The organism is Phytoactinopolyspora alkaliphila (assembly GCF_010550695.1).
GTDB classification, from domain to species: domain Bacteria; phylum Actinomycetota; class Actinomycetes; order Jiangellales; family Jiangellaceae; genus Phytoactinopolyspora; species Phytoactinopolyspora alkaliphila.
Window position 1 is genome coordinate 285495 of record NZ_JAAGOB010000005.1, and the last position, 57671, is coordinate 343165.

At 68.1% G+C, this 57671-nt stretch carries 48 protein-coding genes and 1 pseudogene (2 of these 49 cut by a window edge); 21 read left to right on the forward strand and 28 right to left on the reverse strand.

Annotated elements, in window-relative coordinates:
- From G1H11_RS11525 to G1H11_RS11550, 6 genes are all read right to left on the reverse strand, one after another.
- On the reverse strand, positions 1–1298 hold the 5' portion of the coding sequence (locus G1H11_RS11525) for a YyaL domain-containing protein (RefSeq protein WP_163818695.1). Its footprint begins 652 nt before the window's first position; 1298 of the gene's 1950 nt are visible here — the first part of the coding sequence; the start codon lies at positions 1296–1298; its stop codon lies off the left edge, out of view.
- Entirely contained in the window at positions 1295–3826 is a 2532-nt protein-coding gene (locus tag G1H11_RS11530; RefSeq protein ID WP_163818696.1) for an alpha-mannosidase, read from the reverse strand. Before G1H11_RS11530 ends, G1H11_RS11525 begins: the two co-directional genes overlap by 4 nt.
- Positions 3823–4446, reverse strand: a complete 624-nt coding sequence (locus G1H11_RS11535) for a D-sedoheptulose-7-phosphate isomerase (protein WP_163818697.1) — start codon at positions 4444–4446, stop codon at positions 3823–3825. Before G1H11_RS11535 ends, G1H11_RS11530 begins: the two co-directional genes overlap by 4 nt.
- Entirely contained in the window at positions 4439–5404 is a 966-nt protein-coding gene (locus G1H11_RS11540) for an ROK family protein (protein ID WP_163818698.1), read from the reverse strand. Before G1H11_RS11540 ends, G1H11_RS11535 begins: the two co-directional genes overlap by 8 nt.
- Before the next feature lie 188 nt (positions 5405–5592).
- Positions 5593–6645 carry a LacI family DNA-binding transcriptional regulator gene (locus G1H11_RS11545; protein WP_163818699.1) on the reverse strand — a complete coding sequence of 351 codons (1053 nt, stop codon included), beginning with the start codon at positions 6643–6645 and terminating at the stop codon, positions 5593–5595.
- A 26-nt stretch (positions 6646–6671) separates the two neighbouring features.
- Positions 6672–8525, reverse strand: coding sequence for an MBL fold metallo-hydrolase (locus G1H11_RS11550; protein WP_163818700.1), 1854 nt, complete (start codon positions 8523–8525; stop codon positions 6672–6674).
- Between the two features lie 24 nt (positions 8526–8549).
- Between G1H11_RS11550 and G1H11_RS11555 the strand changes: the two genes are divergently transcribed.
- Positions 8550–10433 carry a glycoside hydrolase family 84 protein gene (locus G1H11_RS11555; protein WP_163818701.1) on the forward strand — a complete coding sequence of 628 codons (1884 nt, stop codon included), beginning with the start codon at positions 8550–8552 and terminating at the stop codon, positions 10431–10433.
- 268 nt (positions 10434–10701) lie between these two features.
- Here the strand turns inward: G1H11_RS11555 and G1H11_RS11560 are convergent, their stop codons facing one another.
- The 9 genes from G1H11_RS11560 to G1H11_RS11600 all read right to left on the reverse strand — a co-directional run bounded on the left by G1H11_RS11560 (position 10702) and on the right by G1H11_RS11600 (position 23285).
- A complete protein-coding gene (locus G1H11_RS11560) occupies positions 10702–12243 on the reverse strand; it encodes an FAD-dependent oxidoreductase (protein WP_163818702.1) in 1542 nt (513 codons plus the stop codon).
- Positions 12230–14131, reverse strand: a complete 1902-nt coding sequence (locus G1H11_RS25230; RefSeq protein WP_163818703.1) for an alpha-amylase family protein — start codon at positions 14129–14131, stop codon at positions 12230–12232. The genes G1H11_RS11560 and G1H11_RS25230 overlap by 14 nt, the downstream gene beginning before the upstream one ends.
- A gap of 14 nt (positions 14132–14145) precedes the next feature.
- The gene (locus tag G1H11_RS11570) at positions 14146–15573 is read right to left on the reverse strand and encodes a GH1 family beta-glucosidase (protein ID WP_163818704.1); all 1428 of its coding nucleotides are present in this window, start codon (positions 15571–15573) and stop codon (positions 14146–14148) included.
- A complete protein-coding gene (locus G1H11_RS11575; protein ID WP_163818705.1) occupies positions 15570–18173 on the reverse strand; it encodes a glycoside hydrolase family 2 protein in 2604 nt (867 codons plus the stop codon). Before G1H11_RS11575 ends, G1H11_RS11570 begins: the two co-directional genes overlap by 4 nt.
- Before the next feature lie 29 nt (positions 18174–18202).
- Complete coding sequence (locus G1H11_RS11580; protein ID WP_174257579.1) at positions 18203–19132, reverse strand: carbohydrate ABC transporter permease; 930 nt, start codon at positions 19130–19132, stop codon at positions 18203–18205.
- Positions 19129–20088, reverse strand: coding sequence for a carbohydrate ABC transporter permease (locus G1H11_RS11585; protein WP_174257580.1), 960 nt, complete (start codon positions 20086–20088; stop codon positions 19129–19131). The genes G1H11_RS11580 and G1H11_RS11585 overlap by 4 nt, the downstream gene beginning before the upstream one ends.
- A gap of 5 nt (positions 20089–20093) precedes the next feature.
- Positions 20094–21512 carry an ABC transporter substrate-binding protein gene (locus tag G1H11_RS11590; RefSeq protein WP_163818706.1) on the reverse strand — a complete coding sequence of 473 codons (1419 nt, stop codon included), beginning with the start codon at positions 21510–21512 and terminating at the stop codon, positions 20094–20096.
- Positions 21513–21654: 142 nt separating this feature from the next.
- Positions 21655–22365 carry an aspartate/glutamate racemase family protein gene (locus G1H11_RS11595; RefSeq protein WP_163818707.1) on the reverse strand — a complete coding sequence of 237 codons (711 nt, stop codon included), beginning with the start codon at positions 22363–22365 and terminating at the stop codon, positions 21655–21657.
- The gene (locus G1H11_RS11600; RefSeq protein WP_163818708.1) at positions 22365–23285 is read right to left on the reverse strand and encodes a hypothetical protein; all 921 of its coding nucleotides are present in this window, start codon (positions 23283–23285) and stop codon (positions 22365–22367) included. The genes G1H11_RS11595 and G1H11_RS11600 overlap by 1 nt, the downstream gene beginning before the upstream one ends.
- 197 nt (positions 23286–23482) lie before the next feature.
- Between G1H11_RS11600 and G1H11_RS11605 the strand changes: the two genes are divergently transcribed.
- The gene (locus G1H11_RS11605) at positions 23483–25327 is read left to right on the forward strand and encodes a transketolase (RefSeq protein ID WP_163818833.1); all 1845 of its coding nucleotides are present in this window, start codon (positions 23483–23485) and stop codon (positions 25325–25327) included.
- A gap of 12 nt (positions 25328–25339) precedes the next feature.
- Positions 25340–25876 carry a hypothetical protein gene (locus G1H11_RS11610; RefSeq protein WP_163818709.1) on the forward strand — a complete coding sequence of 179 codons (537 nt, stop codon included), beginning with the start codon at positions 25340–25342 and terminating at the stop codon, positions 25874–25876.
- A gap of 80 nt (positions 25877–25956) precedes the next feature.
- Here G1H11_RS11610 and G1H11_RS11615 read toward each other — a convergent pair whose 3' ends face one another.
- The 3 genes from G1H11_RS11615 to G1H11_RS27025 form a co-directional block, all read right to left on the reverse strand.
- The gene (locus tag G1H11_RS11615) at positions 25957–27981 is read right to left on the reverse strand and encodes a CocE/NonD family hydrolase (protein ID WP_163818710.1); all 2025 of its coding nucleotides are present in this window, start codon (positions 27979–27981) and stop codon (positions 25957–25959) included.
- Between the two features lie 26 nt (positions 27982–28007).
- Complete coding sequence (locus G1H11_RS11620) at positions 28008–29273, reverse strand: ATP-grasp domain-containing protein (RefSeq protein WP_163818711.1); 1266 nt, start codon at positions 29271–29273, stop codon at positions 28008–28010.
- 139 nt (positions 29274–29412) lie between these two features.
- Complete coding sequence (locus tag G1H11_RS27025) at positions 29413–29661, reverse strand: hypothetical protein (RefSeq protein ID WP_343074846.1); 249 nt, start codon at positions 29659–29661, stop codon at positions 29413–29415.
- Between the two features lie 115 nt (positions 29662–29776).
- Between G1H11_RS27025 and G1H11_RS11625 the strand changes: the two genes are divergently transcribed.
- Entirely contained in the window at positions 29777–31099 is a 1323-nt protein-coding gene (locus G1H11_RS11625; protein ID WP_216843674.1) for an NAD(P)/FAD-dependent oxidoreductase, read from the forward strand.
- Here G1H11_RS11625 and G1H11_RS11630 read toward each other — a convergent pair.
- On the reverse strand, positions 31080–32216 hold the full coding sequence (locus tag G1H11_RS11630) for a baeRF2 domain-containing protein (protein WP_163818712.1): 1137 nt from the start codon (positions 32214–32216) through the stop codon (positions 31080–31082). The two genes, G1H11_RS11625 and G1H11_RS11630, sit on opposite strands and share 20 nt — an antisense overlap.
- 196 nt (positions 32217–32412) lie before the next feature.
- On the opposite strand from G1H11_RS11630, the gene G1H11_RS11635 reads away from it, so the two are divergent.
- Positions 32413–33099, forward strand: a complete 687-nt coding sequence (locus G1H11_RS11635; protein WP_163818713.1) for a GAF and ANTAR domain-containing protein — start codon at positions 32413–32415, stop codon at positions 33097–33099.
- Here G1H11_RS11635 and G1H11_RS11640 read toward each other — a convergent pair.
- On the reverse strand, positions 33038–33847 hold the full coding sequence (locus tag G1H11_RS11640) for a SigB/SigF/SigG family RNA polymerase sigma factor (RefSeq protein WP_163818714.1): 810 nt from the start codon (positions 33845–33847) through the stop codon (positions 33038–33040). The two genes, G1H11_RS11635 and G1H11_RS11640, sit on opposite strands and share 62 nt — an antisense overlap.
- A 61-nt stretch (positions 33848–33908) precedes the next feature.
- Between G1H11_RS11640 and G1H11_RS11645 the strand changes: the two genes are divergently transcribed.
- Positions 33909–34286, forward strand: coding sequence for a hypothetical protein (locus G1H11_RS11645; protein WP_163818715.1), 378 nt, complete (start codon positions 33909–33911; stop codon positions 34284–34286).
- A 108-nt stretch (positions 34287–34394) separates the two neighbouring features.
- Here the strand turns inward: G1H11_RS11645 and G1H11_RS11650 are convergent, their stop codons facing one another.
- Positions 34395–36827 carry a Tex family protein gene (locus G1H11_RS11650; RefSeq protein WP_163818716.1) on the reverse strand — a complete coding sequence of 811 codons (2433 nt, stop codon included), beginning with the start codon at positions 36825–36827 and terminating at the stop codon, positions 34395–34397.
- A gap of 193 nt (positions 36828–37020) precedes the next feature.
- On the opposite strand from G1H11_RS11650, the gene G1H11_RS11655 reads away from it, so the two are divergent.
- The 3 genes from G1H11_RS11655 to G1H11_RS11665 are packed head-to-tail and all read left to right on the forward strand — an operon-like array spanning position 37021 to position 40056.
- Entirely contained in the window at positions 37021–37515 is a 495-nt protein-coding gene (locus G1H11_RS11655; protein ID WP_163818835.1) for a gluconokinase, read from the forward strand.
- Complete coding sequence (gene gndA / locus G1H11_RS11660; protein WP_163818717.1) at positions 37508–38950, forward strand: NADP-dependent phosphogluconate dehydrogenase; 1443 nt, start codon at positions 37508–37510, stop codon at positions 38948–38950. Before G1H11_RS11655 ends, gndA begins: the two co-directional genes overlap by 8 nt.
- 59 nt (positions 38951–39009) lie before the next feature.
- The gene (locus G1H11_RS11665) at positions 39010–40056 is read left to right on the forward strand and encodes a class I mannose-6-phosphate isomerase (RefSeq protein ID WP_216843675.1); all 1047 of its coding nucleotides are present in this window, start codon (positions 39010–39012) and stop codon (positions 40054–40056) included.
- Here the strand turns inward: G1H11_RS11665 and G1H11_RS11670 are convergent.
- Positions 40016–41461 carry an MFS transporter gene (locus tag G1H11_RS11670; RefSeq protein ID WP_163818719.1) on the reverse strand — a complete coding sequence of 482 codons (1446 nt, stop codon included), beginning with the start codon at positions 41459–41461 and terminating at the stop codon, positions 40016–40018. The genes G1H11_RS11665 and G1H11_RS11670 overlap by 41 nt on opposite strands.
- 146 nt (positions 41462–41607) lie before the next feature.
- Here G1H11_RS11670 and G1H11_RS11675 point away from each other — a divergent pair, with 146 nt between their 5' ends.
- The 4 genes from G1H11_RS11675 to G1H11_RS11690 all read left to right on the forward strand — a co-directional run bounded on the left by G1H11_RS11675 (position 41608) and on the right by G1H11_RS11690 (position 45897).
- Positions 41608–42228, forward strand: a complete 621-nt coding sequence (locus G1H11_RS11675; RefSeq protein WP_163818720.1) for a methyltransferase — start codon at positions 41608–41610, stop codon at positions 42226–42228.
- A gap of 5 nt (positions 42229–42233) precedes the next feature.
- On the forward strand, positions 42234–42767 hold the full coding sequence (locus G1H11_RS11680; protein WP_163818721.1) for a TrmH family RNA methyltransferase: 534 nt from the start codon (positions 42234–42236) through the stop codon (positions 42765–42767).
- Between the two features lie 143 nt (positions 42768–42910).
- Positions 42911–43372, forward strand: coding sequence for a DoxX family protein (locus G1H11_RS11685; protein WP_163818722.1), 462 nt, complete (start codon positions 42911–42913; stop codon positions 43370–43372).
- A gap of 107 nt (positions 43373–43479) precedes the next feature.
- On the forward strand, positions 43480–45897 hold the full coding sequence (locus G1H11_RS11690) for a transglycosylase domain-containing protein (protein WP_163818723.1): 2418 nt from the start codon (positions 43480–43482) through the stop codon (positions 45895–45897).
- Positions 45898–45954: 57 nt separating this feature from the next.
- Here G1H11_RS11690 and G1H11_RS11695 read toward each other — a convergent pair whose 3' ends face one another.
- The 3 genes from G1H11_RS11695 to G1H11_RS11705 form a co-directional block, all read right to left on the reverse strand.
- Positions 45955–47301, reverse strand: coding sequence for an FAD-dependent oxidoreductase (locus tag G1H11_RS11695; RefSeq protein ID WP_163818724.1), 1347 nt, complete (start codon positions 47299–47301; stop codon positions 45955–45957).
- A gap of 193 nt (positions 47302–47494) precedes the next feature.
- Positions 47495–48541 carry an ACR3 family arsenite efflux transporter gene (gene arsB / locus G1H11_RS11700; RefSeq protein WP_343074851.1) on the reverse strand — a complete coding sequence of 349 codons (1047 nt, stop codon included), beginning with the start codon at positions 48539–48541 and terminating at the stop codon, positions 47495–47497.
- A gap of 71 nt (positions 48542–48612) precedes the next feature.
- A complete protein-coding gene (locus G1H11_RS11705; protein ID WP_163818725.1) occupies positions 48613–48951 on the reverse strand; it encodes an ArsR/SmtB family transcription factor in 339 nt (112 codons plus the stop codon).
- 307 nt (positions 48952–49258) lie between these two features.
- Here G1H11_RS11705 and G1H11_RS11710 point away from each other — a divergent pair, with 307 nt between their 5' ends.
- The 4 genes from G1H11_RS11710 to pstB all read left to right on the forward strand — a co-directional run bounded on the left by G1H11_RS11710 (position 49259) and on the right by pstB (position 53180).
- A complete protein-coding gene (locus G1H11_RS11710; RefSeq protein ID WP_163818726.1) occupies positions 49259–50293 on the forward strand; it encodes a phosphate ABC transporter substrate-binding protein PstS family protein in 1035 nt (344 codons plus the stop codon).
- A gap of 50 nt (positions 50294–50343) precedes the next feature.
- Positions 50344–51303 carry a phosphate ABC transporter permease subunit PstC gene (gene pstC / locus G1H11_RS11715; RefSeq protein WP_163818727.1) on the forward strand — a complete coding sequence of 320 codons (960 nt, stop codon included), beginning with the start codon at positions 50344–50346 and terminating at the stop codon, positions 51301–51303.
- Positions 51304–52248: a phosphate ABC transporter permease PstA gene (gene pstA / locus G1H11_RS11720; RefSeq protein ID WP_163818728.1), complete on the forward strand. Its 945-nt coding sequence runs from the start codon at positions 51304–51306 to the stop codon at positions 52246–52248.
- Positions 52249–52358: 110 nt separating this feature from the next.
- Complete coding sequence (pstB, locus tag G1H11_RS11725; RefSeq protein ID WP_343074852.1) at positions 52359–53180, forward strand: phosphate ABC transporter ATP-binding protein PstB; 822 nt, start codon at positions 52359–52361, stop codon at positions 53178–53180.
- 79 nt (positions 53181–53259) lie between these two features.
- Here pstB and G1H11_RS11730 read toward each other — a convergent pair whose 3' ends face one another.
- The 3 genes from G1H11_RS11730 to G1H11_RS11740 all read right to left on the reverse strand — a co-directional run bounded on the left by G1H11_RS11730 (position 53260) and on the right by G1H11_RS11740 (position 56092).
- A complete protein-coding gene (locus G1H11_RS11730; RefSeq protein WP_174257581.1) occupies positions 53260–53934 on the reverse strand; it encodes an arsenate reductase/protein-tyrosine-phosphatase family protein in 675 nt (224 codons plus the stop codon).
- Complete coding sequence (locus G1H11_RS11735) at positions 53912–54640, reverse strand: arsenate reductase/protein-tyrosine-phosphatase family protein (RefSeq protein ID WP_163818729.1); 729 nt, start codon at positions 54638–54640, stop codon at positions 53912–53914. Before G1H11_RS11735 ends, G1H11_RS11730 begins: the two co-directional genes overlap by 23 nt.
- 93 nt (positions 54641–54733) lie before the next feature.
- Positions 54734–56092, reverse strand: coding sequence for a threonine/serine exporter family protein (locus G1H11_RS11740; protein WP_216843676.1), 1359 nt, complete (start codon positions 56090–56092; stop codon positions 54734–54736).
- Positions 56093–56748: 656 nt separating this feature from the next.
- On the opposite strand from G1H11_RS11740, the gene G1H11_RS11745 reads away from it, so the two are divergent.
- The 4 genes and pseudogenes from G1H11_RS11745 to G1H11_RS27030 form a co-directional block, all read left to right on the forward strand.
- Entirely contained in the window at positions 56749–57030 is a 282-nt protein-coding gene (locus G1H11_RS11745) for a hypothetical protein (RefSeq protein ID WP_163818731.1), read from the forward strand.
- Positions 57027–57152 (forward strand): hypothetical protein, encoded by a 126-nt coding sequence (locus G1H11_RS26495; RefSeq protein ID WP_281352350.1) that lies wholly within the window; start codon positions 57027–57029, stop codon positions 57150–57152. The genes G1H11_RS11745 and G1H11_RS26495 overlap by 4 nt, the downstream gene beginning before the upstream one ends.
- Positions 57153–57167: 15 nt before the next feature.
- Complete coding sequence (locus tag G1H11_RS11750) at positions 57168–57356, forward strand: nitrite reductase (NAD(P)H) small subunit (protein ID WP_163818732.1); 189 nt, start codon at positions 57168–57170, stop codon at positions 57354–57356.
- Positions 57277–57671, forward strand: a pseudogene (locus tag G1H11_RS27030) (winged helix-turn-helix domain-containing protein); its annotated part runs 30 nt beyond the window's last position; the annotation flags it as partial. The gene G1H11_RS11750 and the pseudogene G1H11_RS27030, both read left to right, overlap by 80 nt.

The following is a 57671-nucleotide window of genomic DNA, read 5'->3' on the forward strand; positions in this document are numbered from 1 at the left end:
GCGGCCACCCAGGTGAGCCCGGACGCGCCGTCCCAGGACAGCATCCTGCCGTCCGCGGCATGGTGGATGGATCCGACGTTGCCGTCCGGCCGTTGCCGGGCGCTGATGACCTCGAGGTTGGAGCGCGCGGCGGTGGTCCACAAGGGGTGTGCGGCGCGTACGTCCGCGCCGAGCTCCAGTGCTCGCAGGAGGAACAGTGTCGCCTCGCCCAGGGTCCGCGCGTGGAGGCCGCCCTTCAGGGGGGTCCAGCTCTGCGCCCAGCCGGTGGAGCGGTACCAGGTGCCCCAGAACGTGCCGGAGGGGGAGAGATTGGAGCAGATGAAATCGATCACCCGCTCTGCCGCTGCACGCTGCTTGCCCGCCGCGTCCCCGCTCCGCCGCGCATGTCGGAGCAAGGCATACGCCCATGGGATGCCGCTGACCCAGCCGACGTGCATGGCCTGGCGGTCGACGCGGCGGCCGTCCTGTCCGCTGACCTCCCGGTCGAAGCCCACCGTCTCCAGCAGGACGCCGGGGTCTGGATCGTAGTGCCAGCGGACCAGGCCTTCGGCGGCGATCTCGGCCGCCTCGGAGACCGATACCCATGGCTCGACCGGATGCACGGAGCGGTTGGTCTCGTAGACCTGCCGCAGCACCGGCGCGTAGGCGTGCCGGTCGGCGCCGACGTCGGCGACGGCAGCGTGCAGCCGCACCGTCTCGCCGCGTCTCCAGGTATAGCTGGCGGCATCGGGTGGCAGCGGCTCGGCCGATCCGTAGTACGTCACCGGAGCCTCCCGGAACGGGAAGACCACGTGTGCGCTGGCCACCGTTCCGGTGTGGGAGAGACCGACGCCGGAAGGCCCGCACGCGGACTCCTCCGAGGTCAGCAGTGCCACTCCACGATCACGGTTCCAGACGAAGACCGCGGGGGTCGCGGCCCGATCGGCGCGGAAAGACCACGAGTCACTCACCATGCCCTCGGGATCGTCGGCCCCGACCGCGAACCGCGGAAACCGGCGCTCGCACGCCTCCGGGCGGTTCTCACCGTAGAAGAGCCCGGGAATCAGCCACCACGGATCGGGAGTGCCGTCCAGATCGAGGACCAGTCGCAGGTGACCGGAGAAAGGATCGTCCGCGGCGGTGGTGACGTCGAGGATGACGTCTCGCGGACGCTGTGCGCCCGCCTCTTTGACGGCCGCGGCGATCTGGAACGGCCCTACGTCAACGGCGGTGACGGCCTCGCCGGAGGGTATCGGCGTCGCCGCCACCACCGTGCCGGTCGCGTCGAGGACCTCCAGGCGCAGCCCGGCGAAGGTCACTCGGTCTCCTTGTCCAGGTCCCACTCCAGGAGATCGACCTCGACGACGGGTTGCTCGGGATCGCGCGGTATCCGGAATGTGCGGAGCTGGTTCGGGGCGAAGTCGGCTTCCAGCGTCCGGTCGAGCACCGGCAGATCGATCCGGGCCGACGCCGGCTCGCCGCGCGTCTCCACAGCCCGCACGATCATGTCCGGTGCCGCGGCGTCGCCGTCCTGCCAGCCCTTCACCGCCGTCACCTTCACCGCTCCGGCGCCGTCCGAGACGAAACTCCGCTCGGCGGGCAGCTCGCCCGGATGGAAGCTCTCGAGCATCGCCCGGGGCAGGTCGCTCAGCTCGGCGGCGCGCCTGGCCAGGCCCGCGTCCCGCCAGTCTCCGGCGTGCGGGACCAGCAGGTAGCTGAACCGCTGCACGCCCTGGTCCTGGAAGGAGTAGAAGCCGTCAGGGTCGAGCAGCCGGGGGTCGTGCCAGGAGTACACCGGGCTGCGCACCGCCGTGATACCGATGCTCGGGTCGCCGGCGTCCGAGGCTGGTGAGACGTCGTAGGCATGCTTCGCGTCGTTCACGACGGCAAGTCCGGCCCGAACTGAGGAGCCGGCCAAGGTGCCCGTGAGGTCGACCCAGGACTGCGCGGGCTCCTCAGCGCCGTCGACCGGTCGCTCCAGGTTCCCGAACGGGATCTCGTAGGTGGCCCGGGGCTCCGAGATCGTGGTGGGGAAGCGCATCTTCAGTAGATGAGCCTGCTCCCGCCAGTCGATCGTCACCCGAACCTCGAGCTGGTCTGCGTCCTGGCGCAGGATGAACTCCTCCGCCATGGTGGAGCGTCCCCACTCCCGCTCCACCCGTAGGCGGGCACGCTCCGGCCCGCTCTCGCGCAGGACGATCCGGGTGGTGCGCATGGCTTCGCCGGGCCAGGCGTAGGAGATGACCCGGTGTCCCCAGGTGTCGGTCGGGTCCTCGGAGACCTGTGTGTGCTCTCCGCGAGCGCCCGCGACGACGTCTGTGCCGGTGCGCTTGTCCAGCAGGCTGGTCAGCCATCCTGTCGACGGGTCGAGCTCGACGCGGAGCACGTCGTTCTCCAGCACCGTCTCCGAGGCTCGCAGGAGGCCGGGCGGCTGGTTGCTCCACTTCGCCTCGGCGGGTGCGGCGCCTGGCCGGAGCCGGTACAGCCGGTAGCCCAGAGCGGGAACCTCCGCCCGGAAGGCTGCCGCACCGCGCCCCTTGTCACTGGTGGTGGCGACGGACTGGGTGGGTTGGGAAGGCGTCACCCGGCCGTCGGCATCCACGACGTGCACGCCGTTCGGCTGGACGCCGTACTGCAGCTCCACGTCGGCGGTCACCGGCCACGGATGCGGGTTGAAGACCAGGACCGGCTGGGTGTTCGCCTCGAACGGCACGTCCACCTGGCGGGCGATGACGTTGTGCACCTTCGTGGTGATCCGCTTGGAGATCGCCACCGCCTCGCCGAGCTGGTCCCGGGCGTCGTCGTAGGCGTGCTCGATGGCCGACCCGGGCAAGATGTCGTGGAACTGGTTGAACAGCAGCTGCTTCCATGCGTGGTCCAGCTCCTCCCGCGGGTACGCCAGCCCGTCCGTGACGGAGCCGATCGCGGCCCACCGCTCGGCATTCAATAGTGCCGACTGGGTCCGCCGCACCCAGGACTTGATGCCGGAATGCGCCGAGTAACACCCGGCGGCATGGTGCTGCATGTCGTCCCGCCACACCGGCAATTGGTCGAGGTCCCCGCGAGCGGTCAGCTCGTCGAAGTAGCGCCGGGGTGAGGAGAGGACCATGTTGCCGAACGAGCCGAGCCGGTCGTAGCGGTGAATGGAGTCGATGTTCGCCTTGGTGGGGCCGCCGCCGTGGTTTCCGACGCCGTAGAAGATCATGACATCGCCAAGGGAGCGATCCAGCTGGCCGAGCGCCTTCTCCGTGTGGTGGGCGACGTCGCCGGGCGGGCTGCAGTACTCGAACGGGATGCGGTAGGCCAGCACCCGGCTGCCGTCGGGGGACTCCCACCAGAAGGCGGTGCCGTCCAGCTCGCTCTCGTGCGGGCCTGGCCGGAGGAAGCAGTAGGAGTCGATGCGCTGCCCGCGCAAGATCTGCGGCAGCATCGCGTTGTGGCCGAAGGGGTCGACGTTCATGCCCACGGTAGCGATGGTGTCGAAGCGTTCGTAGAGATAGCGCTGGCCGTAGAGGCCCTGCCGGACGAACGACTCGCCCCCGGGCATGTTGCAGTCCGGCTCCACCCACCAGCCGCCTGCCATCACCCAGCGGCCCTCGGCGACGTGCTTGCGGATCTGCTCGAAGAGCTCCGGGTCGGATTCCTCGACCCAGGACAACAGGACCACCTGATCACAGGTGAATACGAAATCCGGGTACTCCTCCATTCGCTGGACGGCCGACCAGAACGTGGCCCTGGCTTCCTGGTAGCCCTCTTGCCACGGCCACAGCCAGACCGGGTCGAGGTGGGCGTTGCCCACCATGTGAAGAGTCCTTTTCGGTTGCGCGGCGGGTCGATCGGTGGTCATGGTGCGGGGTCCTCCTCGGCGGCCCAGACGTCGGCGATCTCGCTGATCAGATGCAGCATGAGGGTGTGCATTTCCTGTATGCGCGCGGTTGTCGTCGACGGAGCCAGCAGCACGTGGTCGGCATGCTCCCGTGCCGGTCCTCCGTCGCCGCCGCCGAAGAGCACCGTGGTGGCGCCTCGTTTCCGGGCGGCGGCAAGGCCGGCGACGATATTAGCCGACCGTCCGCTTGTGGTGAAAGCGCTGACGACGTCACCAGGCCGGACGAGGGCGTCCACCTGGCGGGCGAACACGTCGTCGAACGAGTAGTCATTGGCGATGCACGTCGACACGGTCGGGTCGGTGGTGAGCGTCACAGCGGGGAGTGGCCGGCGGTCTCGCTTGTAGTGGCCGATGAGCTCACCGGTGAAGTGTTGCGCGTCCGCGGCGCTGCCGCCGTTGCCGAAGGTGTAGAGCGTGCCGCCGGCGGCGAACCGGTCACACAGGAGCTCCCCGACCGCTCGCACGGCGGGCAGCAGCGCGGGGATCGCCTGAGCTGTGCGAACGTGCTCGTCGACCTGCTGTTCGATACCGGCCTCGCGCACGGCCGATGCCAAGCGGTGGTCCGGAATGTTCTCAGCCATGGTCCACTCCAGCCAGCGCGTCGAGCGCGACGACGCCCGCTCCGGCGACGCACACAACGTCACCGAGCCCGGCCAGCACGACGTGCGCGGACTTGGCCGCCGGTGGCATCGCGTCGCGAGCGACGACCTCGGCGACCGGCTCGAGCAGCATCGCGCCGGACCGGGTGACGCCGCCGCCGAGGATGACCAGCTCGGGCTCGAAGATGTTCACCAGATCCGTCACGGCCTGTCCGAGGACTTCGGTGGTCTCGTCCCAGATCCGGCGCGCCAGCTGATCGTTGCCCCGCGCCGCTTCGGCGACCTCCGCCGACGTCAGTGGGCTGACACCCGCGAGCGCCGACGCAGGCTCGGTCGCCAGGGCTTCCGCCGCACGCTCGGCGATGGAACTGCCGGACACGTAGGCCTCGAGACAGCCTTTCCGGCCGCACGTGCAGATCCGCCCACCGGGCCGGACGACGACGTGGCCGAGTTCACCGCCATTGCCGGCCGCTCCGCGGTGCAGCTTGCCATGGACCACCGAGCCGCCTCCGACCCCCGTGGAGATGGTCAGATACAGCATGGTGGAGGCGCCTCTGCCGGCGCCGAAGCGGTGTTCGCCCAGGGCCGCGGCTGTGGCGTCGTTCTCCAGGAAGGCCGGGACACCGAACTCAATCCGTGCCATCTCGCCCAGGGGAATGTCGATCCATCCCGGCAGATGGGGCGGACACAGGAGAATGCCCCGGGGGCCGTCGAGGGGGCCTCCGCAGGAGATCCCCACCGCCGCCACGTCGAGGCCGGCCCGCGCGACGGAGCGGCGACCCATGTCGAACAGCCGGGCGATGACCGATTGTGGCCCCTCTTCCCGGCGGGTCGGCTCCACGAGCAGGCCGTGGACCGTGCCGTCGGACGTCACCACTCCCACAGCGAGTTTGGTGCCGCCGATGTCGAGGGACAACACGGCGGGCTGTGGTGCGCTCATTCGTCCTCCGGTTTGGTTTCGTGGGGGACGCGAAGGCAGCATCCGCCGATGTGACATCGTTCCCACACGCCATGGTAGAGGTCGTCTCCGCGCCGGTCAAACACCAGGGGATCGTTCCCAGAGGGTGGCCACGTCGCGACTGGATCGTGGCGGTAGAGGCACCAGATTCACTCCGCCGAGGATTGGGCTCAGGTTCCCCGTGGCGGGGCGACGGATCCGCGCTGGATGATGTCGACCGGAATCACGTCCACCGCCGGCGGCTCGGCCGGAGCGCTGATGCGCCGGAGCAGCCGGTCCACGGCGGTACTGCCCAGTGTCGCGGCATCCTGCGCGACCGCCGTCACCCCCGGCGTCACCATGCTCATCCATGGCACGTCGTCGAAGCTGACGACACTCACGTCGCCGGGGATGTCGAGCTTTACCTGAGCCGCGGCGCGCCACACGCCCTCCGCGAGCACATTGTTGGCGGCGAACACGGCGGTGGGCCGGCTCGCCGTGTCCAGGAGCCGCAGCGCGGCGTTGTAGGCGGTCTCGATGTCCCAGCCACTGGAGACCACGTACGACGGGTCCTCCTGGATCCCGGCGGCATCGAGGGCGGCGCGGTAGCCCCAGTAGCGGTCCCGGCCGGTGGTCCAGTCGGTCTCGTCGATGAACAGCGCGATCCGGCGATGCCCGAGCCCGGTCAGCTGCTCGGTCACCCGGCGGGCAGCAGCCCGGTTGTCGACGACGACCGCATCGCACTCGTCCGGCGCGAACTGGCGGTCGACCTCGACGGCGGGGATGCCATGGCGGCGCAAGTAGTCCGTCACGGCCCGGGAGACCGGGGTGACGACGACGCCCGCTACGCGCAGGGCCACGAACGCCTCGGCCGCCCCCGCTTCGTCGTCGACCAGGCCGCCGTCGTCGGCGAGCATCATGCTGTAGCCGTGCTCACGCGACGCCCGCCCGGCACCGGCCGCGAGCTCGGCGTAGAACGAGTTGCGCAAGTCCGACACCAGCACGCCGATGGAGAGGCTGACCTGCTGTTTGAGATGCCGGGCGGTGGCATCGGGCACGTAACCGAGCTTCTCCGCTGCCGCAAGCACCCGCGAGCGCACTCCCTCCGCGACATAACCACGCCCGGTCAGCGCCCGGGAGGCCGTTGACCGGGAGACGGCCGCCATCTCCGCGACGTCCTTGATGGTGGCCCGCCGAACCACTGGACCCGGCGCCGACGGAGTATCGGTCGCGTCCTGCGCCATCTTCGCCTCCAGTGATCCCGTCCGCGTTACGTGGCCGGGACGATGTCGATCAACGCCTCGGCATGCTGGCCCAAGCGTAGGTTGCCGAAAGTCACGTCGACAGCCACGCGGGCCCGATGCTGTACGGAGTCCCCGGCCACGACATCCACCATGGCTGTGGCCGTTTCGCCCGGTTCGAGCTTAAGGACTACGACGCCGGGCGCGGACGTCCACCCCTCGGGGAGCACCGGCGCGATGGTCGCGTCGACGGCGTCGTGCAGGGGATTGTGAACGGTGACCTCGAGCCGTACCCGCTCGCCGGTGGCCGCGGAGCTTCGGTACGGCGCGATCCTGGCCGCGATGCCGTCCGCTCCGAGGTTCACCTCGTCGAGGGGCAGCAGCTCCTGGTGGATCTCCACCAGCTGTTCGGCATCGTCGGCAATCATGTCGAGATAGGCGTTGTCCACCCAGCGCGGCGCCCAGTGCCCGCTGATCATCACGCCAGGCGCGATCTTGCGGAAGAGCGCGGCGCTGTGGCGGTAGTCCTCGATGCGGAACAGATTGCGGTACTGGTAGTTGAGGATCTCCCGGCGCTCGCCCGGTATGCCCTGGGTGTCCTGCTGGTCGCCGGTGACCAGCACACGCAGGCCGTCCACCTCGAACTCGAAACCGGCCGCGTAGAGCGTGTGTCCCGGGAGCTCGTGCACGGTGATCTCGTATTCGTGCCATTGGAACGACTCCTCGAGAGGGAGCCGGCGGTCCACCGGGATGGGGTCGTACCACAGGCAGGGCAGATCGTAGTGGTCGGGATTCTCCAGGATGGGCGCCACATTGGCCGGTGCCCACACCTCCGCGCCTTCGACGTCGCGCAGCAAGGGAACACCGGCGACGTGGTCGTCGTGGTAGTGCGTCAGCAGCGCCACCTCCACCGAGCTCACGCCGTGGTTGCGGCGCAGCGCCGGTAGTGAGGCCAGCCACGGCCGGCGGGAGGCGCGGTCGGTACCGGCGGGAAGGCCGGTAGTCGTGTCGTAGCCGTAGTCGATGATCATGGCTGCGCCGGTCTCGGACACCAGGACGTAAGAACAGGAGTTGCTGGTCCGGTTCATGAGCAGGTGCGGGGTGAGCTCGATGAACGGGTGGTTCAGCAAGCTGTCGAGGTCCCACGGGTACGGGCGCCGCGAGTCGACGTAGCGGCCCATCCGCTCCGCGAGCAGCTCGAGCGCGGCCCGCGGCTCGGTCATGGGTTCACCGTGCGAGGGCAACAGCACATCCAGCGGCTCGTTCATCAGCTGGAGGCAGCTGAGCACCACCATTGCCGGGCCCTCGTTCTCGGTGTACGACCACTGGGTGGCCGCGAGGGACCAGACCTTGCCGGGCGCGTAGATCAGATCGCCGGTGAAGGCGATCTCCTGGCCGTCACGAGCGACGACGTAGGTCACCGAGCCGGTGGTGTGGCCAGGCGTCGGCAGTACGCGTACGGTGATTCCGCCGTATTCGGCCGAGCGGTACTCGGGTACAGTCCCCGCGACCACCACGGGCTCCAGGAGCGAGAACTTGTCCTGCCGGAGGTTGTAGTCGTTGACCATCGGCCGGCTGGACCACATCTTGTCGACTGCGCCGAACAGATCCTGCTCCACCGGTGGGACGTGGATCTCGACGCCGGCGGCCACCGCGCGGTGCAGGCCTTGCCCCTGATCGCGATGGTGGTGGGTCATCAGTACATGGGTCAGCCGTTCGATCCCCATCTCGTGGAGGTGATCGAGAACTGCTCCCGACCCGAAGTCGACGGCGATGCCCGTCGTGGGTCCTTCTGACTCGGTGTCCTGACGGATGACGTACACATTGCAGGTGTCCCTCAGTCGGAACACTCCCGGCGCGACTTCGGAGACAAGAGAGCTCATATGGTCGATGGTATCGTTCCCACAATGAGCCGCGGTACCCCTGGAAGTGCCCGATCGAGATCGAATGCGGGGCTTCTCGTCCCGTATCCCCGGCTGGTGGAAGGCGCCGGAGTCGTGTCCTTCGACCGGCTCGTCGCCGATATCGACCCTGTGTGCGCGCCGGCTGCCGCGCTGATCCAGGCCAGCGGGCTGATGCCGCGCCCGGCGGCCAGGGACGCCGGCACGGCGCTCACTCTCCGGGTCGGCTCTGGCCCGCGAACGGCCGCATGGCAGGACGTGGCAAAACACACATCCGGCGTCCTCGAGACCCTGCCTGCCGAAGGGTACGTCTTGATGGTGTCGGCCGAGGACGAGCGCCCGTGGGCTGCCGTGGCCGGAGCGGACCCAGCAGGCGCGTACTACGGCGTTCAGACTCTTCTGGCCCTGGTCGACGCCGGCGGTGATCGCCTTGAGCTGCCGGCGGTCACTGTCACGGATTGGCCGGGACTCGGCTGGCGCGGCACCATCGAGGGGTTCTACGGCCCGCCGTGGTCACACCGAGACCGGCTCACCCACCTCGAGTTCGCCGGGCGGCACAAGCTCAACGCGTACGTGTACGCGCCGAAGGACGATCCCTTCCACCGCGCGCGCTGGCGAGAGCCGTACCCGGCCACCGAACTCGCGCAGCTCGCCGAACTGGTGACGGCCGCGCGCGCCCACCACATCCGCTTCGTCTTCACGATCTCGCCCGGGCTGTCGATGGTCTACAGTGATCCGGCCGAGCTCGAGCTGCTGCACGCCAAGCTGGCGCAGGTGTGGGAGATCGGCGTGCGTGACATCGGGCTGCTGTTCGACGACATCGAACCCGAGCTCACCCACGACGCCGACATCGCCCGGTTCGGGGCCGAACCCGGCTCGAGCGCCTTGGCTCACGCTGCCGTGTGCCGGCAGGTCATCGAGGACTTCCTTCGGCCCCGTGGCGCCGGCCGGCCGCTGCTGATGGTGCCGACCGACTACGCCGGGATGGCGGCGTCGCCCTACCGGGAGCACCTGGCCCATGAGCTGCCGGACGAGGTGCTGGTGTGGTGGACCGGGCGTGACATCGTCGTCGGCGACGTCGACCGCGAGCATATCGACCAGGCGGAGCAGAGTTACCGGCACCGGCTCCTGCTGTGGGACAACTTCCCGGTCAACGACTTCGACTTCTCCCGTGTCTTCCTCGGCCCACTGCTCGGAAGGACCACCGACCTCGATGGCGCCCCGATGGCCGGCGTCACCGCCAACCCGATGCCCCACGCGGCAGCGTCGGAGATCGCGTTGGCGACGGTCGCGGACTGGGCGTGGAATCCTGGCGAGTACCGGCCGGGGGACTCGCACCGGCGCGTCACGGCGGCGTTGGGCTTGGACGCGGCACTGGAGTCCCTGATTGAGGCGTGCAGCTCCTGGCCGCCGTCGGCGCCGCAGCACCCGGCGTTGTCCTCGTTGCTCGACGAGGTCCTGGCGCAGGCCGGCGCCGATAATCTCCGCGACAATGCCCCTGGCGGTGCGATCGACGGCAGCGGGGTCGTCGTCGGCGGTCAGGTCGTCGGCGGTGAGCGTGACGACGCAGACGCGACGAGCCGCGCCCGGGTTGCGTTCGCCGCGATGACGCGGCCTGCCGAGCCGACGACGCCGGCGGGCGAGCGGCTGGCCGACGAGCTGCGCCCCTGGCTCGACGCGCAGGCTGCTATGGGCCGGGCCGGGCTGGCGGCCCTTGACCACCTGACTGCGCCCTCGGCCGAGACGCGAGCGGCGGCCGAGAACGCCCTTGCCGACGCGCAGGCGTGTGAGCAGAACGTCCTCAAGTCGGTCGTCCCGCCGTTCGTGGAGGCGACGCTCCACCGCTGGGATGCGCCGCCCCGACAATCAGATGACCCGAACGGACGTTGATCGAAAGTCCTGCCTCAGGACGTCGCTGACGATTGATGTCTCGGGGCCACTTCTCTGCTGTGGCTTGACTTCTATGCCGTGAATCGCGCGCAACGGCGGATCTGGCGTGCTCCGCGCGATCCTGGGCAGTGAAGTCAACCCTGGGCAGTGAAGTCGACGCTCGGGCAGCGAGGTCAACCGCCGGTGGCAGACCATGTGCGTCACCTGATCATCTACAGCACGGCGATCAGACTGCATGTCGACGATCAGGTGACCAAACCGGTGGGAGCTAGAGGGCGAGGACCTGACCCGCGGCGCGCAGGGTGTCCTGTACGGAGGCCACGTCGACCGACTGCACCGGCCGGCCGGACCGGGCGGCCTCGACGGCCGCCACACCGGCGGCATGACCGAGCATCTGGTACTGGACCTCCATCCGGACCGACGAGAACGCCACGTGGGACGCCGACACGCACACCGGCACGATGAGGTTGACGCACTCCTCGTAGCGCGGCACCAGCGACCGGTACGGGATCGGGTACGGCTGCACCGGCACCGACAGGTAGCCCTCGGTGAAGACCATGCCGATGGGCCGAGGGTGCTCGTGCACCCACCGCCAAACGCGCTGCACTTCGCGGACGTCGATATGGTACGAGCCCATCGCCACGACGTCGTGCTGCCGGCGCGGCGGGTTCCCGGTGAGGTCGTGCTCGGTCAGGACGTACTCGCCCAGCATCCGCCGCGCTTCCCGGACGTAGAGCTGGTGCGGCAGGTGGCCGGTGTCGGCGAACTCGTCGGCGGGCAGCCCCCAGCGGGACATCTCCGCGCGCACCTGGGACGGTACGGCGGGGTCGTTGGCGAGAAAGTACAGGAAGTCCCGCGCATGATTCAGGTGATGCAGCCGGATCCGCTCCCGCCCGGCCGCGTCGGCGTCCGGATAAGCCCAGGCCGAACCGTCGAGAACACTCAGCGAGAACGGGCCGATCGAGTTCCCGTCGCACTTGCCGTTGGGCAGATTCTGCTCCAGCCCCAGAAGCTGGCCGGCCCGGACTTCCAGGCCATCGCGCCTCCAGCGCTCGAAGATCCGCCGGCCGAGCTCCCAGTACGCGTCGTCGTAGCTCTCACTGGGCGTAAACGGCACCCGGTCCGCGGCCTGGGTCAGGCACACCCGGTACCCGTAGGACATCACCCCGCGGTCACCGATGCCGGCGTCCACGAGATCACGGTCGTGGATCTGGGACAGGATCGCCCCGCCCTCGAAGCCGTCGGGGTCGCCGGCGAAAGGCGAGATCCAGGCCGGAACCGTGTGCCGTCCCGGCACCAGCTCCTGCCGGCCCGCATACCGCTCGCCGTACAGAGAGCGGTCTTCCCGCCCGACGGCGTAGGAGACCCCCGCGCCGGCCATCACGTCGCCCTCGTAGCCGGCGTCCACGAACACCCCGCCGGTGATCCGTTCGCCGCCGGCCAGCACCAGTGCGGTGATCCGCGCGTCGGCCGTCTCGACCCGCTCGAGAGCCGAGCCGAATCGCACCTCCACCCCAGCCTCCTCCAGCCAGCGCAGGTAGATGGCCTCGGCGACGTGGGGTTCCGGCCCGGCGTAGTGCCCGACCGGCACGCCGTAGTGTGCGGCGATCGCTTCCCGGAGCCGTCCGGCCATGCCCTGCACCACTCGGGCGTCGCCGACGTCGGTGTAGCCGAGTCCGCCAGACGTCATACCGCCGACGTGCCGGCCGGGCTCGAGCAGGAGGACGGTGGCGCCGGCCTCGGCGGCGGCGACGGCGGCGCAGACTCCGCCCGAGGTCGCGCCGTAGACCACCACATCAGGCCCGTGCACGGCGGTACTCCTTCCATGTGCGTGCCACCAGCGCCAGATCGTCGGCGGTGAGCCGCTCCCTGGACGCGTCGATCGCTTCGATGTAGTAGAGGGCGGGGACGCCGAGGTCGGCCTGGACCTCGACGTATGCCCGCCAGGAGTCGCGGTCCGGCATCGGCCACTGGTCCGTGTCGACGAGGTGGCCGGGCAGGCTGTGCTCGGCCACGGCGTGCCGGAAGCGCAGCTGCTCCACCACGTGCACCCGGTCGCCCGCGTTGTCCCTCTCCAGCACGTCGTTGAGCCGCACCATGTCGCACACATCGCCGAACGACGGGTGCGGCGTGTGGGTCACCATGAGCGCGTCCGGCTTGGCCGCCTTCGCGGCGCGGTGGATGGTGCCGAGCAGGGTGTGCAGGGCGGCGATGCCCCACGTTCCGTCGTGGGCACGCAGCGACATCCCGGAGGGCGCGCGCTGGGTGAAGTCCACCTTGAACCCGTCGGCGTCGAGTCCTTCCGGGCCGAGCAGATGGGTGACGATCCGGGCCAGCCGCTCCAGGTACGCCGGGTTCGCGACGTCCACCGCCACCGGGCGCCCGGCCGGATCCAGCACGCACTCGTCGTCCGGGATGCCCTCGGGATCCCATGCCTTCCACCACAGCAGGACCTTGCGCCCGGCGCGGTGTTGCTCCGCGATCCAGCCGCGCAGATCCGGCCAGCGGGCAGGATCGACGGTCGCCGCGCCGTACGACGCCTGCCACCGGTCGTCGATGACGATGGTGCCGGGGTCGAGGCCGGCGTCGTCCATCGTCGCGAGGAACTCGTCGTACACGTCCTGGCGGGCGAGATCCGCGGCCTTGAGCACGGTCGCGCCGCCCACCAGGCCGATGTCGTCGGAGACCGGCCGATCGGCGTCCGCCATGGCGGCCCGCGCGCATTGGGCGCCCCAGCCGCAGAAGATCGGCTCGGTCCACCATCGCGGAGGCGCCTTCGGCAGGTCCGGAGCCATGCCCCGCGCGATGAGATCGTCGCGATAGTCCGCCAGCGCTTCCCACGGGTCGCCCGCCGGACGCAACACCACCGCCGGTGTCCTCCAGGCCCCGGCGCCGATCCGGGTGTGCCCCTCGTAGTCGAGGCGGAGGCAGAAGCCGCCGTCGAGTGGGCTGTACCGGGCGGCGGTCATGGTCAGCTCGTTCACCGGTGCCCGGACGGACATCCCCCACCAGCGGCCCTCCGGGACGTCGGCCGCGCCGATCGCCGCCTGGTCACCAAGAGCCCAGCACAAGGGTGGCGGCGAGAAGATCCCGTGCAGCCGTCCCGGCGACGCGTCTCCCACGACGCCCAGCGACGACGCCGCACTGGCGGGGCGCACCACGTGGACCGGTTCGGTGGGGGTGGGGCTGAACAGGGAGGCGAACCGGATGGAGGAACGGAACGTCCCGCCGGCGCCGTTCGGCAGGATCGCCCGTCCGCCCAGCAGCGTGACCTCGACCAGCCGGTTGGCGTCGGCATTCCTGGGGCTGGCCGGCGGCCCGGAGACCGTGAGCCAGACGGCCACCTCGGTGGCGTCGCACCGGACGTGGACGGATTTCTCGTTCCAGGTGTGGCTGGCCATGTCGATGACGAACTCGACGGCGTCGTCGGAGGCGTCGACGACCCGGGCCGGCTGGATGTCGTACGACTCGTCCCGGACACCCATCAGATCGAGACTGCCGAGAAGGGAGAGCTCGGTCCAGATCTGGCCGTCGCCGGCCAGGTCCCGCAGCACGGCGCGTGGCTGGGTACCGTCGATGTCGAGACTGTAGGCGGACCCGCTGACCGTGAATCCGGACGACGAGCGGGACCACTCGACGGTACCGAGATCCTCCCGCCTCGCGGTGGCGGAGGGCATGCTGAGATCGCTCTGTGCCATCAGGACTGTGCCTTTCAGGGGTTGACGCTGCTGGGTGCGGCGCCGGCGACGAGGTCGCCGTCCACGGGCAGCCGCCCGGTACGGGCGAGTTCGGCATACAGGAGCCCGGAGTCCTTGATGGTGCGCTCGCCGGTGCGGTAGTCCACGTGGACCAGGCCGAACCGGGGGCGGTAGCCGAGCGCCCACTCGAAGTTGTCCATGAGTGACCAGTGCAGGTAGCCGCGGACGTCGGCGCCCGCCGCCATCGCCTCCGCCATGGCCGTCACGTGCTGCCGGAGGAAGGACTGCCTCCGGACGTCGTGGACCCGGCCGTCGTGCAGCGGCGTGTCGGCGAAGATGCCGCCGTTCTCCGCGATGATCAACGGGACGCCGTCGTACTCCCGGTGCAGCCGGACCAGCAGGTCTCGGAAGGTATCGGGGGAGATCTCGGTGCCTTCGTCGGTGCGCGGGACCTGGTCCTGAGGGGAGACCACGCGCCACGGGAACGGCTGATCCGCGCCGTCCGGCTCGGCGGCCCTCATGACCCGGCGGGTGTAGTAGTTCACCGCGAGGAAGTCGCTGCGCCCGGCTATCGCGGCCTCGTCGCCGGCGCGGATCTCGGTGAGCTCCCGGCCCAGTGCCCGCTCGTAGTGCTCCCGCATGTCGGCCGGGTAACCCTTGCCGAAGAGAGGATCGAGATGCCAGCGGTTGCAGTAGCCGTCGGACGCCCACGCGGCCTCGACGTCCCGCTCGTCGTCGGACGCCGGAACGCAGGGCAGAAGGTTCAGCGCGGCGCCGACCTTGACGCCCGGGTGGGCGCGCAGCACGTCGGCGCCGGCACCGTGCGCGAGCATGACGTGGTGTCCGGCCGCCACCGAGGCGCCGAGGTCGCGGATGCCGGGTGCGTGCAGCCCGAGCCGGTAGCCCAGCAGGGCGATGATCCAGGGCTCGTTCTGGGTGATCCACCAGGGGACCCGATCCGCCAGCCGGTCGGCCACGGCCGCGGTGTACTCGGCGAACGCCTCGACGCTGGACCGCCCCGCCCAGCCTCCGTCGGCCATCAAAGCCTGTGGCATGTCCCAGTGGTTCAGCGTGAGCACGGGCACGATGTCCCGCTCGAGCAGAGCGTCGACGAAGCGCTCGTAGTGGTCGAGCCCGCGCTTCTCCACTCGCCCGCGGCCCTCCGGCATGATCCGCGACCATGCGACGGAGAATCGGTAGGCACCCAGGTTCATCCGGCTGAGCAACTCGATGTCCTCGGGCCAGCGGCGGTAGGAGTCACACGCCACGGAGGCGTCGCCGCCGTCCTCGACGGCTCCAGGCTGCCGGGCGAAGACGTCCCACACGGACTCGCCGCGGCCGTCGGCGTCGAGGCTGCCCTCGATCTGGTAAGCCGAGGTGGCGGCGCCCCAGAGGAACCCTGGCGGGAAGGCGACGTCCGGGGTGCCGGCGGATTCGGTCATGATGCGGTGCCCTCCAGAGGTAGGGGATCGGTGTTCCAGGACTCGAGTCGCAGCCGCCACGGCGGCGGAGCGGAGCGCCAGGTGACGGTGAACGTACGGGTCTCACCGGGTAGCAGCGGCCGGGGATCCACGTCGACGACGGCCCATCCGGGGACACCGGCCGGGCGGTCGTCACTGAGGTGAAGCCCGACGACGGCCGGCCCGGCGGCATGCTCCACCGTCACGGTGGTCACTGGCGCTCCGGGCTGTGACGTGACGTCGACCCGCACCTCAGCGCGGGGGAGGTCCAGCAGCGGCGTGAGGTCGCGGCCGGCGGAGAGCACGACGAGCTCCCGGTCGATCAGCGACGAGCCGGCGTCGTGCCAGAGCAGTTCCCAGAACAGAAGCCCGCGGTCGGGCCGCTCGGCGATATCCCCGAGATCGGCCGCCAGCCTCCCGGCGGCCTGCGGGTAGCCGACCGGCTCGGGAATCGCCCACGTGTCCTCCGCGACGAGGTGGCCGCCGGCGGTCAGCAGCCTGGCCGTGACCTGCCCCCCTGATGCCCGGCCCGGTTCGGACCATACCCAGGCCTCGACGGCGGCCAGGCCGCCGGTATGTGCCAGCCGCTCCACCCGAGCCGTGACTCGTTCCGGCAGGTAGGCCCGGGTGACCGCGTGGTAGGCGGGTTTGGGTTCGCCGGCGTGGTCGACCACCGCGGTGCACCAGGCGTTCGGGTAGGACTCGGCGAGTTGCCACGGGATGACCATGGAGCTGCGCGGCCAGCGCCGCCGGTCCGCTTCCACCGCGTATGCCAGGCCGGTGGCTTGCAGGAACTGGCTGGCCCGCCGGACCTCCTCCGGCCCGTCGAGCCGCCCGCCGAAGCAGTCCTGGACCAGCTCGGTGTTGTTCCACCAGTCTCCGAGATGGCGATAGACCGGGTTCTCCCTGCCGGTCGGCCAGCGATCCTCGGGCGAGACCAGCGCCTGCCACAGCCTGCGGTTGGCCATTCCCTCCACGCCGAACTCGGTGTGGGCGAGAGCCGTGCCCTGGTTGTACAGGGTGTAGTGGGCCTCCAGGCCCTGGTGCTCCCACGGGCCGTGCACGTCGTGCAGGTCGTCGGGCCGGTCGGAGATGACGTCGATGCGGTTGTGGAACAGCGGTCCGGTGGGGGACGTGGGCGCCCAGTGCCGTCCTGGGTCGAGCCGGGCGACCTCGTCGCGGAGCGCGGTCAGTGCGGGGGATCGGGTGTCGTCCAGCGGGCCGTCGTCGTCCTCCAGCTCGTTCCCGCCGCCCCACATGAGCAAGGCCGGGTGCCGGGTTCGCGGCGGGACGACGACGCGTGCTTCGTGGCGCAGGTGCGCCACGAAGCCCGGGCTCGTCGCCGGTGCGCTCTGCATCCCGGAGCTGGACTGGGAGAACTCCTGCCAGATGAGCAGCCCGGCGCGGTCGCACGCGTCGTAGAACTCCTCGGTCTCCACCAGCCCGCCGCCCCAGACCCGCAGGATCCGGGCGCCTGACCGAGCCGCGAGGTCGACCAGATGCTCCACCGTCGCCGGGTCGATCTCGCCGTAGAGGGCGTCGGCCGGAGCCCAGTTCCAGCCGATCAGCTCCATGGGGCGTCCGTTGATCACCGCGGTGTAGGGCAGGGCACCAGCCGGCGCCCCCGCGTTCGGCACCATCTCGGCGTGCCGGAAACCCATCGTGGCGGTGTACCCGGCAGTGGCGCCGCCCTCGGCGACGGCACCGAGCTCGACGGTGTAGAGGTGTTGCTCGCCCCATCCACGCGGCCACCACAGGGACGGGGCAGGAATCTCGAGGTCGGCTGTGAGCCGGCGGTCCTGGTGGGGACGCATCTGCGTCCGGGCCACCACTCTCCACTCGGGATCACGGGCGACGACGTCCACGACCGGGTCCGCGCCGTCGTCGGACTCGATCGCGGCGGTGACGTGGATCCGGCCCGAGGCCAGATCAGCGGAGAGCTCCGCGCGGATCTGCACGTCGGAGAGGTGCCGGGTTCCCACCTCGAGCCGGATGCCGCGCCAGATGCCCTGGTGAACCAGGCGCGGGCAGAAATCCCATCCGTATCCCATCCGTGGCGCGTGCCGCGTGACCCTGTCCGTCCTGCCTACCTGCGGCTCGCCGGGCGGCGCGGGATCGACCACGACGGCCAGCCGGTGAGTGCCGCCATCCGCGACAAGATGCGTGATGTCGAAGCGGCCGTGGTGGTACAGCCCGTCGAGCCGGCCGACCTCCTCGGTGTCGACATACACGCGGGCACCCGGGTCCACGCCGTCGGCGCAGAGCACGGCCCGGTCTCCCGTGGAGAGGGTCGGCACCTCGAACTCGCGGCGGTACACCCAGGTGCGCGCGGCGACCCACTCGGCGTGCCGGGAGTTGCGTCCGGCGTAAGGATCGGGCAACTCACCCGCACGGTGCAGGTCCCCGATGACGGAGCCCGGCACCCGGGCAGGCAGCCAGCCCGGGGCCAGCCCGGCCCTGGCGGTGGCGTCGCCGGCATTGTTGCGTGCCGTCACCGGCTTGTCCAGATACCACTGCCAGGTGTCGCCCAGCGCTTCGCGGACGGACCAGGCCGGGCCGCCGAGATTGATCGTCGTGTTCATAACGCGCGGCTACGGGAGCCGGGACGTGCTCACCCCTTGGTGCCGGTTGTGGCGATGCCCTGGACGAAGTGCCGCTGGCCGAGGAAGAACAGGATGATCATCGGGACCGTCGTGATGACGCTCGCGGTGACTACGATCTCCCAGTGCCAGTTGCCGCCGAATCCGTACTGGTCGAGCAGCGCCTTCAACCCTCGTGGGACGGTGAACTTGTCACTGTCGCGCAGATAGATCAATGGGCGCATGAGGTCGGTCCACGCCGCCTGGAACTCGAAGATCAAGGTGATGATCAGTGCCGGCTTGGTCAGTGGAGCCGCCACCCGGGCGAAGATGGTCCAGTTGTTCGCGCCGTCGATCCGCGCCGCCTCGAACAGGTCACGTGGCAGCCCCAGGAAGAACTGCCTGAGCAGGAAGATGTAGAACGCGCTGCCGAACAGGTTCTGCGCCCACATCGGGGTCAGCGTGTTCACCATGCCCAGGTTGTTCCAGATCAGGAACTGCGGGATCATCGTGACCGCGCCGGGCAGCATCATCGTCGCCAGCACGATCCCGAAGAGGAAGTTCCGGCCCCGGAACCTGAAATACGAGAACCCCCACGCCACCAGGGCGCTGGAGATGGTCACCGTGACCGCTGCCAGAACCGTGACGAAGACGGTGTTCCACAGCCACAACAGCATCGGCGCCTCTTGCCAGACGTTGATGTAGTTGTCGAACGTGAACGTCTCCGGGAGGATCTTGTTGTCGAAGACTTCGCCGCGGGGCTTGAACGACGCGCTGAGCAGCCAGATGAACGGATAGATGAACAGCAGCGTGACCGAGATCAGCGCCACGAAGGTGAGGATCTTGCCCACCGTGATCTTGGGCTTCCTGGGCCGGGGCGGCACCCGGGTGGGCGGCGTGCCCGGTACGTCCGGTGCGCCCGCGTCGTCGACGTGTTCGGTCCCGACAGCGCCGGCGGTCATCGCTGCTCCCCTTCGTAGTAGACGAACCGCTTGCTGAGCATCATCTGGAGCGCGGTGAAGACCATGATGATGAGGAACAGCAGCCAAGCCATCGCGGAGGCGTAACCCATGTTGAGGAACTCGAAGCCCTGCTGGAACAGGTAGATGACGTAGAACAGTGCCGCGTCGTTGCTGTAGGTCGTATTCCCGGCGCCGAAGTAGGCCGTATACGCCTCAGTGAACGTCTGGAACGCGGCGATCGTGTTCACGATGAAGATGAAGAACATCGCGCCGCTGATCATCGGCAGCGTGATCTTGAACGTCTGCTGCCACCAGTTGGCGCCGTCGACGCGGGCGGAGTCGTAGAGCTCCTGGGGCACGTTCTGCAGCGCCGCGAGCAGGATGATCACCGACGAGCCGACCGACCACAGGCTGATCAGGATGAGTCCCGGTTTCACCCAGGTGGGGTCGGTGGTCCATGCCGGGCCGTCGATGCCGACCCAGCTCAGCACCGTGTTGATCAGTCCGTTCTGGCCGTTGAACAGCAGCAGGAGCAGAATGCCCACGGCCACGGGCGGGGTCATCTTCGGCAGGAAGAACGCGGTGCGGAAGAACCCGGCCGACCGGCCCGCCTTGTACAGCAGCAGCGCCAGCGCGAGCGAGACCATGACGTACAGGGGCACCTGCAGCACCGTGAAGTAGAACGTGTTCCACAGCGCGAGGCGGACCTTCGGATCCTCGAGCATGCGCTGGTAGTTGTCCAGCCCGATGAACTCGGGATCGTTGATGACGTCGTAGTTGGTCAGCGACAGGTATCCGCTGTAGATGATCGGCCAGGCGGTGAAGACCAGGAAGCCGATGATCCACGGGCTGATGAACAGCAGCGCGGCACGCGTGTTGCGCCTGCGGCTGATGCGCTTCGCCCGGAGCGCCGAGGTGTCACTCGGCGCTCCGGGCGAAGTGGACGTGGTGGCCAACTCCGTTAGTCCTCGTCCCAGGCGGCCCAGGCCTCGTCCAGGGCGGCCTGCGCCTCTTCTTGCGCCTGCTCCATGGCGGCCTGCGGCTCCTGCTGGCCGTTGAGGACCCGGTTGACGGCGTCCTGCCAGGCGGTCTTGAACTGTGCGTCGGCCGGGTTCGCCGGGAGGCTGACGGTGTGCTCGTTGGCCTCGTACGTGGCCTCGATCGCGGCGTCCCACTTCTCGTCGCCGCTGGGTTCCACGAACGCGTCGTAGATCTGCTCGTCGGCCACCGCGTTCCCGGTCAGCAGGCCGGTGAACGGCTTGTCATCCTCGGCGCGAGCTTCGGCCCGAGCCTCGGCGGCCTTCATCCAGCTCTCGGTGGCCGTCATCGTCTTGATGAACCGGCACGCCGCTTCGGGATTGGCGCTACCCGCAGGAATCGCCCAGGCCGAGCCCGACGAGTACGCGATGGTCTCACCGGTGCGGCTCTTGACCGTGGAGAAAGCCAGCGGCGCGTCGGGAGAGACGTCGTTGAGCACGTTGACGTACCACTGCTCCATCGGCATCGCGCCGAGCTCACCCGAGGCGAACTGGTTGCCGTTGCCGAAGAAGTCGGCGGAGTCGCGGACCGCCTTGACCGTGCCGAACCCGTCTTGCATGTCGTAGATGCCGACCGCCCACTCCAGTGCTTCGACCACCTTGGGATCGTCCAGCTGTGCGGTCCGGCCGTCGTCCGAAAGCAGGGCGACGTCGTTGGCCCGGGCCCAGAGGGGCAGGAACTCAGGAAGCTTGCTGTCGAAGCCGATGACCGAAAGCTTGCCGCCGTCCTTCTGGTGCATGGCCTCGGTGGCGGCCTCGATGGCCTCCCAGCTGGAGCCGTCGACGTCATCGAGGGTGAGCCCGGCCTCGTCGAGCAGCTCCGAGTTCGCCATGGTGATCTGCACCTGATTGAACTCGGGGATGGCGTAGAGCTGGCCTTCGAATGTCACCTGCCCGATGGCGGCTTCGCGGAACATCGACGTGTCGATGCCTTCGCCGTCCACGCACTCGTCGAGCGGAATGATGGCGCCGCGCGAGGCGAACGTGCCGATCTGGTCCCGGTTCGGCCGGATGAGGTCCGGCGGGTCGTTGGTGGCCACCGACGAGAGGAACTGCTGGATGTCGAGCTCGCCTTCGGCCACGCTGACCTCGACCGGGTCGACGACGCTCACTGCCTCGTCGTACCGGACCTGGGCGATCTCATCGCCCATCCCGAAGCCCATGATCGAAAGCTCACCCTCGAGCTCGGCCTCCGGGTCGAAGGCCGAGCCGCTCTCGGCGGCGTTGTCATCGGATTCGTCGGTGTCGGTGGAGTTGTCGTTCGAGGTACCGCTGGCGCATGCCGCAAGGGTCAAACCTGCGGCCGTCACCAGGACCAACCACCGGACGGGTGCAGGTCTCATGGGCTGTCCTCCATGTTTGGGGAGGCGCCTGACGTGCGGCGCCCACAGTGTGGCAACGATTTCATATGAGAACGTACCCACATAGGCTGACTCGCGTCAACGAGTGTACGTAACGAATTAGAAACAAGCCGTCCTCCCATGATCATGGGAAGGTCTGGGCGACGTGGGCAAGTAGGCGTTCCACGGCGAGTCGCGGCGAGCTCAGTACCGGGACACGCGCTTCTGCCGTCACCGGTTCCGCCAGATGCGCCATCGACGCCTGGGCGAGCACGACGACGTCGGCGCGCTCTGGTGTCGCCCAGTCCCGGGCGGCGCGCGCGACCAGTGCGTCGTGCCGCTCCAGGTCGCCGGTGGAGCGAGCCTGCCCCGCGTCGGTCAGGGTCTCGGTTTCCACGCGCGGAGTGGTGCCCGCCTGGGTCGCACTGCGCTGGAGCAGCCGGACAGTGGGGCCGATGGTGCTTTCAACGGTGGCCAGCACGGCGATCCGGCCTCCGTCGCCGGCGACGTCGACGGCGCGGTCGGCCATCGCCTGGTCGATGCGGATCACGGGCGGCAGGCCGCCGGTGGTGCCGGAAGCGGAGAACTGCTCGGTCGCCTCGCCCAGCGACGAGCACGTGACGAGCACCGCCTCAGCGCCCTGGTCGCGCAGGTGGCCGACGTGAGAGTGCAGGCGATGCGCGACCGCGGGTGTCACGCCGTCGGACATCGCGGTCTGCAGGAGCCACGGATCGGTGACGTGGATGGGTTCGACCACCGCGCCGGTGTGTGCGGCCACCTCGACCACGAGGTCGTGGAAGACCGCTCCGAGGGCGGGGACGGTGTGCACCAGCCCGAGCCGGGACGTGTGTGCCATCATGCCTCCCACCACGGCCTGGCGTGCTCGTCGACCACCTCTGCCAGGCGTCGTAACCGGGGCAGCGAGACGCGCTCCAGCTCCTCCAGCGGCCGGCCCACGACGTCGCTCCACAGGGCTCGGCCGGCTAAGAAGCCAGAGGCACCTGCCCGGCACGCCGCCGTGACGGCCTGGGGGAAGCGGTCCAGCTGAACACCCTGGGACAGGACCACCCAGGGTCCCGTGATGGCCTCGTCGAGTGCCCGGCACTCGTCCTCCAGCTGTTCGGGGTCTCCCTCACCAGCACTCGGAACCTGGGCCTTGTACAGGCTGGGCCGCAGCGTCGACAGCTCGGCCGCGGCCTCGCGGATCGCGGCGTTGAGATCCCATCCGTGCTCGGCCTCGGCGGGGGTGGCGCGCACGACAGGCTCGAGGACGCTGAGCACGCCATGGTCATGTGCCACCTGGATAAACTCTTGTGCCAGGCGTACGCGCTGCTCACGTAGGCTGTCCCGCCGCCAGATGACGAGAAGTTTGAGTGCCGCGACACCATCGAGCATGCCGGGTGCGGCCAGCGCGTCGTGATCGAGGTGTGTCTCCTCGACTGGCCCCCCCACCTCTTGAGTGAGGGCGTCCACGGCGAGAATCAGGCCACACGAGTCGGGCAGGACGCGTTCGGTGCGGACAGTGTCGAAGCCCAGCTCGCGGTCGATGAGGAATCCGGATGCCAGCGGGCCGAGGGCTCGCGCGACGGCCAGCTTGAACTCCACGAGCTCGCTCGTCGACGGGCGGGCGCCCGTCACGCCCTCGAACATCGTCCGCAGACTCTCCCGCTGATCCATCGCCACCATGGCGAGGCCACCGTCGGGCCGGGCGAGCCTGTCCAGGGAGGGCTCGCGCGTGCGCTGACGTGATGGCGCGGTGATCGGCACGTCGTTCATCGGGCTCCTTGAAGGTCGCTGGCTCTGGCGCCGGCTGAACGGCTTGCCGCTCAACCGATGTGACAACGATCCCACATTACTCGACGTCCGCCCTCGGTACCCGGCACAGGGCGCGGACAGCCGTGAGATTAGGCCCGCCCAGTCCCGCCTGAACGGCGCGCCTACGGGTAAGGGCTGTAGCTGTGACTGAAGAAGAGATGAGCGACCTCGCGGAACTTGCGCAGCAGCTCCGCGTCGACGCCGTTCGATGTTCCGAAGTCGCGGGGTCCGGGCATCCGACCTCCTCGTTGTCGGCGGCACATCTCATGGCGGTGTTGTTCGCGCGCCACCTGCGCTACGACTTCGATCACCCGGGCGAGCCGGGGAACGATCGGCTGATCTTCTCCAAGGGGCATGCCTCGCCGCTGCTCTATGCCCTGTACAAGGCCGCGGGAGCGATCAGCGACGACGAGCTGGTCACCTACCGGGCCTTGGGCAGCCGGCTGGAGGGGCATCCCACGCCGAGATTGCCCTGGGTCGATGTCGCCACCGGCGCGCTCGGCCTGGGCCTGCCGATGGGCGTCGGCCTGGCCCTTACCGGCAAGATGCTGGACCGGCTTCCGTACCGTACCTGGGTACTCTGCGGCGACAGCGAACTGGCCGAGGGCTCCAACTGGGAGGCCTTCGAACATGCCGGGCACGAGCGGCTGGACAAGCTCGTCGCCATCATCGACGTCAACCGGCTCGGCCAGCGCGGACCCACCCGGCTGGAATGGCGGACCGACGAGTACGCCGCGCGCATCGGCGCCTTCGGCTGGGACACCATCGAGATCGATGGACACGACCTGAGCCAGATCGACGAGGCTCTGCGGGCGGCGGGCAGCAAAGGTAGGCCCACGGCGATTCTGGCGCGAACCATCAAGGGCGGTGGTGTCGAGGCGGTGGCGGACAAGGAGGGCAAACACGGTAAGCCGGTGAGCGACGCGCGGGCGGCGATCGTCGAGCTCGGCGGCGCTCGCAACATCGGCGTCCGGGTGGCGAAGCCGACCTACACCGCGCCGCCACACCGTTTCGGTCACGCCGTGCCGTACGAGCCGCCGAGGTATGAGAAGGGCGACGATGTCGCGACCCGGGACGCGTTCGGGGCGGCACTCGCCGCGCTCGGGCATGCCCGTCCAGATGTGGTGGGCTTGGACGCGGAGGTGGCCGACTCCACCCGGATGCAGCTGTTCGCCGACGAGCATCCGGACCGGTTCTTCCAGTTCTACATTGCCGAGCAGCAGATGCTGGCTGCGGCCATCGGCATGCAGGCCCGTGGCTGGATTCCGTACGCCGCCACCTTCGCCGCATTCTTGACCAGGGGATACGACATCATCCGGATGGCCGCCATCGGCCGTGCCGACCTGCGGCTCGTGGGTTCGCATGCCGGTGTCGCGATCGGTGAGGACGGCCCGTCCCAGATGGGGTTGGAGGATATCGCGGCCTTCCGGGCAGTGCATTCCAGCACCGTGCTACACCCCTGCGACGCGAACCAGACCGCTGCCCTGGTGGCCGAGATGGGCGACCGCTCCGGCATCTCCTACCTGCGTACCTGCCGCGGCGTGAACCCGGTGATCTACGGACCGGACGAGGAGTTCGTCATCGGGGGCAGCCGGATACTGCGGTCCTCCAGCAACGACGCGGTCAGCTTGATCGGTGCGGGGGTCACCGTCCACGAGGCCTTGCGCGCGGCGGACGACCTGGAACGGGAAGGCGTCCGGGCCCGTGTGATCGATCTGTACTCCCTGAAGCCGGTGGATGCCTTCACCGTGCGGGCCGCCGCCCGCGAGACAGGATGCCTGATCACCATCGAGGATCACTGGCCGGAGGGCGGCCTCGGGGACGCCGTGTTCGACGTGTTCGCCGGTGGCACGCCGCCACCGGCGCTGATCAAACTGGCGGTCCGCGACCTTCCCGGCTCGGCCGAGCCCGAGGAGCAGCTCAGCACCGCCGGCATCGACAGTGCCGCCATCGCCGGCACGGTGCGTTCCTATCTAGCCGAGCGAGCCGTTACAAGAGACTGATCGGAGCATCCCATGGGAGACGAAACCGCGGCTGCCCAACAGAACCGTGCGACAGCGGACACCGAGTTGCTGGGCATCTACCTCAACGACCACCTTGCCGGGGCGACGGCCGGCGTGCGCCTGGCCTATCGGATCGCCAGGTCACACCAGGGACCAGGCGATGGCCAGACCCTGCTCCGGCTGGCCGACGACATCTCCGACGATCGCGCGCAGTTGTTGTCGATCATGAACGCCCTTGGCATCTCGGTCAGCCGGTACAAGGCTCAGCTGGCGGCCGCTCTGGAATGGGTTGGCAGAGTCAAGCTCAACGGCTCGTTGCTGACCCGCTCTCCGCTGAGTTCGCTCGATGAGATCGAGGCGCTGCGGCTCGGTGTGGAAGGCAAAAGGGCCCTCTGGCGGAGCCTGCGTGAAGTGGCCAAGGTCGACGACCGCTTGGACGCGGACCACCTGACCGAACTGGAGGAGCGGGCGCGTGCGCAGATCGACACGCTGGAGCGGCTGCGGCTAGAGACGGCTGCCGCCGTGCTCGCCACGCGTTCCCCCAAATGATCATGTAAACCATGTTTTCCCGTGCTTCACCATGCCTGCAGGCATGGTGAAGCACGGGAAAACATGGTTTACATGATCATTTAGACGTGGTCCCGGGGGATTACCAGGCGCCAGTTGTGGGCCGCCACACGGTACTCGCCCTCGTATGCGTCGAGCGCGGCGTGCAGGTGAAAGTTCTCTGGCGTGGACGTGAGCGTCGTTCTGGTGACTGTCCGGACTTCCCAGTCGCCGCGGGAGAAGCCCATGGTCCACACCACTTCTCCGCGGACCGTCTGGAAGTCGTTGTCCACCCAGCTGTAGGTCTCCTCCGCCCGGCGGCTGACCAGCAGGTCGATGTCTTCGAAGCGGACTGTGCCGAGATCTTTGATGACCTCGAGCTTCGAGTGGTAGTCGATCAGGTCGCGGGTGACGGTCCACTGGTGCTCGCCCGGTCGCAGCGTCTGAGTCTCGATGGCCGGCGCGCCTTCAGGGGGATCGAACGGTGTCGTGGAGACGTCGTCGGGCCGCTCCGACGGCCGTACCGGGAGTGTCAGGTCGCAGCCGGCCGGGTAGAGCGTGAGCTGTACCGGCACCGGTGGCGGCCAGGCCAGCGGCCAATACGAGCTGGAGACCGCGACGCGGATGCGGTGGCCGGGCGGAAACGCGTGAGCCATGCCGTTGAGCAGCACCGGAACCCGATACGTCTGCCCCGGCTCCAACGGCTGCGGTATGTCGTGCCCGTCGCGGTGGGTGAGATTCAGCAGACCATAGCTGACCCTGGTGGCGCGTCCGTCAGGAGCCACGTCGGACAGCCGCACGGCCACTTGGGCAACCGGCTGATCCACGCTGAACTCGAGATGGACTACCGGCGCGCCCAAGACCTCCCAGCGTTCGTCCAGGAGATCGCTGTCGAAGACGATCGCTCCGCCGTCCTCTTCGCGCTGGTCGTACGGAAGATCCGGGGGTGCGTTGTAGGAGCACCACTTGCCGGCGAACTGCCCGACGGACAGGGGAGACTCGATGGTGAGCGGCTGCGGATCGGCGATCTCGCCGGGAGGTATCAGGCGATAGCGGCTGAACGCGCGTTCCACCAGGTCGATCTTCGGGGACGGCCATTCCCACTCGCCCACCCACCGGCCGGGCCTCTCCTCGTAGGCTGTGGACGGCGGGACGCTTTCCTGCATCCAGATCCGCAGGGCCGGTTCGTCCATGACGCCGTTGTCGGCGCCCTTGAGCCAGTGATCCCACCACCGGACGCACTCTTGCAGGAATCCGATGGCCGGCCCGGGCTGCCCGGTGTGCGGATACTTGTGCGACCACGGCCCGATCAGGCCCTTGCGGGGTGCGCTCAGGTTCTCAAGCATGCGCAGGACCGCGTTCGAATAGCCGTCGGCCCATCCGCTGACGGCATACACCGGGCACTGGACGGCGTCATAGTCCTCGCAGACGGAGCCGTGCTGCCAGAAGCCGTCGCGGCGCTGGTGCCGAAGCCAGTCCTCCAGCCACAACCCGCTGCCGTCAAGACGCTGGTGCCACATGTCTCGCCACTCGTCGCCGACGACGGCGGGGTCGGGCGGGCATGACGTGTAGGCGAACATCGTCGACGCCCACGAGAGGTTGTCGCTGAGAAGACAACCGCCCATGTAGTGGACGTCGTCGGCGTAGCGGTCGTCGGTGGAGCAGACCGTGACGATGGCGTCGAGTTGCGGTGGCTGCCGCGCCGCCACTTGCAACGCGTTGAACCCTCCCCATGAGATCCCCATCATGCCCAGATGGCCATCGCACCACGGCTGTTCGGCGGCCCAGGCCAGGATCTCTTCCGCGTCCTGGAGCTCGCTCTCCAGATACTCGCCGGTAAGCACTCCCTCGGAGTCGCCGCTACCGCGAAGGTCCACCCGGATGCTGGCATAGCCATGACCGGCGAAGTAGCGGTGATTCACGGAGTCCCGGTGGGCGGTGAGATCACGCTGGCGGTAGGGAATGAACTCCAGGATCGCCGGTACCGGCTCCTCGTCGGACCCGACCGGCCGCCAGATCCGTCCGGCGAGATGGACTCCGTCGCGCATCGGAATCCGGACGTCCGGGTCTTCGCGCACCTCTTCAGGGAGGGAATCGACAGTTCGCACGCACTCCTCCTGTGCTCGTCATCTGATCACGGCTCGATGTCGAAGGGCAGGGCCGCGACGCAGCGCTCGTACTTGTCGCTCAGCTCGTCGTCGTTATCGCCTCCGACGATGATCTCGGCGAGCTCGAAGCTGTAACTGTCCTGATGGGTGAGTTCGGAGAGCCGACAGCCCTCTTTCGCGACGATGTTCACCGTGGCTCCGGGGACTTCGCGGCCCAGGTCGGTGATCGCATCCTCGGTCGGGACGCGGCGCACCATGCCGTCGTCGAAACGGCGCAGGAACCACTTGGCCGCTACCTTGTGCTCGCCTTCGCTCTTGGGCAGGACCGACGGGTGGCCGAGTGCCACGTTGAGCTCGACAAGGTGATTGGGCCATCCGTCCACCATCTGGAACAGGCGGGCGTGGGACTGCGAGTGCCGCGGGTTGATCTCGACGAGGTTGATCGCGTCGGTGTCCGGATCCCAGAAGTACTCGATATTGAACGTGACGTTGTCCAGTTCGATCTGTTCGATCACCCGGGTGCTGATGTCCGCGAGCCGGTCGCACACCCGCTCGGGCAGCGATGCCGGGTACTGATAGCGCAGGAAGCTCGAGGTGCCGGAGTAGTTGATCGACTCGACGACGCCGTACACGTGGACCGATCCCTGGGCGGCGTAGCCCTCCACGGTGACCTGCGTGCCGGAGACATCCTCCTCCACCAGGCAGGCTCGCGCACTCGTGGCGATACCGGGCGGGGCGTCGACATGGTCGAGCACGGCTTGAAACGGCGCGCCCATCCAATCGATGTTCTCGCGGATCTTGCGAACCGCCGTGGTGAGCTCTGCGTCGTCGCGCACCTTGTAGGCGAACGCCGAGCTGACCGACTTGATCGGCTTGATCCAGAACGGATAGTCCCAGCCGGGCGGTGGCGCGGTCACCTCGTGCGGGTCGACGATGTCGAAGCGTGGCAGCTCGTCGATGACCTGCTGCTGCTCCAGCCTGCTCCAGTACTTGTGCTCGCATTTCACCACCGACTCCAGATCGGGTCCGGTGGTACCGAACCGATGGCAGAGCAGGGGGACGAGGGAACTAACGGGGAAGTCCCAGTACCCGATGATCGCGTCGATCGTCCCGTCGAACTCGTAGAGCTGACGCTCGGCGGAAGCGAGCAGTTTCATCAGTTGAATGTCGTCCGTGAGAAGCTCGTCCGGCGCCAGAAGCTGGTGAAACCGGTACTGGTCGGCATCGGGGAGGGAGTGCAGAGTAGCGGCGTTGAGGTCATCGAGACCCAGGACGAACACGTTCTTGGGCATTCCGCGCTCCTTCGGTCTGGTTTGTCCGCTCTGTACCCGAATCCGGGACGTGTAGCGCAGGAACGACGAGCCGCGGGGACTCGGCGGCTCCTGCTGGGCGCTGGCGACATGGTCGGACCATGTCGTTCAAGGAGAGCGGTCAGGCCGTATGTGAGGCGTTGTCAGCCACGCCTTCCACGCCGGAGATCCGGGCGCAGTGGGCGCAGCAGTAGACCATTCCGCGCGCCTCGATGCCGTGGCCGATGACCCGGCAGGCACAGTGCGCGCATTGCGGAGCGCAGCGGTGGATGGCGCACTCGAAGCTGTCGAACGTGTACTCCCGGCCGTCTGACGCTCGCAGACTGAATGCACGGTCGTAATCGTTGCCGCACACATCACAAACACTCATGGTGGAACCCCAAAGAAAGCTCGTCGTTCGTTCTTGTCATGGATTACCCAGCGACGTCCGAGGTACTCGGGGGTACAGGCCGTTTGCGCGTGCTGCGGCCGGGTAGCGCGAGGACATGATGGACAACGGCAGTACGGGACCCCGGATACTCATCGCAGGCGCCGGCTACGCGGGGCTTTACACGGCGCTGCGGCTGCAATCCACCTTGCGGCGGGGGGAAGCGTCGGTGACGGTCGTCGATCCACGGCCGTACATGACGTATCAGCCGTTCCTCCCGGAGGTGGCCGCGGGTGCGCTTGAGCCGCGCCGGCTGGCGGCACCGCTGCGGGAGGTGCTGGACGCCTGCCACGTGCTGACCGCCAGCGTGACGAGCATCGACACCACCCGCCGCTCGGTGCGGGTGGACGTGTCCGCTGGTCACACGGAGGAGCTGGGCTACGACCTGCTGGCCCTCACAGTGGGCTCGGTGACGAAGACCTTCGCCGTGCCTGGGCTGGCCGAGCAGGCGGTCGGCTTCACCACTTTGGGTGAGGCAGTCTACCTACGCAATCATGTGCTCTCGCGGCTGGACCAGGCCGCTTCGACCCTCGACCCGGAACTCCGCGCCGCCCTGCTGACCTTCGTGTTCGTCGGTGGCGGATACGCCGGTATCGAGGCGTTGGGGGAGCTGGAGGACATGACTCGCTTCGCCGCGCGCCGCTACTACCCCTCGATCGATCCATCGCAGATGCGGTGGATCCTGGTGGAGGCCGTCGACCGCATCATGCCCGAGGTGGGCACGTCCCTTGCCGACTACACGGCCGGGATTCTGCGCGAGCGCGGCATCGAGGTGCGGATGGGAACCACCGTCGAGTCGATGGAAGGCGGGCAGGTCGTCCTGTCCGATGGGTCGTCCTTCGGCGCCGGGACCGTTGTCTGGACCACCGGCGTCGTGGCCAACCCGATGGTGGCCGACGCCGAGCTGCCCCATGACCAGCTCGGCCGAGCATTGTGCGCGCCGAATCTCCAGGTGCGCGGCGTGCCTGGCGTATGCGCAGCGGGCGACTGCGCGGCGGTGCCGGATCTGACAGCCGGCGAGGAAGGCGCCACTTGCCCGCCCGCCGCGCAGCACGCCGTGCGCCAGGGCAAGCTTCTCGGGGACAACATCCGGTCGATGATTCGCGGTCAGCAGCCCCGTGATTATGCCCATCGGAGTGCGGGCGCGGTGGCCACGCTCGGCCATCACCAAGGCGTGGCCGAGGTCTACGGCCTCCGCCTCAAGGGATGGCCGGCGTGGGCACTGCACCGTCTGTACCACGTCACGCAACTGCCCACGGCAAGCCGGAAGGCGCGCGTCCTCGCGGACTGGATGCTCGACGGCGTGTTCCCCCGGCAGATCGCCGCGACCGGTGAGTTGCACGAGCCGCGCCAGGAGTTCGTCACTCAAGCTCGCCGGTGACCGCGGAGCCGCTTCGCTGGTCGTCCCACCGGAGGACGGCGGACACTCCGTCCCCGGACTTGGCTCGCGGGACGATTGCCACCTCGGCGTCGGTGGCCGCGGCCGCGCACACGACGGCGAGGTCGGCGCGAAGCTCGTCGGAGTTCTGCGCCTCCGTCGGCAGGGGAAGCCCGGGGTAGTCACGCGTGGCGACGATCTGTGTGGAGGCCTCGTCCGGAGACAGGAGAACCGTGCGAACCTGCCCGAGCGTGAGCTTGCCGAGCACCTCCCTGAGCCCGACGGCGGCGGCACCGCCCCGGCCGGCCTGCTCCTCGAGCTCATTCAGCGTGCGTAACCGATCGGTGACGACGACGTCCCCGACCGCGTGGTCGATCGCCTGGTCCAGTGCATCCCGGGATGAACCGGCCGCCCGTCCGCCGGTTTCGAGCTCAACGAGGATCTCGCGCGCCTTCTCGGACACGGCATGACGGATCTCCCCCTGCGCGCGCAGGTCTCCCGCCACCACTACCAGAGGCACTCCGTCGTCGACGTGGCGATCGATCTCGGCGGCGACCTCCTCGGCGTTGCGCCGCCAGGTCCATTCCGAGCGCCGCTGGTACTGCTTGTGCGCCCAGCCGCCGACAGCCACCTTCTTCACGTGCAGATCGTCGCCGTGGAAGCTGTCGGTCACGACGGGCGGTTCGGGCCAGGCGTCATACAGCTCGAAATCGGCACCTTCTCGGTCGGCGAGTACGACCAGTACGGGCATCGTCGTGCTGCGGTCGCTGAGCCAGCCGGTGACGTCCGGAAGCGGACCCCAGGTCAGGGCTTCCTGCGCACGCGGCCTGAGTGTGACCTCGTCGAGCAGGATCTCGTCGTCGGCGGCCACAACCATCCGAGCTACGCGTCCACCGGCACCGCTCGGGTCTAGCACCCGCTCACCCACCAGGTCGAGGAGAGATGCGGGCGCTCCAGCGCGATGCAGTTCTTCGCGGGCGGACCGCCAGCGCACGCCGATCCGGTGCTCGGCCTCGTCCACATCGCGACTGACATCGATATATACGCTCAGGAAAGGCCCGGGCCGGGAGCAGATCACGGAGACCGTGCTGGTGATGCTGTTCGATTGCTGCTGGATCATTCCGTACTCCGATTGGTTGACGGCAGCGTGTTAAGCAACCGTTTACCCAGGTAGACCGCGCGCACACGGTCCAGCTTCCGTTTGTAAAGAGTGCGTCATCCTGGTTTCGCGCGGTGCCGTGCGGGGCCACCATGGTCATGAATGGGGTGGCGTTCGACTAGTGCACGACAGGGCGAGGTCGCCCATGTGGGAGGCCATGGTGAGTTCGCAGGACGCGCATGATCTGGCTGACGCCGCTCGGCTTCTCGCGGAGGAGCACACGCTCGAGGAAACCCTTCAGCGCGTCGTGGACATCGCGACAGAACTCACTGACGCGGAAGGGAGCGGCCTGCTCCTGTACGACGCCGAGCAGCATCTCGGGCCCGCGGCCGCGACAGACGAAGCGGTAGAGATGGCTGATCAGATTCAAGAAAGCTTGGACGAAGGACCCGGGCTGAGCGCCGGCCGGGCGCACCGTTGTTACCTGGTGCGCGACACCGGCACTGATCTGCGCTGGCCACGGTGGGGTCCGATTGTCGCGGACCTCGGCATCACCAGCGTGCTGAGCGCCTGCGTCTATACCAAGGACCGCACCATCGGCACGTTGAACCTGTATTCCTCGCACGCCGACGCGCTGGCCGAGCGGGACGCCGAACGAGCACGTCTCCTGGCCAGCCACGCGGCCGTCGCCATCGACACCGCTCAGGAGGAGGCGGGCTTGCGCCTGGCCATCGAAACGAGAAATCTGATCGGCCAGGCGCAAGGCCTCCTCATGGAGCGTTACGGGCTGAGCGCGCGTCAGGCGTTCGACCTTCTCCGGCAGCACGCCGAACGGTCCAATATCACGCTGCGCGCGGCCGCGGAACAGCTCGTGCAGAACCGGAACCTTCTTGATCCTCACTGACTGGGCCGTCGGCTTCAAGTGAGCCGAGCTGGCTTCGCAAGTGCCCCAGAATGCGCGCCAGCAGCCGCGAAACCTGCATCTGCGTGACGCCGAGCTCCTGCGCGATCTCTTGCTGTGTCCAACCGCGGAAGAATCGCAGGAAGAGGATGCGCTTGTCGCGTTCCGGAAGGTCGCGGCAGAGAGGCTTCAGCGCTGTGGTGGCTTCGGACCGGTCGTAGTTCCGGTCTTCGTCGCCGAGCAAGTCAGCCAGCGAGCTGGCTTCCTCCGTACGCGTCGGCGCATCGATGGATACCGGTGTGTAGCAGCTGCGGCAGGCCAGTGCTTCGTTGACGTCGCTGACGTCCTCGTCGAGCTGGTCGGCGAGTTCATCCGCAGTGGGCGTTCGCCCCAAAGTCTGGGACATCTCAGAAGTGGCGGCCGTCAGCTGCCGGTGGAGATCCTGGATGCGCCTCGGCGGGCGAATGGTCCAGCCCTGATCACGGAAGAAGCGCTTGATCTCACCCGTGATGGTGGGCATGGCGAACGAGATGAAGTCGATGCCCTTCTCGGGTGAGAAGCGCCGGACCGCATTGACCAGGCCGACGTATGCGACCTGCGTGATGTCCGCGTGCTCTTCGGCGCGGCGCGCATACTTTCGCGCGATGGACTCCGCGAGCTTGGAGTTCAACAGGATGACCTGGTCTTCCAGGTGCCTTCGTTCGGCTGGGTCGGTCGCCCTGCTCGCTTCTTCCAGCAACCGCTGAGTCACACTGGCGCGATCTGCATCATTGCGGCCGTGGTGTGTGGAATTTCTGGAAGCAGTTATCTGAGTGGACAAGGCCAACACCTACTCAAAGATCGAGCCGATGTGGCTGCTGCTTAACCACGTCGTTCTGGTACTTAGCGAAACATGGGCCCGGAGCGTTGTCAACCTAGTCTGCGACAAACAAGATGATCATCATCAGGGCGAGGAAGGCGCCAAGGATGACCATGATCGAGATGAAGAACCGTGGACGGGAGGACTGGCTGGAGCCCTGCTCATGGCCATGATTACTGTCCGGCATGCTGAGGCTGGTACCCGGGTTGAGGTGTTTGTAAACGCGCCCTGTTTGACCTGCGGTGCGGCATTGGCGTTTCGGTACGGACCACCGGACGAAGAAGGCTCGAAATTCTGTGCAGAAGCGGGAACGTCGACACGTGTGAGGTAAGACAAAAGGCACGACGGCGGCGGGATCGGTCACATCGTTCGGCCCGCCGCCGTGGAGATTCAGAGGGCCGCCGCCAGGGCGCATTTCCCGGTGTGGAACGTGCGCGCGTCAGTCGCCGGTGTTGTGGTAGCCGGCTCGGCGTAGTGCGTCGGCGATGGCGCCCTGCGGTGCGGCCGGTCCGCCCTGCGCGGGCTTCGGCTGTGGACGGCCGCGCCCGCGGTTCTTCCCAGCCGATGTACCCGGCCGGGAGTCACCCTTTCCTCCGGGCGAGCGGCCGGGCGCTTCGGTGGACGGCACCTCGTCGTCGAGCCGCAGCGTCAGGGATATCCGCTTGCGAGGCACATCGACGTCGAGCACCTTCACCGTCACGACGTCGCCGGGCTTGACCACTTCGCGCGGATCCGTCACATACTCACGCGACATCGCCGAGATGTGGACCAACCCGTCCTGGTGGACACCCACGTCGACGAATGCGCCGAAGGCTGCGACGTTGGTGACCACGCCCTCGAGTCGCATCCCCGGTGCCAGGTCCTCGACCTTCTCGATGCCGTCCGTGAACGTGGCAGTCTTGAACGAAGGCCGAGGATCCCGGCCCGGTTTCTCTAGCTCTTTCAGGACATCGGTGATGGTGGGCAACCCCACGGAACCGTCCACGAACTGCGACGGCTTCAGCCCGCGCAGGGCATTGCCGTTGCCGAGCAGGGACTTGACGTCACCCCCGGCTGCCTTCGCGATGCGGCGGGCCAGCGGGTAGGACTCCGGATGCACGCTGGACGCATCCAGCGGCTCGTCACCGCCGCGGATGCGCAGGAAGCCAGCACACTGCTCGAATGCCTTGGATCCGAGGCGAGGCACCGACTTCAGTGCGGTCCTCGCGCGGAACGGTCCGTTGCTCTCCCGATGCGCGACGATGTTCTCCGCCAGCCCGGTACTGATCCCGGAGACGCGGGAGAGCAATGGTGACGACGCGGTGTTGAGGTCCACTCCCACGGCGTTGACGCAGTCCTCAACTACCGCGTCCAGCGAACGGGAGAGCGCCGTCTCGGCGAGGTCATGCTGGTACTGGCCGACACCAATGGATTTGGGCTCAATCTTCACCAGCTCGGCCAGTGGGTCTTGCAGCCGCCGCGCGATAGATACGGCGCCACGGATCGAGACGTCCAGATCCGGCAGCTCCCGCGAGGCGAACGGCGACGCCGAATACACCGACGCGCCCGCCTCAGAGACCATGATCTTGGTCAGCGAGCGATCCGGCATCAGCTTAACCAACTCCGCCGCGAGCTGGTCGGTTTCGCGGGATGCCGTGCCGTTGCCGATGGCGATCAGCTCTACGCTGTGCTCCCGGACCAGCTTCGCGAGCACTGCCAGCGCCTCGTCCCACTGTCCTTGCGGCTTGTGCGGATACACGGCCGCGGTGGCGACGACCTTGCCCGTGGCATCTACCACGGCCACCTTGACGCCGGTGCGGTACGCCGGGTCCAGACCCATGGTGGGACGGCTCCCGGCCGGCGCCGCGAGCAACAAGTCGCGGAGGTTCCCCGCGAAGACCTGAATGGCGTCTTCCTCCGCGGACTGACGCACCCGCATGCGCACGTCCAGGGACAGGTTGACCACGATGCGAGTGCGCCACGCCCACCGCACGGTGTCCGCCAGCCAGCGGTCTGCCGGGCGACCCCGGTTGACGATTCCGAACTTGGCGGCGATAGCGATTTCGTAGTCCGTGGGACCGGCTGCCGGCTCCTCCTCGTCGGGAGCCGGATCCACGGTGAGGTCGAGGATCTCTTCCTTCTCGCCTCGGAACATGGCCAGCGCCCGGTGTGACGGGACGGCCGCCAGGGGCTCGGAGAAGTCGAAATAGTCGCTGAACTTCGCGCCGGTCGCTTCGGCGCCGGGCCGCACCTTCGAGACCAGACGGCCACGCGACCACAGGCGCTCACGCAGCTCGCCGATGAGGTCGGCGTCCTCGGCGTACATCTCCACCAGGATGGACCGGGCGCCGTCGAGTGCCGCGGAGGCGTCCGGCACGGCGTCGTTGACGAACGGCTGCGCCGCGGCCTCAGGATCCTGGCCCGGATCCCTGAGCAGTCCCAGAGCAAGCGGCTCCAGGCCCGCCTCCCGGGCGATCTGCGCCTTGGTCCGCCGCTTGGGCTTGTACGGAAGATAGATGTCCTCCAGGCGCGCCTTCGTCTCGGCGGCCATGATCTGCCCCTCGAGCTCCTCGGTGAGCTTGCCCTGATCGCGGATGGACTCGAGGATCGCCACGCGACGTTCATCGAGCTCACGAAGGTAGCGCAAGCGTTCCTCGAGGGTCCGGAGCTGCGCGTCGTCCAGCGTCCCGGTGGCTTCCTTGCGGTACCGCGCGATGAACGGCACCGTGGCGCCTTCGTCGAGCAGGCCGACGGCTGCTCGAACCTGGCTCTCGCGCACGCCGAGTTCTTCGGCGATCTTCTGGTACACCGTGGCTTGCGTGGAAACGGTCACAACCCCAACCCGATCTCTGCTTTGCTGATTCGCGATCCGTGCAGGACGCCGAGTGGACATTCTGCACGGCGGGACCGACATGGCTCGCACGGACCCGTCGTGGTTGGCAGGACCGGGGAAAACCCGGTCGGCGAGGCATCGGAGTATCCCGGCGGGATGCTAGTTTTGAGGACGTTTGCGCGGCAGCGCAGCTCCTCGCTCATGCTCTTGGGAGGCCAGACCGGTGAGAGGCACGCCCCAGCACATCGTCGTCATGGGAGTCGCCGGATCCGGCAAGACGACCGTCGCGAAACTCCTCGCCAAGCGGCTGGCATGGCCGTACGCGGAGGGGGACGACTTCCACCCGGAGGCCAACGTGGAGAAGATGGCGGCCGGCACGCCCCTCGAGGACGAGGATCGCTGGCCGTGGCTTCGGGCGGTGGCGGAGTGGATGTCCGCGCAGGCCGCCGACGGGCGCAGCTCCATCGTCACCTGCTCGGCACTGCGTCGCGCGTACCGCGACGTGCTGCGCGACGCCAACGGTACGGTCCGGTTCGCCCACCTGGCCGGAGACCGTGACCTGGTCGGGGAACGGATAGGCTTCCGTCGCGGGCACTTCATGCCGTCATCCCTCCTGGACTCCCAGTACGAGACCCTCGAAGACCTCGGGGACGACGAGGACGGTCTGGTCGTCGACATCGCCGACGAACCGGAGCAGATCGCTGAGAGCATCGTCCAGGGGCTCGAGCTGAGGAGCAGGAATGGCTGACGACCAACTGGCCGAGATCGCGGTGACCGGCTTGGCCACCATGGGTCGCAATCTGGCCCGCAACCTTGCCCGGAGCGGCTTCCGGGTGGCGGTTCACAACCGCAGCCAGGAGCGCACCGACGCGCTAGTGCGCGACTTCGGCCATGAGGGCCAGTTCATCCCGGCTGCAAGCCTCGACGATCTGGTCCAGTCTCTGGAACGTCCGCGGCGGGTCATCGTCATGGTGCAGGCCGGTGGACCCACGGACGCGGTGATCGACCAGCTGCGCCCATTGCTAGAGTCCGGCGACATCATCGTCGATGCCGGGAACGCGCATTTCCAGGACACCCGCCGGCGCGAGGAACAGTTGCGCGAGGACGGCATCCATTTCGTCGGGGCCGGAGTCTCCGGAGGCGAGGAGGGCGCGCTGCTCGGGCCCAGCATCATGCCCGGTGGCACGGCCGAGTCCTATGCCGCGCTCGAGCCGATGCTCACCAAGATCGCGGCTCAGGTCGACGACGAGCCGTGCTGCACGCACGTCGGCCCGGACGGCGCCGGTCATTTCGTGAAGATGCTGCACAACGGCATCGAATACGCGGACATGCAGCTCATCGCCGAGGCCTACGACCTGCTTCGCCAAGGGCTCGGTATGGAGCCCGCCGAGGTCGGGAAGGTCTTCGAACGCTGGAACAGTGGAGACCTCGAGTCGTTCCTGGTCGAGATCACCGCCGAGGTCCTGGCGCACATCGACGACAGCACGGGCAGGCCCTTCGTCGACGTCGTCCTCGACCAGGCCGGTCAGAAGGGCACCGGCCGGTGGACGGTGATATCGGCGCTGGAGCTCGGTATACCCGTGAGCGGCATGGCCGAGGCGGTCTTCGCCCGGGGTCTGTCCAGTGACGCCGCCCGCCGCGCAGCCGCGCGTGAGGCGTTGCCTGGGCCTTCGGAACCGCCGGCCGTGCCGGACCGGCAGCGGTTCATCGACGACGTCCGGGATGCCCTCTACGCCTCCAAGCTGGTGGCATACGCTCAGGGCTTCGACACCATCCGCGCCGCGAGTGACGAGCACGACTGGAACATCGCCCTGGGCGACATGGCCACCATCTGGCGTGGCGGCTGTATCATCCGGGCACGCTTCCTGGATCGGATCCGGGAAGCCTACGAGCGCAATCCCGACCTGCCGTCGTTACTGGTCGACGAGTACTTCCGGGAAGCGGTCGCCAACGGGCAGGCGGGATGGCGCCGGGTTGTGGCCGCCGCGGCTCAGATGGGCATCCCGGCCCCCGGCTTCAGCAGTGCTCTCGCCTATTACGACGCACTGCGGGCGCCCAGGCTGCCGGCTGCCCTGATCCAGGGGCAACGAGACCTGTTCGGCGCGCACACGTACCGCCGGGTGGATCGGCCCGGCACCTATCACGTCGACTGGTCCGGCGCCCGCGGCGAAGAAGAGCGCTGACCACGCCCGGCGCTGGACGGCTGCCCGAGTCCCGAAACCCGGATCTGATGGAGGTTCTCGTGCATCCTCTGCTCCTCGGCCCCAACCTTCCGCCGACGTTCTATCGCGGCGCCGGACGGATCGCGGACTTCCGGAGTGACCGGTTCGGCGTCGTCCCTCGAGATCGGCCGGAGGACTGGATCGCCTCGACGGTGAGCCGTTTCGGCGAGCGGAGCACCGGGCTGACCGAGCTTCCGGAAGGCGGTTATCTGCGAGAGGCCGTCGACGCCGCGCCCGAGCAGTGGCTCGGCCCCGACGCCGCCGAGTGGTCGTCCCAGCTGCCACGGCCGTCGTTGCTGGTGCCGCTGGTGAAGTTCCTCGATGCGGGACAGCGGCTGCCGGTTCACGTGCACCCGGACGATACCTTCGCCCGCTCCCGGCTCGGCGCCGCTCAGGGCAAGACGGAAGCCTGGGTGATCATGGAGGCTCCCGCGGACGCGCTGGTCTATCTGGGGTGGCGGCAGGAGATGCCGGTCGATCGCCTGGCTGATCTGGTGGAACGCCAGGATGTGACCGCGATGCTCGCCGCGATGAACGCCGTGACCGTCCGGGCGGGTGATGTGGTGCTCGTTCCCGCCGGGACACCGCACGCGATCGGGCAGGGCATCTTCCTGACTGAGGTGCAGCAGGCCGCGGACCTTTCCATACTTCTCGAATGGCAGCCGTTCCTGGCTGATCCGGAGCAGGCGTTCGGCGGCGCCACGCCCGACGTCGCGCTGGACTGCGTTGACGTGGCACCGCTCGGAGCGGACGTAGTCGATGAACTCGTCGTGCGCGGCGTCCTCGAACGGTCATCCGGTGCCGGACGCTCGAGCCTGATGCCCGACGCGGCGGACGGATTCTTCGCCCTGTTGCTCCGGGACGGCGGCACTCTCGCCGCCGGCTACTCGACGATGGTGGTCCTTGGCGGCAGGGGAACGCTGGCCGGCGAGGACTGGACACGGGACGTGGAACGTGGCATGACGCTCGCGGTGCCTTACGCGGCCGGTCCGGTCAGGGTGAGCGGCGAAGTCAGCGTGGCGGCGTTCACGCCCGGCGCACGCCGGACGGCCGTCGCAGGAGCGTGAGCGCCGCGAGCACGCCAAGCAAGGCCACACCGGCCGTCATGCCGATCGCGAACTGGAATCCTTCGACTCGAGCATGCATGGCGTCGGCGCCGGCATCGAGAAGACGTTCGGTGCGCGACACGGCGAAAGCAGACACCAGCGCTACGCCGAAGGTCGATCCGATGGCGAACGACGTCTCCTCGATCCCCGACGCCAGCCCCGAGTCCTGGGGAGCCACACCGCTCAGCGCCGCGATCTGGGCTGCGACGAACGCCGCGCCCATGCCCGGCCCGAACACGAGCAGGCCGAGCAGCAGATCGTCGAACCCGCCGGCGGCGGAGATCCGGGTCAGCAGCAGGCAGCCGACGCCGATCAGAACCATGCCGCCGACAGCCACCGGCCCGAACCCGATTCTGGTCACGACATGCTGGCCGACGAGGACGCCCACCACCGACAGCACCGTCATCACGGCCATCGTGAGGCCGAACTCCACAGCGGAGTAGCCGAGGACGTCCTGGGCGTACATCGTGACGACGATGAGAAGCCCGTCGACCGCGATACCGGATACGAAGACGACGCCGTTGCCGGCCACCAGCGCTCCGGAACGAAGAACACGCGGCGGGATCAGGGGTGCCGCGGAGCGACGCTCGATCGCGACGAAAAGCACAAGCAACACGATCGCGATCACGACGTAGCCGATGGCGTTGCTGGCGCGCCAGCCGACGTCGGCGATCGTGAACAGCGAGAACAGAAGCAGGACGAGAGCCGTGGTGATGGTGACGGCGCCAGCCAGGTCGAAGTTCCGGCTTCCGGTCCGGCGGCTTTCGGGGAGCAACACAAGGCTCGCGCCGAGTACCGCGACACAGACCGGGACGTTGATGAAGAAGGTCCAGGCCCACCCCAGCCAATCGGTGAGTACGCCACCGAGAAGGAGTCCCGCGGTGGCGCCGACGCCACCGAGGCCGCCCCAGATACCGAGAGCCTTGTTGCGCTCCGGGCCGTCGGGGAACAGGGTCATGAGAATCGACAGTCCGGCGGGGGTCATGAAGGCCGCGCCGATACCCTGCGCGGCGCGACCGGCGATGAGCACCTCACCGGACCAGGCGGCCCCACACACCAGCGATGCCGCCGCGAACAGTGTCACCGCCGCCATGAACACCTTGCGCCGCCCCATGAGATCGGCCACCCGGCCGCCGAGGAGCAACAGGCCACCGACCGTGACGCCGTAGGCGGTGATCACCCACTGGACCCCGGCGGCGGAGAAGTCCAGGTCGCCGGCGATCGACGGTAACGCGGAGTACACGCTGGTCGAGTCGAGGACGCCCATGAAGAAGGCGGTGCACAGCACCGCCAGAGCGAGCCAGCGTCGTCGGTCCGACAGGGGAGCCGGCGTGACGATGGGGGTCGCGTCTTCGGTGTCAGTCACGCTCTCGCCGTTCTGTGATGTCCGCTTCACCGTCGCCATATCTCTACAGACCAGGCGAGTGCCCGGAATTCATCGAGAACCGTCGCCGCGCCGTCGGGCGCGTAACATGAGCAGCGCACACGTGACGACGAAGGTGAGGGCGGAAAGTGGCCGGGCAGGGTGAGCACTACTTCTCTGCGACGCCGCAGGCCGCCAGCAGGATCCAGGCCGTCCAGATCAAGCTGTCCGACCTCGAGCTCGAGCTCACGTCCGACGCCGGCGTCTTCTCGCACGGCAGGCTCGACGCGGGGACCAAAGTGCTGCTCGAGCACGCCCCGGTGCCGCGGGTCCGGGGTGACATCCTCGATCTGGGCTGCGGTTACGGACCTATCGCGCTGACCTTCGCCAGCCGCCGCAAACGTGCGCGGGTCTGGGCCGTCGATGTCAATCAGCGTGCGCTCGAGCTGGTGCGGGACAACGCCGCGGCGGCCGGCCGCGGGAACGTCGTCGCCAGCGTTCCCGACGACGTGCCCCGGGACGTCCGGTTCGCGGCGATCTACTCGAATCCCCCCATCCGGGTCGGTAAGGCCGCGCTGCACCAGCTCCTGCTGACCTGGTTGCCACGGCTCCTTCCCGGCGCTGCCGCGGTGCTCGTCGTCCATAAGCACCTGGGCGCCGACTCCCTGACGCGCTGGCTGTCGGCACAAGGCTTTCCCACCACCCGGCTGCTGTCGGAGCGGGGATACCGTCTTCTGGAGATCCGAGCCGACGCGCCATCGAAGGAGTAGCCCGAGTGCCGCAGCTACGAGGTACCGAACTGAAGCGGCTGAACAGGACGTGGAAGCGCCGGAGCGCGCTGCGCGTCGCCCTGCTGCTGGACGGTGTGCAGTCGCCGTTCAACGTCGGTGCCATGGTCCGCAGCGCCGCGGTTTTCGGCGTGTCGCAGTTCTACCTGGCGGGGCGTACGGCGTCGCCGCGCGACGCGAAGGCGCAGAAGCTGGCCATGGGAACCGACCGGTACCTGGACACGCAGGTGTTCGCCGAGGCCGCCGAGGCCGTCGGCCAGGCGAAGGCGGACGGGTATCGAGTGGTGGGCCTGGAGCTGACCGACACCGCACGTCCGCTACACGAGATGGCCCTGGCCGAGCAGGATGTCTGCGTAGCCATCGGGGCGGAGGACCATGGGCTGTCCGCGGCCGTACTGAGCGTCTGCGACGAGGTCGCGTACATCCCTCAGGTCGGCAAAGTCGGCTCGCTCAACGTCGCCACCGCCGCGGCGCTGGCCTGCTACGAGCTCCGCCGCCAGGATTGGACCGCCCCGACCTAACCCCTGGCATGGGTTGTGGTCGCTGTGATGCCCGAAATATCCCATTTGTGGGACCACAAACCATGCCAGGGGTTAGGTCGGGGGCGTGGAGGGGGGTGTGTCGTAACCCGGTGATACGGGGTCGGGCGTAGTGAAATGTGATCATGAATCCCTCGCGTGCGCTCAACGACGCGGCCTGCCTCTTGCTCCGGCTGGTCCTCGCGGTGGTGTTCGTCGCGCACGGCTGGCAGAAGTTCTACGACTGGACTATCGACGGCACCACCGAGCGGTTCATGGAGTGGGACGTGCCGTTTCCCGAGATCGCCGCTCCGGCGGTGGCCGTCCTCGAGCTCGTCGGCGGCGGGCTGCTCGGCTTGGGCGTGTTCACCAGACTGGTGGCGCTTGCCCTGGCCGGCACCATGATCGGCGCGCTCGTCCTGGTCCATGCCGAGCAGGGACCCTTCGTCACCGAGGGGGGATACGAGCTCGTCGCGGTCCTCGCTGGTGCTTGCGTGGCGATGGCGCTCCTCGGGCCCGGCCGGGTGCGGGCCGACCGCGTGATCGCCAGGTGGTTCGCCAGCGACGAGGACGCCGTGGTGGAGGCCGCGCCGCGCGGCCGGAAGTAGGCGGCGGAACTCCCGGGTGTTCTCTATCGTTGGGCTGGGGTGAGTCTGACCACTATTCGCCGATAGAACGCTGACGTCGGTGACAACGCGCATACGATCGAACGAGCATGGATGATCAGCCGATAACCGAGACCGGCCCGAAGAGGGGGCCGAGATACCGAACGACCCAGAAACGCCGAGGCTGGCGGCGGTTCGTCGGCTGGAAGGCGTTCCTCCTCTACTTCCTCGGGCTGATCCTCCTCGGGGTCGGTGCCGTGGTGTTCGCCTTCGCCACGATCGACGTGCCCGAGCCCAACGACTTCTCCACCTCCGAGGCCACCATCGTCTATTACGACGACGGTGAGACCGAGCTCGGCCGGTTCAGCGCGGAGAACCGCGAGGTGCTCGACTCCGAAGCCATCCCGGAGAGCCTGAAGCTCGCGGTCGTGGCCGCCGAAGACAGGTCGTTCTACGAGAACCCCGGTTTCTCCGTCAGCGGCATCACGCGCGCGGCTATCGACCAGATCCGGGGCACGGGAGCGGGCGGCGGCGGGTCGACCATCACCCAGCAGTATGTGAAGAACTACTACCTCACCCAGGACCAGACCTGGAGCCGCAAGCTCCAGGAGATCGTGATCGCGGTCAAGATCGATCAAGACATCGACAAGGACCAGATCATCACCAACTACCTGAACACGATCTGGTTCGGGCGGGGCGCCTACGGTGTGCAGACGGCGTCACAGGCGTACTTCGACGTGAATGCGAGCGACCTCGACCTCGCCCAAAGCGCCGCCCTCGCCGCCATTCTCCGATCACCCGCGCGATACGACCCGACCGCCGGCGACGCCAACGCCGAGCGGTTCGAGCAGCGCTTCCGTTATGTGCTCGACGGCATGGTGACCACCGGTGCCATCGACCAGCAGACGGCCGATGAGACCGACCCGCCGGAAGTCCTCGCCGAGCAGCGGCAGAACCGGTACGGCGGCCCCAACGGCTACCTCATGATGATGGTCCGCGACGAGTTGCGTGCCCTCGGCTTCGAGGAATCCGAGATCGAGACCGGCGGGCTGCGAGTCGTGACATCGTTCAACGAGCAGGCGCAGGAAGCGGCGGTTCGCGCCGTGGACGAGGAGCGGCCCACCGAAAACGCCGAGCGCGTCCACATCGGCCTGGCCGCCCTACGTCCCGGCGACGGAGGTGTCGTCGCGTTGTACGGAGGGCCGGACGCGGTGGAGCAGAGCTTCAACGACGCCGTGGACGCGCGTGTTCAGCCCGGCTCGACGGTCAAGCCGTTCACGCTCGCCGCGGGTCTGGAAGAGGGCTTCTCCCTCAACAGCCGGTTCGCCGGGAACTCACCGTTCGAGGCGGAGGGGCTGGGTCCGCCGGTCAACAACCAGGGCAACGTTTCCTACGGGTGGAGCGTCGACCTGTTGCAATCGACCGAGCGGTCGATCAACACGGCGTTCGTCGACCTGACTCGCAACGTGAACTCCCAGACCGTGATGGACGCCATGGTGCGCGCGGGAATCCCGGAGGATAGCCCGGGGCTGGAGGCGAACCCCCGGGTCACGCTGGGGATCGCATCGGTGTCGGCGCTGGACATGGCGGAGGCGTACGGCACGCTGGCGGCTCAGGGTGTGCACACCGATGCCTACACCGTGTCGGAGGTGGTCCACGCGTCGGGTGAGGTCCGTTACGAGCGAGAGGTGGAGGCCAGGAGGGTCTTCGAGCCTGATGTGATGGCCGACGTCACCTATGCGCTCACCCAGGTGGTCGACAGCTGGCGAGGCACCGGCCGCACCGTCCGGGAGCACGGGTTCGACCGGCCCGCTGCCGCGAAGACCGGCACGCACCAGGATCTGACCTCGTGGTTCGCCGGGTACACCCCGCAGCTTGCCACGTCGGTCGCGTACTTCCGCGGCGAAGGCGCCGAGGCCGGCACCGAGGCGCTCACCGGCGTGGGCGGCATGGAGAACTTCGCGGGTGGTGGGTATCCGGCCCGTACCTGGACCGCCTTCATGAACGCTGCACACGAGGGCCTGCCAGTGGAGGAGTTCCCGGAGCGCGCCAACGTGAACGGGTTCACTCAGGCGAGCCCGCCGCGCAGTGACACCGGTGGCGATCAGTGGGGGGGAGATCAGTCCGGCGGTAATCAGTCCGGCGGCGAGAATGGCGGCGACGAGTCGGGTGACGAGAATGGCGGCGACGAGTCGGGCGATGAGAATGGCGGCGACGAGTCGGGCGATGAGAATGGCGGCGACGAGTCGGGCGATGAGAATGGCGGCGACGAGTCGGGCGATGAGAATGGCGGCGACGAGTCGGGCGATGAGAATGGCGGCGACGAGTCGGGTGACGAATCCGGCGGCGATGAGAGCGGCGGCGACGACAGCGGCACCGACGAGACCGGCGACGAGAACGGCGACGCGTGGGGCGACCAAGGCGGCAACCAGAACGGCGGCGATCAGAACGGCGATGGCACCGACACCGACAGCGCCGTGAGCCCATCGCGGCAGGTACACCGGTTGCCGCTGCGCCGCGCCGCCTGACCAAGCGAGTCCGAGTCGCGTTCGCGTTCACGGAGCAGCGAGTGTAGCTGCGGGGTGTCACCTGGCGGCGCGCTCAACCACCCGGAGCACCGTCTCGAGATCGTCGACGACGATGGGATCGCCGCCGTGGGGCCTGCCGAGTTCGGCCTCGTAACTCTCCAGCCGGTGCCAGTCTTCCCAGCTGAGCCGGTGCATTTCTCGCCCGGCGAGCGAGGCCTCCAGCTCTTCGGGCTCTCCTGCCGCGCGAGGAAGGTGGGCAAGGTCGCCAAGGATCGACGCCGCCACCTCACCGGCATCCGGCCGGTTCGTGCCGATCACCCCGGTGGGACCCCGCCGCAGCCAGCCGGTCACGTAGACCCCACGTAGCTGCTGGCCGTCGTCCACCACGCGGCCTTCGACCGAGGGGACGATTCCCCGCTCGTCGTCGAACGGAAGGCCCTCGACGGGCCGCCCGCGGTACCCGATGGCGCGGATCAGCAACTCCGCGCTCAGCTGGAGTGGCTTTGCCGTGTCCCGGGTGGGTTCGAGGTCCACACCCGTGACGGCGGCATCGCCGTGGACTCGGAGCGGGCGTCGCCAGAAATGCAGATGGATTCGTCGCGGAGCTCCGCTCGGGGACCTCTCGGACCACTCGTGGAGTACCTTCACCGTGGTGGCGGCCTGCCGCCGGCTTTCGACCTCTGCCTGGTCGGCGTCGTCGAGAACGAGATCGCCGGAATCGACGACGACGTCCACGGCGTCGAGTTTGCCGAGCTCCCGCAACTCCGGTGAGGTGAACTTGGCCTGAGCCGGCCCCCGCCGTGCCACCAGGTGCACGTCGGTGAGCGTGCTGGCGGCCAGAGCGTCGACGACGGGGCGCGGCATGCTCGTGCCGCGAAGACTCGCGGGATCCCGGGCGAGTATCCGGGCGACGTCCAGAGCCACGTTGCCGGCGCCGATGACCACGGCCGATCGCAGCGGGTCGGGCAAGCTGACCTTGGGTGCGTCCGGGTGGCCCGTGTACCAAGCCACGAGCTCCGACGCGCCGATCGATCCGGGTAGGTCTTCGCCGGGGATGCCGAGCGTTCGATCACCGCGCATGCCGGTGGAGAACACGACGACGTCGTAGTGATGGCGCAGCTCGTCGAGCATGACGTCGCGGCCCACCATCACGTTGCCGAAGTAATGGGCGTCGGTGTACTCGAACCCCGCCGCGAGGACCCTGGTGATGGTGCGGGTCTTCGGATGGTCCGGCGCCACGCCGTAGCGGACCAGGCCGAACGGCGCGGGCACCGCCTCGAACACGTCGACCCGCCGGAACGCGTCTGACTCGAGCAGATTGGCCAGCAGATAGAGCCCGGCCGGACCAGCTCCGATGATCGCCGCGGTACGTCCGGTGGTGCGTGGTCTGTCGGTGGTCACCATCGGCTGTTCCATCGCCCCTTTCTGCGGGAGCGGGTCTGATCAGATGACTGAACTCTACCCGTAGATGTGGGTCGGTCACCTGATCATTTGCGTCCGCATACTGAGATCAGATCAGGTGACACACCTTGTGCCAGAGGGCGGTTGTTCGCATCTGATCATGGTGCTCGACGTCGTTCGGACGACGAATCGACGATCAGGTGGCAAACTCGCGGGGGTAGAGCCGGCGGCGGGCGGCCAGTGCGGCGTACACCAGGGCGACGAGCACGGGAACCTCGATCAGGGGGCCGACGACGCCGGCCAGCGCCTGACCGCTGGTGACGCCGAAGACGGCGATCGACACCGCGATGGCCAGCTCGAAGTTGTTTCCCGCGGCGGTGAACGCCAGGGTGGTGGTCTTCGGGTAGCCGAGTCCGAGCCGGTATCCGAGGGCGAACGACCCGGCGAACATCACGACGAAGTACACCAGAAGCGGTACCGCGATCCGGGCGACATCGGCGGGCCGACTGGTGACGGTCTCTCCTTGCAGGGCGAACAGCACGACGATGGTGAACAGGAGTCCGTACAGCGCCCACGGACCGGCCCGGGGGAGGAAGCGGGCTTCGTACCACTCGCGCCCTCTGGCTCGCTCACCCAGCGTCCGGCTCGCGTAGCCGGCCAGCAGGGGGACGCCGAGAAAGACCAGGACGCTGACAGCGACGGTCCAGACCGAGAAGCCGGCAGAGGTGGTCTCCAGGCCGAGCCACCGCGGCAGGATCTGCAGATAGAACCAGGCCAGTGCGGAGAACGCGAGGATCTGGAACACCGAGTTGACCGCCACGAGGACGGCGGCCGCTTCCCGGTCGCCACAGGCGAGGTCGTTCCAGATCAGCACCATGGCGATGCACCTGGCCAGCCCGACGATGATCAGGCCGGTCCGGTACTCGGGCAGGTCGGCGAGGAAGACCCAAGCGAGGGTGAACATCACCGCGGGGCCGGCGATCCAGTTGAGGGCGACGGATGTGATGAGGAGACGCCGGTCAGCGGTCACCTGGCCGGCCTCGTCGTAGCGCACCTTCGCCAGGACCGGATACATCATGACGAGCAGCCCGACGGCGATGGGCAGGCTGACCGAGCCGATGGCCACGGCGTCGAGAGCGTCGTCCAAGCCGGGGATGAGATTGCCGAGAAGTAAGCCGGCGACCATGGCCGCTGCGATCCACACCGGAAGAAGGCGGTCCAGCGCGGAGAGCCGGTGCAGCACAGCCGCCTCGGGGGCCTCCGGCGATGTGTCCGGCGACGGCTGCCGTGGTGCGGCCGTGGCGGAACTGTCGTTCACGGACACGGCCTCCGCACATTCTGGCTCTGGACGACGTGGGTGGCGTCAGCGAGCTGGTTGACCACCTGCGCCAGCCGGTTCATCGCCTCGGGTCGCAGCCGGTGGTACGTGTACCGGCCGTGTGGCTCGCTCTCCACCAGGCCGGCGTCGCGTAGAAAGCGGAGGTGGTTCGAGACGTTGGTCTGGCGGGCGCCCGTCTCGTCCACCAAGTGACAGGTGCACAGGGCCTCTGCCGCCAGGAGGTGTACGATCTTCAGCCGCACCGGGTCGGCCAGCGCGCGTAACCAGGCGACCTGCTGATCGAAATGTATATCAGTCTCTACTGATGTCATCATGCGCTGACACGTTACGGGGAGAAGCTTGCCTGCGCAAACGCGTGCCGCAGGCCGGTCAACGCTCTCTCCGGACCAGCCCGGAAGGCCCTCCGTGATCCGGTCGAGACGTCCCTGACCTGGCGGTCTTAACCGGTTCGCGACCTCACACGCGGGATGTTTACCTGAACGTCGCCGATTAGCCGGGCAAACGTCCTCCAGCGCACCGGTGACGTTCATGCCTCGTTCACCCTCAGCGGGGAACGGCGTCACTTCGGGTCTTTAGCGTCGGTGACGACATAAAGACTGACCACATCCGGAAGGATCCGACGTGAAGATCAGCACTGCTCGCCGGCGACTGGCGCCCCTTGCGGTTGCCAGCGCTGCGGCGCTCGTCCTGGTCGCTTGTGGAAGCGACGATGCCAGCGACGACACCAACACCTCCTCTGAGGACTCCTCCAGCGAGGAACAGCCTGCGGACGACGATTCCGAGGACGAGCCGGCCGACAACGGCGATGAGCTGTCCGGATCGGTCGTGGTAGACGGCTCCAGCACTGTTGCGCCGCTGGGTGAGGCCGCGGCCGAACTCTTCATGATGGAGACGCCTGGCGTCCAGGTCACCGTGGGAACATCCGGTACCGGCGGTGGATTCGAGAAGTTCTGCAACGGCGAGACCGACATCTCCGAGGCATCCCGTCCGATCAAGGATGAGGAAGCAGCGATCTGCGAGAGCAACGGCATCGCGTTCGAAGGCCTCACCGTGGCCAACGACGCGCTGACCGTGCTCGTCAACCCGGAAAACCCGCTGCAGTGCATCACGGTCGAGCAGCTTCAGGCGATCTGGGGCCCGGACTCCAGCGCCTCCAACTGGAACGAGATCGACGGTATCGACCTCGATGCGCCGCTCGACCTGTACGGCCCCGGCACCGACTCCGGAACGTTCGACTACTTCACCGAGGCGATCAACGGTGAAAGCGGCGCCCAGCGCACCGACTACAACAACATCGGCGAGGACGACAACACCGGGATCATCGGCGTCGAAGGCTCCACCGGTGGCATGTTCTACGTCGGCTTCTCCTACTACATGGAGAACCAGGACCGGGTGAAGGCTCTGGAAATCGATGGCGGCGACGGCTGCGTAGCCCCGTCCTACGAGACGGTTCAGGACGGCTCCTACAGCCCGCTCGGCCGGGGGCTGTTCGTCTACCCGTCCGACGCCGCGTTGGAGAAGCCGGAGGTGCTGGCCTTCATCAACTTCTTCATCAGCAACGCAGAGCCGATCGCCGAAGCCGCGGGCTTCATCGGGATGACCGATGAGCAGGCGAGTGAGGCGCAGGCGCAGGTCGACGCTCTGGTCGGCGGCTGAAAACCGTGAACCCCGGCTACCTGGCGAGAAGGCAGTAGGTCACGCCCACCATGACCACAGCTGGCATCACGGTCTCCGGCGGCGGCGCGGGAAACTCCCCGCGCCGTTCGCTGGAGGCTCCCAGCCCGCGCTACGGCGAAAAGACGGTCAAGGTCATCCTTGCCGCGTGTGCCGGACTCTCTGTCCTGGTCACGACGGGTATCGTTCTCTCCCTGCTGTCCGGCGCGGCTGACTTCTTTCGTGAGGTGCCGATTCACGAGTTCCTCTTCGGCACCACGTGGGCGCCGGCGTTCGCCGACGCCCACTTCGGCGTCATCCCGATCGTGACGGGAACGCTCAACATCGTCTTCTGGGCGTTGGTGGTCTCGATACCCCTCGGCTTGCTTTCCGCGATCTACCTCAGCGAGTACGCGCCGAACCGGGTCCGTAAGACCATCAAGCCGATGCTGGAGGTGCTTGAGGGCATCCCCACCGTCGCCATCGGCCTGTTCGCGCTGATGTTCCTGCGGCCGTTTCTCGAAGACGTCTTCCCCTTCTTGGACTGGACCGGACCGCACGCCATCGGCGTAGCGGGAGTGGCCGTAGGGCTCCTGATCGTTCCCCTGGTCGCGTCGATCTCCGACGATGCCATGCGGTCAGTCCCGCGTGGCCTGCGTGAGGGTGCCTACGCACTCGGTGCGAGCAAGCTGCGGGTCTCGGCGCGGGTGGTCTTTCCCGCCGCCATCTCGGGCATCGTCGCCGCGATAGTCCTCGCCGTATCACGCGCCATCGGAGAGACCATGGTGGTGTTGATGGCGGCGGGCGCCCGGCCGCAGATCACCTTCGACCCCACCAAATCCGCCCAGACCATGACCGCCTTCATCGGGCAGACCGCCACGGGGGAGATCTCCTTCGGCACCATCGCGTACTACACGATCTTCGCCGTGGGTGCCCTGTTGTTCGTCATGACCCTGGTGATGAACCTCTTCGCGGTCCGCCTGGTCCGTCGCTTCCGTGAGGTGTACGAATAGATGGCCACTGACGAGAAGCCGCCACGCACCGCCCGGACCCGATTGGCCGTCGCAGGTGCCAGGTCCTCGACGGAGAGTGTCTTCGGGGCTCGCGGCCGCGGAGACCGGCTGGGCAACCGATTCTTTTTGGCGTTCCTTCTCCTGGGAATGGCGATGGCGATCACCGGCCTGGCCGCGATGATCATCTGGGCCATCATCGAAGGGTCGCCGCGCTTGAGCATGGACCTGATCACCAATGGTCCCTCGACACTGGCCCCGGAGACCGCGGGTTACCGGCCAGCGATTCTGGGATCGATCTACGTGATCGGAGGCGTGATCGCGCTGATCGTCCCGCTGGGCGTGGGCGCCGCCGTCTACCTTGAGGAGTTCGCCGACAAGACGCGCTGGTGGAACCGGCTGATCGAGCTGAACATCCAGAACCTGGCCGGCGTCCCCTCGATCGTCTTCGGCATTCTCGGCCTGGCCTTCATTGTGCGCTCACCGCTGAGCCTCGGGGCCGTTCCGGCAGCGGGAGCCGTCACGATCGCGCTGCTCGTCCTGCCGACAGTGATCATCGCGGCGCGAGAGGCGATCCGCGCGGTCCCGCCGTCCATTCGGGAGGGATCACTTGCCCTCGGCGCCACCCAGTGGCAGACCATCTACCGGCAGGTACTGCCGGCCGCGATGTCCGGGATACTCACGGGCGTGATCCTCGCTGTCGCGCGGGCCATCGGCGAGGCGGCACCGCTGCTGCTCGTCGGCGCCGTCACGTTCGTGACGTCCGACCCCAGCTTCTTCGGCCCCGGCTTCACCACGTTGCCCACCCAGATTTTCGATTGGGCTCGTCGGCCGCAGGAGGAGTTCCAGGTTCTAGCCGCGGCGGGTGTCCTGATCATGCTGGCATTGGTGCTGGTCATGAACTCGTTCGCTGTCTGGCTCCGCAATCGATTCGAGCAGAAGTGGTAGGTGGCACGGTGACCAACAACCTGACCCAGGAGATCACGCGTACGCCACCGCGCAGTGCTGGCGACGACATCAAGGAGGCTTCCGGCGTGTATGATCAGACCGACATCTCGGTGCGTCCGGAGGAGTTCCGGCAACGTGGGCCGGCCGAACACCGCGAGAAGACGTTCGAGCTCAGGAATGTCTCGGTGTCGTATGGCGGTAATCGAGCCGTCCATGACGTGAGCATGGACATCTTCCACAAGAACATCACGGCTCTCATCGGCCCGTCCGGATGCGGCAAGAGCACGCTGCTGCGCTCGCTCAACCGGATGAACGACCTGGTGCCTAGCGCCAAGGTCGAGGGCTCGCTGCTGTACCACGGCGCGGACATCTACGGACCCAAGGTGGATCCCGTGCAGGTCCGCAAGGTGATCGGCATGGTCTTCCAAAAGCCGAACCCGTTCCCCAAGTCGATTTACGACAACGTCGCCTTCGGCCCACGGACAACGGGCATCAAGGGCGACATGGATGACATCGTCGAGGAAGCGCTGCGCCGGGCCGGGCTGTGGGACGAGGTCAAGGACCGGCTGGACGACAACGCTTACGGTATGTCCGGGGGCCAGCAGCAACGGCTCTGCATCGCACGGTGCATCGCCGTCGAGCCGGACGTGATCCTGATGGACGAACCGTGCTCAGCTTTGGACCCGATTTCCACGGCGCGGATCGAGGACCTGATGCTCGAGCTCAAGGAGCGCTACTCCATCGTCATCGTCACGCACAATATGCAGCAGGCCGCTCGCGTCTCGGACATGACGGCCTTTCTCATGGTTGAGCTGACCGCGGACGAGAAGAGCCGGTGGGGCGAGCTGATCGAGTACGACGACACGAGCAAGATCTTCACCAATCCGGGCGACTCCCGTACAGAGGACTACATCAGCGGCCGGGTCGGCTGAACGGCGCGCCACCGCGGGTACGTCGGGGAGCGCGAGTCCTGGCGTGCCGCCCTCCGGCGGAGCCCATCGAGGTATTCGCTCAGCCGACGCTGCCCGACAGCGGTCCGGCCGTGATGTTCAGGCTGTCCAGGAGCGCCCGGACGCGGCGCTCTATCTCGTCGCGGATGGGCCGCACGGCCGCGATGCCTTGTCCGGCTGGATCCTCGAGGGTCCAGTCCTCGTAGCGCTTGCCGGGGAAGACCGGGCAGGAGTCCCCGCAACCCATGGTGATCACGACGTCGGCGGCGCGGACGATCTCGTCGGTCCAGGGCTTGGGAAACTCCCGGGAGATGTCGATGCCGCGCTCTGCCATCGCCTCGACCGCGGCCGGGTTCACCTCCGTGCCGGGCTCCGAGCCCCCGGACCACGCCGCCGCTCGCCCGCCGGCCAGATGCTCGAAGAAGCCCATCGCCATCTGGGACCGGCCCGCGTTGTGCACACACAGGAACAACACGACCGGGACTCCGTCGTCGTGCTGGCCCTCGACCCTGAGGAGGGCCTTCAGCCGTTGCCGGGCGAACCGTTCAGCGACCAGGGGGAGGTAGTCGGGAATGCGCGCGTCTTCGGAGAAGTGGTCGAAGCTCGCGTCGAGGAAGCTGCGTATGGTTTCTTCGGCAAGGACGCCGTGGAACTCGTCGGCCAGCCGGCCAGCGGCCACATCAAGGGCATGATCCAGCTCGATCACCGGCTTGTCATCGGACGGGTTCGGCGTCATCGACTTCTCCAGACTCTTCGAGGATGGGCGTGCTCGTCGTCGCCGCGGTCAGTATCGCTGCGAGCCGGGATATCCGCCGGCTGAGCCGGCCGAACGCGTCGTCGAAGGCTTGGTCGGTCCCGGCGCGGACAGGATCCGGGATCGACCAGTGCAGGCGTCGCAGCTCACCCATCTCCTCGTGTGCCTGGTCGCATACGGCGATCACCAGGTCATCCCGGCCGGTAACCTCGGCGACGTGGTGGGTACGCGCTGCGGGCAAGGACAGCCCGTGCCGGCGAATCGCGGCCAGGGCAGCGGGATGGACCTCGCGCGCCGGCCGGGTCCCTGCGGACGCCACCGGGATGGTGCTGCGCCTGCACCAGAGCGCGGCGGCGATCTGCGAGCGGGCCGAGTTACGCGAACAGACGAAGAGAATCCGCGGAGCGTGCAGTGGGGTGCCGACGGGGATACCCGCCAGGGCTTCGGCGACGAGCGTGACATACGTGCGCCGGCGATCCCCTTCCGACCGGGTGCGCCGGACAAGGCCGGCACCTTCCAGGACCTTCAGGTGATGAGCCAGCAGATTGGACCCGACGCCAAGCTGGCCGGCGAGTTCACCCGGTGCCGCATCCCCGGCCGCGAGAGCGTCGACGATGGCAACGCGGGCGGGATCGCCGAGAGCGGCGTGCACGGCGGCACGCCGCTCAACAGATAGCTCAGTATTCATTGACTCAATATTCGTTGAGTTTCTGGATTGTGTCAACTTGCTTCCGACACGGAGCGGAGCGGCGAAACGGGCGTGGTGCGGGGAGCGGGTGTTTCACGTGCGGCTGCCGCGCGCCCTCCGGCGTACGCGGCGCTGCCACCGGTCCATCTCGCCGCGCAGCGGGGTGGCCACGAACTCGCCGAGGGTGACGCCCGCGGCCAGCGCCAGCCCGATCCCTACCGCACCGAAAAGCATGCTGGCACCGGCGAGGAGGTCATTGCTCTCGACCATCGTGAACATGGACCGGTAGATCAGCAGACCGGGCAGCAGGGGCGTGATGCCGCAGACCGAGATGGCCAGCGCGGGCGCGCCGAGCCGTTCGGCCACACCGCCGGCCAGTATGCCCACGACGAGCGCCGCTGCGAACGACGAGCCCGCAGGGCCCAGACCGACATCGTTGACGATCAGATACATGCCCGCCGAAACGACACCGACGCCGGTGGCGACCGCCACGGTTCGTGGTCGGCTGTACGACGCCAACCCCCACGAGCCGGCGATCACGCCTCCGGCGACGAGCTGGACGATGAACGGTGTCGACAGGGCGGAGTGATCGACGACTCGTAGCGGGACGCCTATCCGCTGCCCGATGTCGAGGACGAATCCGACGCCGATCACGATCCCGATGGTGTAGATGGCCACCTCGAACGAGCGCGCCGCAGCGGTGAGCGGGTAGCCGGAGATCGCGTCCTCGGCCGCACCCACCAAAGACAAGCCTGCCAGCAGGACGACGATCCCCGCCGCCACCACGAGCGAGGGAGTCACCAGGTCCTCGCGCCAGCCGAACTCCTCCCGCCCCCAGTTCAGGAACAACGCCACGATGGTGGCGAAGCCGGCGCCGATGGCCTGCTGGAACATGTAGGGCAGACCCTCGTTTCGCAACCAGCGCAGCAGCCGGTCGATGATCATCGTCGTCGCCGCGGCGAGACACGCGGCCAGCCACGCTCCGTTGAGCAACACGGCTACGCCGGCGGCCATGCCACCCAGCGCGAACGTAACCACCCATCGGCGGTAAGGATGCGGCGCCGCGACGATCTCATCGAGGCGCACGTGCGCGTCGGCCAGGCCGATCTCGCCCTTTCCGGCTGCCTGGACCAGGTCGAACAGGTCGGCGAGCCGGCTGTAGTCCGCGGTGCGCACGTTGATCACGCGGACCTTGGTGATCGGATCGTCGTCCCGGTCGATGGTGGCGGTGATCGAGGTGAAGGTGATGTCGATGATGCATGTGGTCACGCCGAAGCCTGCCGCCAGCCGCAGCAGAGCCGCCGTGGTGTCGGCCACCGGAGCGCCGGTGGTGATCAATGCCTCACCTGTGCGCAGAACCAGGTCGAGGACGGATCTCTCCACTTCGGCGGTGAGCCCGCTCTGCCGGCGGGGGAGCGCGATCGGCACGGTCGGCGGCCCGGTCTCCGTCACTACCCGGCGTGCTCGATCCCGCAGCGGCGATATCGGTTTGTCCGCGGGACCGCGACGTACCGCGTTCCGGCGCGCGGAACCCGGCGGATCTGGCGGTGCCGGCGGGGATGAGAGAGCCGGCGGAGGTGACGGCGCCGGGTGTGCCGGGCGGGATTGAGTTGCGCCTGGCGGATCCGGTGGTGCGGACCGACGCGGACCGTGTGGGGCTGGCCCGGGCGGATCGGGGGGCGCCGACCCGTGAGGACCCGGGGGGCGGTTCATGTTGCTCACACTCGGTAACCGTATCCAATCTGCCTTCGCCCGACGACGCGCTTGGTGGGACGAGAACCGGCATTACCCAGGCGATCACGTGGCGAACGCCGGTCGCCTGGCCTCGACGGCCTCACAGCAGCCGCAGCACCGGCGGGAGAAGACGTTGACACATGCGCGTCACATAGGCGACCGCGACGTAACGCGGCATCCCTAGCGTCGTTCAACCGGCCAGTCCCAACCGGCTCACCGACGAGCAGGGGACACACCTGCCCGGCGCCACTGCCCCGGCACCGTCGCCGCCAGCGGCAGCGCCGGGACGGGACGACCATCTTCCCAGCGGAGGCGACGATGACGCAGACCCTGACCCGGGCAGAGATTCCAGCCGCCTGGAAGCGCGGCGGACGGTGGATCGACCATTGGGATCCGAGGACGAGGAGTTCTGGGGAACACACCGGGCGGCGGGTAGCGCGCCGGACCTGATCGTGTCGATCTTCGCCGAGCACCTTGGCTTCTCGGTGTGGCTGCTCTGGAGCATCACGGCGACGATGCTCGTCGCGCACTACGGATTCGACTTCTCCGCGGCGCAGCTGTTCTTCCTCGTTGCCGTGCCCAACGTCGTCGGGTCCATGCTGCGGATTCCCTGCACCTTCGCGTGCCGAGGTTCGGCGGACGGAACCTCACCGTGATCAGTGCCACGCTTCTGCTGATTCCCACGACGCTGTTGATCGTTGCCGTGAACAACGCGGCGACGCCGTACTGGGCCTTCGTCCTGATCGCGGCGACGGCGGGGTTCGGCGGGGGCAACTGATCGGTGGCGTCACCGATGCACAAGCAGGTCTTCGACCTGCGGACCGGCGTCTGCCTGGACGACGACGAGATGGCGGTGACGGTGTTCGCCACACGGGTTCGCGACGGCCCATCCGGGCCGCCGGCTGGTGGACGACTGGTCTCCCGCGTCCGAATCCTCGGCGGAGGTTCTCGACCACCTCCTGGAGCGGGACCTACGGGGTAAGCGGGTGGCCGTCCAGCTGCACGGCGAGCCGCTGCCCGACTTCACCAGCGCGCCGGCCGTGGCGAGCCTGCTGTCGCTGGCCACAAGGGCCGGACTGCACGACGAGGTTCTGGAAGCCTTCCGCGGCGACGTGATGGCGGCGTGCGGCTGCCCGGTGTCGTCGTGTCCCGAGCCGATCTCCTGGCCGCACTACATGGCAGCGGCACCGACGAGCACGCGGTCGAGATGGCGATCACCCGCTTGCGTGGCGTGCTGGGCGCCAGAGTGGTGCAGACCATGGTGAAACGGGGTTACCGGCTTGCGTACAAGCCGGAG

What these genes read in the sequence shown, in the direction of transcription:
- G1H11_RS11530 (WP_163818696.1), bottom strand. Translation starts at nt 3,826, where the DNA reads ATGACCACCGATCGACCCGCCGCGCAACCGAAAAGGACTCTTCACATG.
- G1H11_RS11535 (WP_163818697.1), bottom strand. Translation starts at nt 4,446, where the DNA reads ATGGCTGAGAACATTCCGGACCACCGCTTGGCATCGGCCGTGCGCGAG.
- G1H11_RS11540 (WP_163818698.1), bottom strand. Translation starts at nt 5,404, where the DNA reads ATGAGCGCACCACAGCCCGCCGTGTTGTCCCTCGACATCGGCGGCACC.
- G1H11_RS11545 (WP_163818699.1), bottom strand. Translation starts at nt 6,645, where the DNA reads ATGGCGCAGGACGCGACCGATACTCCGTCGGCGCCGGGTCCAGTGGTT.
- G1H11_RS11550 (WP_163818700.1), bottom strand. Translation starts at nt 8,525, where the DNA reads ATGAGCTCTCTTGTCTCCGAAGTCGCGCCGGGAGTGTTCCGACTGAGG.
- G1H11_RS11555 (WP_163818701.1), top strand. Translation starts at nt 8,550, where the DNA reads ATGAGCCGCGGTACCCCTGGAAGTGCCCGATCGAGATCGAATGCGGGG.
- G1H11_RS25230 (WP_163818703.1), bottom strand. Translation starts at nt 14,131, where the DNA reads ATGGCACAGAGCGATCTCAGCATGCCCTCCGCCACCGCGAGGCGGGAG.
- G1H11_RS11570 (WP_163818704.1), bottom strand. Translation starts at nt 15,573, where the DNA reads ATGACCGAATCCGCCGGCACCCCGGACGTCGCCTTCCCGCCAGGGTTC.
- G1H11_RS11575 (WP_163818705.1), bottom strand. Translation starts at nt 18,173, where the DNA reads ATGAACACGACGATCAATCTCGGCGGCCCGGCCTGGTCCGTCCGCGAA.
- G1H11_RS11580 (WP_174257579.1), bottom strand. Translation starts at nt 19,132, where the DNA reads ATGACCGCCGGCGCTGTCGGGACCGAACACGTCGACGACGCGGGCGCA.
- G1H11_RS11590 (WP_163818706.1), bottom strand. Translation starts at nt 21,512, where the DNA reads ATGAGACCTGCACCCGTCCGGTGGTTGGTCCTGGTGACGGCCGCAGGT.
- G1H11_RS11595 (WP_163818707.1), bottom strand. Translation starts at nt 22,365, where the DNA reads ATGGCACACACGTCCCGGCTCGGGCTGGTGCACACCGTCCCCGCCCTC.
- G1H11_RS11600 (WP_163818708.1), bottom strand. Translation starts at nt 23,285, where the DNA reads ATGAACGACGTGCCGATCACCGCGCCATCACGTCAGCGCACGCGCGAG.
- G1H11_RS11605 (WP_163818833.1), top strand. Translation starts at nt 23,483, where the DNA reads ATGAGCGACCTCGCGGAACTTGCGCAGCAGCTCCGCGTCGACGCCGTT.
- G1H11_RS11610 (WP_163818709.1), top strand. Translation starts at nt 25,340, where the DNA reads ATGGGAGACGAAACCGCGGCTGCCCAACAGAACCGTGCGACAGCGGAC.
- G1H11_RS11620 (WP_163818711.1), bottom strand. Translation starts at nt 29,273, where the DNA reads ATGCCCAAGAACGTGTTCGTCCTGGGTCTCGATGACCTCAACGCCGCT.
- G1H11_RS27025 (WP_343074846.1), bottom strand. Translation starts at nt 29,661, where the DNA reads ATGAGTGTTTGTGATGTGTGCGGCAACGATTACGACCGTGCATTCAGT.
- G1H11_RS11625 (WP_216843674.1), top strand. Translation starts at nt 29,777, where the DNA reads ATGATGGACAACGGCAGTACGGGACCCCGGATACTCATCGCAGGCGCC.
- G1H11_RS11630 (WP_163818712.1), bottom strand. Translation starts at nt 32,216, where the DNA reads ATGATCCAGCAGCAATCGAACAGCATCACCAGCACGGTCTCCGTGATC.
- G1H11_RS11635 (WP_163818713.1), top strand. Translation starts at nt 32,413, where the DNA reads ATGGTGAGTTCGCAGGACGCGCATGATCTGGCTGACGCCGCTCGGCTT.
- G1H11_RS11650 (WP_163818716.1), bottom strand. Translation starts at nt 36,827, where the DNA reads ATGTCCACTCGGCGTCCTGCACGGATCGCGAATCAGCAAAGCAGAGAT.
- G1H11_RS11655 (WP_163818835.1), top strand. Translation starts at nt 37,021, where the DNA reads ATGGGAGTCGCCGGATCCGGCAAGACGACCGTCGCGAAACTCCTCGCC.
- gndA (WP_163818717.1), top strand. Translation starts at nt 37,508, where the DNA reads ATGGCTGACGACCAACTGGCCGAGATCGCGGTGACCGGCTTGGCCACC.
- G1H11_RS11685 (WP_163818722.1), top strand. Translation starts at nt 42,911, where the DNA reads ATGAATCCCTCGCGTGCGCTCAACGACGCGGCCTGCCTCTTGCTCCGG.
- G1H11_RS11690 (WP_163818723.1), top strand. Translation starts at nt 43,480, where the DNA reads ATGGATGATCAGCCGATAACCGAGACCGGCCCGAAGAGGGGGCCGAGA.
- G1H11_RS11695 (WP_163818724.1), bottom strand. Translation starts at nt 47,301, where the DNA reads ATGGTGACCACCGACAGACCACGCACCACCGGACGTACCGCGGCGATC.
- G1H11_RS11705 (WP_163818725.1), bottom strand. Translation starts at nt 48,951, where the DNA reads ATGATGACATCAGTAGAGACTGATATACATTTCGATCAGCAGGTCGCC.
- pstC (WP_163818727.1), top strand. Translation starts at nt 50,344, where the DNA reads ATGACCACAGCTGGCATCACGGTCTCCGGCGGCGGCGCGGGAAACTCC.
- pstA (WP_163818728.1), top strand. Translation starts at nt 51,304, where the DNA reads ATGGCCACTGACGAGAAGCCGCCACGCACCGCCCGGACCCGATTGGCC.
- G1H11_RS11730 (WP_174257581.1), bottom strand. Translation starts at nt 53,934, where the DNA reads ATGACGCCGAACCCGTCCGATGACAAGCCGGTGATCGAGCTGGATCAT.
- G1H11_RS11735 (WP_163818729.1), bottom strand. Translation starts at nt 54,640, where the DNA reads ATGAATACTGAGCTATCTGTTGAGCGGCGTGCCGCCGTGCACGCCGCT.
- G1H11_RS11750 (WP_163818732.1), top strand. Translation starts at nt 57,168, where the DNA reads ATGCACAAGCAGGTCTTCGACCTGCGGACCGGCGTCTGCCTGGACGAC.